The following is a 57,671-nucleotide window of genomic DNA, read 5'->3' as shown; positions in this document are numbered from 1 at the left end:
CGATGCACCCCCCTGTAGAGCCGAGCCTGCGCTCGGCTGCTTCTGCGCCGACAGCAGCCGAGCATGGGCTCGGCTCTACAGAAGCACTCAGCGGCGCGGTGCGTCCGGGTCGGTGCGCAGCGCCTTCAGCAGGCCCCACATGTAGAACGCCAGGGTGAACGAGAACGGCAGGCCGCACAGCACCACCGCCGTCTGCATTGCGCTGAAATTGCCGGCCAGGAGCAGCCCGACGCTGGCCACGGTGATACCGACGGCCCAGAACACGCGCAGCCAGATCGGCGCGTCATGCCCATCTTCCACGCCATCGTCAACACGACGGGTGCACAGGTTGGCGATCATCAGCGTGCCCGAATCGACCGGGGTCAGGAACAGCACGAAACCAATCACCACCGCAGCACCGGCCACGTACGGCGCCCCGGGCAGGTATTCCAGCAGCTTGAACAGCGTCATCGCCGCATCGTGCTGGGCCACGTCGCCCAGGATCGCCTGGCCATGGTTGAGGACCAGGTCGATGGCGGTGTTGCCGAAGATCGACAGCCACGCCAGGGTGAAACCGAGCGGGATGAGAAGCACGCCCATGACAACTTCACGGATGGTGCGTCCCCGCGAGATGCGCGCCACGAAAAGGCCGACGAACGGCGCCCAGGCGATCCACCAGGCCCAGTAGAACAGCGTCCACGAGCCCATCCACTCACGCCCCTTCGGGTCGTTGAGGTACATGTCGAAACTCTTGCGCACGAACGCACCGAGGTAATCGCCGGTGTTCTGGATCAAGCCATCGAACAGGTGCAGGGTCGGGCCGGTGACCAGCACGAACAGCAGCAGGCCGCACAGCAGGCGCACGTTGAGGTTGGAGAGCCAGGCGATGCCCTTTTCCACGCCTGCAACCACGCCGATGGTGGCCACCACCATCATCACCAGCACGATCGCCACCAGCACCTGCGGCGTATCCGGGATGTGGAACAGGTAGACCAGGCCGGACTGCACCACCAGCGCGCCGATGCCGAGGTTGGTCACCATCGAGATCAGCGTGGCCAGGATGCCGAAGCCATCCACCATGTCGCCGATGCGGCCATGGATGCGCTCACCGAAGATCGGGTACAGCGCCGAGCGCAGCGCCAGCGGCAGGTCGCGGCGGTAGGCGAAGTAGCCCAGTGCCACACCGACCAGCGCATACAGCGCCCAGCCGTGCAGGCCCCAGTGCAGGAAGGTCAGCACCATCGCCTCGCGGCCGGCGGCCACGGTGCCGCCGGGTTGCCCGGGCGGATGCAGGAAATGGTCCAGCGGCTCGTAGGCGCCGTAGTACAGCAGCGCAATGCCGATGCCGGCCGAGAACAGCATCGAGACCCAGGCCACGTAGCCAAACGCCGGTGATTCCTCGTTGTGGCCCAGGCGGATGCGGCCATACGGCGAGAACGCCAGCCACAGCACGAAGCCCAGGCACAGCACGATCAGCAGCATGTACCACCAGCCGAACGCGGCCGACACCTCGGCCTGCGCCCATTGCAGCCAGTGCTCGCTGCCTTCGGGATAGAGAACGGTGAGCAGCCCGAGGATGCCGATCGACACCGAGGAGCTGAAGAACACAAAACGGTTCAAGCGCAGGGGCGAACGCTTGGGATGAGCCAGGGAAGACATGGGGTCGTCTCATCAAGTCCGAGGGAGCACATGGGCGGGGCCGGACCGGTAAACCGGGCCCATGGCGTGGGGCGCGAGCGCATCCTAGGGTTTATTGATTGAACGTTCAATCAATAAAAAGCATAATGGCGGGCAGCCCGATCCTTCGGGTCGCAAACCGTGGAGAGACAATGCCGAAGAAAGGCGTGGAACCGGTACGGCGCGAGCAGCTGATCCGGGCCACTTTCCAGACCATCGACGAGATCGGCATGGCCGATGCGACCGTCGCCACCATCGCGAAGAAGGCCGGGCTGTCCAGCGGCATCGTCGCCCACTACTTCGGCGACAAGGACGGCCTGCTCAATGCTGCAATGCGGCAGATCCTGCGCGAACTGAAGGACGCCGTCGCCCGCTACCGCGCCGAGGCCAGCGATGACCCCCGCGAGCAGTTGCGTGCCATCGTCGACGGCAACTTCGACGACAGCCAGATCAACGGCACCGCGATGCGCGTCTGGCTCACCTTCTGGGCCGCGAGCATGCACCAGCCGGAACTGGCCCGGCTGCAGCGCGCCAACGACCAGCGCCTTTTCTCCAACCTGTGCCACCAGTTCAACCGCCTGCTGCCCCACCCGCAGGCCCGCCTGGCCGCCCGCGGCCTGGCCGCGATGATTGATGGCCTGTGGCTGCGCGGCAGCCTGGTCGGCGGCCAGTTCAATGCCGAGAAGTCCCGGCGCATCGCTTACGGCTACATCGACTTCCAGTTGCAGGCTGTCGCGCTATAAGCGCTTCAGCACCCGCCCCCTTCCAAGGAGTACGCCCCATGACCACCCTGCCCGTCCAACAGCTCTACATCCACGGCCAGCGCGTCGATGCCACCAGCGGCAAGACTTTCAAGACCATCAACCCGGCCACCGGCGAGGTGATCGCTGAAGTGCAGGTCGCCAGCCAGGCCGACGTCGAGCGTGCCGTGCAGAGCGCGTCCGAAGGCCAGAAGGTGTGGGCGGCGATGACGGCCATGGAGCGCTCGCGCATCCTGCGCCGCGCCGTCGAGCTCCTGCGCGAGCGCAACGACGAGCTGGCCCAGCTGGAAACCCTGGACACCGGCAAGGCGCTGGCCGAAACCACCACCGTGGACATCGTCACCGGTGCCGACGTGGTCGAGTACTACGCCGGCCTGGCCACCGCCATCGAGGGCATCCAGCTGCCGCTGCGCGAATCGAGCTTCTTCTACACCCGTCGCGAGCCGCTGGGCGTGGTCGCCGGCATCGGCGCCTGGAACTACCCGATCCAGATCGCCATGTGGAAGTCGGCCCCGGCCCTGGCTGCCGGCAACGCGATGGTGTTCAAGCCCTCCGAAGTGACCCCGTTGACCGCGATCCGCCTGGCCGAGATCTACACCGAAGCCGGCGTGCCGGCCGGCGTGTTCAACGTCGTGCAGGGCCCGGGCCGCGAGATCGGGCAGTGGCTGACCGAGCACCCGGTGATCGAGAAGATCTCCTTCACCGGCGGCGTCGCCACCGGCAAGAAGGTGATGGCCAGCGCCGCGTCCTCGTCGCTGAAGGAAGTGACCATGGAGCTGGGCGGCAAGTCGCCGCTGGTGATCTGCGATGACGCCGATCTGGACCGCGCGGCCGACATCGCGGTGATGGCCAACTTCTTCAGTTCCGGCCAGGTCTGCACCAACGGCACCCGCGTGTTCGTGCCGCGCAGCATGCTGGCCGCCTTCGAGGCCGCCGTGGTCGAGCGCGTCAAGCGCATCCGCATCGGCGACCCGATGGCCGCCGACACCAACTTCGGCCCGCTGACCAGCTTCCCGCACATGGAAAACGTGCTGCGCTACATCGAGAGCGGCAAGGCCGAAGGCGCCCGCCTGCTGACCGGCGGTGGCCGTGCCACCGAGGGCGCGCTGGCCAATGGCGCCTACGTGCTGCCGACCGTGTTCTCCGACTGCCGCGATGACATGACGATTGTCCGGGAAGAGATCTTCGGGCCGGTGATGAGCATCCTCGCCTACGACGACGAGGACGAAGTGGTGCGCCGCGCCAACGACACCACCTTCGGCCTGGCCGCGGGCGTGGTCAGCAAGGACATCAGCCGCGCGCACCGCATCATCCACCGCCTGGAAGCCGGCATCTGCTGGATCAACACCTGGGGTGAATCGCCGGCCGAAATGCCGGTCGGTGGCTACAAGGAATCGGGCGTCGGCCGTGAGAACGGCATCTCCACCCTCGGCCACTACACCCGCATCAAGTCGGTGCAGGTCGAGCTGGGCGACTACGCCAGCGTGTTCTGACCGGCGCGCCGCAAGCCAGCACCCTCGTCCGGCCACCGCGCCGATCCGACATTCCGCCGCGACGCCTGCATGCAGCGCGCCGCGGCCTGCAGGAGACACCCATGAGCACCCATAACGAGTACGACTACATCATCATCGGCGCAGGCTCGGCCGGCAACGTGCTGGCCACCCGCCTCACCGAAGATGCCGATGTCAGCGTGCTGCTGCTGGAAGCCGGTGGCCCGGACTACCGGTTCGACTTCCGTACCCAGATGCCGGCGGCGCTGGCCTTCCCGCTGCAGGGCAAGCGCTACAACTGGGCGTACAAGACCGATCCGGAGCCCTTCATGAACAACCGCCGCATGGACTGCGGACGCGGCAAGGGCCTGGGCGGCTCGTCGCTGATCAACGGCATGTGCTACATCCGCGGCAACGCGATGGACTATGACAACTGGGCCAGCATGCCGGGCCTGGAGGATTGGACCTATCTGGACTGCCTGCCGTATTTCCGCAAGGCCGAAACCCGCGACATCGGACCCAATGACTACCACGGTGGCGACGGCCCGCTGCGCGTGACCACGCCCAAGGCCGGCAACAACGAACTGTTCGCTGCGATGGTCGAGGCCGGCGTGCAGGCCGGCTACCCGCGCACCGACGACCTCAACGGCTACCAGCAGGAAGGCTTCGGCCCGATGGACCGCACGGTGACCCCGAGGGGCCGTCGTTCCAGCACCGCCCGCGGCTACCTGGACCTGGCCAAGCCGCGCCCGAACCTGACCATCGTCACCCACGCGCTGACCGACCGCATCCTGTTCTCGGGCAAGCGTGCGGTGGGCGTGCAGTGGCTGCACAACGACCAGCCACAGCGTGCCACCGCCCGCCGTGAGGTGCTGCTGTGCGGTGGCGCCATCGCCTCGCCGCAGATCCTGCAGCGCTCGGGCGTCGGCCCGGCCGACCTGCTGCGCAGCCTGGACATCGACCTGGTGCACCACCTGCCAGGCGTCGGCGCCAACCTGCAGGATCACCTGGAGATGTACCTGCAGTACGAATGCAAGAAGCCGGTGTCGCTGGCGCCGGCACTGAAGCTGTACAACCAGCCGGCGATCGGTGCCGAGTGGCTGTTCCTGGGCACCGGCATCGGCGCCAGCAACCAGTTCGAGGCCGGCGGCTTCATCCGCAGCGACGCCGAATTCGACTGGCCGAACCTGCAGTACCACTTCCTGCCGGTGGCGATCAATTACAACGGCTCCAACCCGATCAAGGCGCACAGCTTCCAGATGCACGTCGGTTCGATGCGCTCGCCCAGCCGCGGCCGCATCCATGTGCGTTCGAAGGATCCGCGCGAACATCCGAGCATCCTGTTCAACTACATGTCGCACGAGCAGGACTGGCGTGAGTTCCGCGCGGCGATCCGCATCACCCGCGAGATCTTCGCGCAGCCGGCGCTGGCACCGTACAGCGGCCGCGAGATCTCGCCGGGCAGCGCGCTGCAGACCGACGCGCAGATCGACGCATTCGTGCGCGAGCATGCCGAGACCGCCTACCACCCGTCGTGCTCGAACAAGATGGGCCATGCCGATGACCCGATGGCGGTGGTCGACGGCCAGGGCCGCGTGCACGGGCTGGAAGGCCTGCGCATCGTCGATGCCTCGATCATGCCGCAGGTGGTGACCGGCAACCTCAACGCGCCGACCATCATGATGGCCGAGAAGCTGGCCGACGTGATCCGCGGCCGCACCCCGCTGGCCCGCAGCACCGCGCCGTATTACAAGGCCAACGGTGCACCGGTGCGCAAGCAGGGCTGAGCCAGCCGCACACCTTGAAACACCCGCCGGGCATGGCCCGGCGCTACCAGGCGCGTCCTGCCTTCGGTAGCGCCAGGCCATGCCCGGCGCCGTTTGACGCGTTCGCACAATGCGCCACGCAAACCCCTCTTCGCGTTTTCCCTACGGCGGGGTATGCTGCAATGAACGGCCATTGTCGATACGCTCGGGGCCGAACCTAATACATCACGATTCCTGGAGGGGGAATATGAGTCTGGATCGTCCCTGGCTGCAGAGCTATCCGAAAGGCGTTCCCGCCGAAATCGACGTCAACGAGTTCCATTCGGTAGCTTCGGTCTTCGACGCTTCCGTCGCGAAATTCCGCGACCGTCCCGCCTACTCCAGCTTCGGCAAGGTCCTCACCTATGGTGAGACAGACGCGCTGGTCACCCAGTTCGCCGCCTACCTGCTGGGTGAGCTCAAGCTCAAGAAGGGTGACCGCGTCGCCCTGATGATGCCCAACTGCCTGCAGTACCCGGTGGCCACCTTCGGCGTGCTGCGCGCCGGACTGACCGTGGTCAACGTCAACCCGCTGTACACCGCGCGCGAACTCAAGCACCAGCTGGTCGACGCCGGCGTCAGTGCGCTGGTGGTGGTCGACAACTTCGGCGACACCGTCGAACAGGTCATCGCCGATACGCCGGTCAAGCACGTGGTCACCACCGGCCTGGGCGACCTGCTCGGCGCCAAGGGCGCGATCGTCAACTTCGTACTGAAGTACGTCAAGAAGATGGTGCCCAACTACCACATCAAGGGCGCCGTCCGCTTCAGGCAGGCGCTCAAGCTGGGCAGCCGCCACGCGCTTCCGCCTGTCGAGATCGACCACGACGACATCGCCTTCCTGCAGTACACCGGCGGTACCACCGGCGTGGCCAAGGGCGCGATGCTGACCAACCGCAACCTGATCGCCAACATGCAGCAGGCGTCGGCATGGCTGTCCACTTCAGGCATCGAGCCGGGCAAGGAAGTGATCATCACGGCCCTGCCGCTGTACCACATCTTCGCGTTGACCGCGAACGGCCTGGTCTTCATGAAATTCGGTGGCTGCAACCACCTGATCACCAACCCGCGCGACATGAAGGGCTTCGTCAAGGAGCTCAAGGGTACCCGCTTCACCGCCATCACTGGTGTCAACACGCTGTTCAACGGCCTGCTCAACACCCCCGGCTTCGACGAGATCGACTTCTCCTCGGTCAAGTTCACCCTCGGCGGCGGCATGGCGGTACAACGTGCCGTGGCCGAACGCTGGAAGAAGGTCACCGGGGTGACCCTGGTCGAAGCCTATGGCCTGACCGAGACCTCGCCGGCAGCCTGCATCAATCCGCTCACCCTGCCCGAGTACAACGGCGCCATCGGCCTGCCGATCCCGTCCACCGATGCCTGCATCAAGGACGACAACGGCAACATCCTGGCGCTGGGCGAAGTGGGTGAACTGTGCATCAGGGGCCCGCAGGTGATGAAGGGCTACTGGCAGCGCCCGGAGGAAACCGCCACCGCCATCGACGCCGACGGCTGGCTGCACACCGGCGACATGGCGAAGATGGACGAACAGGGCTTCTTCTACATCGTCGACCGCAAGAAGGACATGATCCTGGTGTCCGGCTTCAACGTGTACCCGAACGAGGTCGAGGACGTCATCGCGATGATGCCCGGCGTGTTGGAAGTGGCTGCGGTCGGTGTCCCGGACGAGAAGTCCGGCGAGGTCGTGAAGGTCGTGATTGTGAAGAAGGACCCGAACCTGACCGCGGAAATGGTCAAGGAACATGCCCGCGCCAACCTGACCGGTTACAAGCACCCCAGAATCGTAGAATTCCGAAAGGAGCTGCCGAAGACCAACGTCGGCAAGATTCTCCGTCGCGAGCTGCGTGATACGCCCGCCCGGTAAGGGTTTCCGGGCAACACGACAGTACAGGGGACCCCGCCGGAGACGGCGGGGTCTTTTTATTGCCGGAACATGGCCGGCCCGGCGCTTGCGGGCGGTTCACGACGGGTGCATAGAATCAGTCGCCGCCGCATGTTCAGCTCGCCCCCTCACTCCTCTCCGTCCGCTCTGCGGTTGGCCGGACGGTCACACGGAGAACTCCCATGTCTGCAGTACGCCCCATCATTACCCGTCCCTCGCAGCACCCTACCCTGCGTATCACCGAAGAACCCGAGCGGGACGTTTACTGGATCCATATGCACGCCAACCTGGTCAACCAGCCAGGCCGGCCGTGCTTCGCCTCGCGCCTGGTCGATGACATCGTCGACTACCAGCGCGAACTGGGGGATCGCCTCAGCGCCTCGCACGCTCTGTCACCCCATGTCGTACTTGCCTCGGACAGCGACGTGTTCAACCTGGGCGGCGATCTCGAACTGTTCTGCCGCCTGATCCGCGAGGGCGACCGCGCCCGCCTGCTCGACTATGCCCAGCGCTGCGTGCGCGGCGTGCATGCCTTCCATGCCGGCCTGGGCACCCGTGCCCACAGCATCGCCCTGGTCCAGGGCAATGCACTGGGGGGCGGCTTCGAGGCCGCACTGAGCTGCCACACCATCGTCGCCGAGGAAGGCGTGCTGATGGGCCTGCCGGAGGTGCTGTTCGACCTGTTCCCCGGCATGGGCGCCTACTCCTTCCTGTGCCAGCGGATCAGTCCGCGGCTGGCGGAGAAGATCATGCTGGAAGGCAACCTCTACACCGCCAGCCAGCTGAAGGAAATGGGCCTGGTCGACATCGTGGTGCCGGTGGGCGAAGGTGTTGCCGCAGTCGAACAGGTGATCAAGGAAAGCCGACGCATCCCGCACGCCTGGGCGGCGATGCGTGAGGTCAACGAGATCGCCACCATGGTGCCGCTGCATGAAATGATGCGGATCACCGAGATCTGGGTAGACACTGCGATGCAGCTCGGCGAGAAGTCCCTGCGCACCATGGATCGGCTGGTACGGGCGCAGGCCCGGCGCAATGGCGACCCGGCCTGATCGTCTGGCGGGTCAGGACGGGCTGCGCTCGCTGTCGTCGCGGTGCGGTGCCCCCGCACTACGGGCATCCAACGCATTCCTGCCGTTGCGCAGAGCGGTCGCCAGGTTGCTGAGGCGGGCGCTCCATTCACCCTTCAGCTGCCAGTCCGCCATGCGCATGATTTCGCCACTGGAGGCGGCAACCTGGACAAGCCCCAGGTTGCTCGCCACACCGCGCAGCGCGTGTGCATGCTCGCGGAAATCCTCCCAGGCCTGGCGCTCGCCGCAGCCCTGCAGTTGGCCCATGCTCGCGTCGACGTCCGCCAGGCATTGGTCGATGAACTTGCGTTCGAAGCCATCGCCCATGCCCAGCGACGCCAGCTCGTCCAGCACCGCGGTATCGAGCACGCCATCGCCGACCGGCAATGCAGGCACCGACTGGATGCCGGGCTCGGCGCGGGTGTTGGCGGCGACATCGGCCAGCACTTCCAGCAGGCGGGTGGCCACCACGGGCTTGGCAAGGAAGGCGCGGGCGCCGGCCTGCTCACAACGCAGGATGGACTCGGGGGTGACGTCTGCGCTCAGCACCATGACCGGAACGTAAGGCATGCCGCTGGCCTGCATCACCCGCAACTGCTTGAGCAGATCCAGTCCGCTCATGCCGGGCATGTGCAGGTCGACGATCGCTGCGTCGTAACTGGCCTGCTCCAACGCATCGAGCACTTCGGCGCCGCCGTTGACGCAGGTGACCTTGTGGCCGGCCTTCTCCAGCAGCCGCTGCAGCACCATGCGGTTGGCCTCGTGATCGTCGGCCACCAGGACCCGCAGGCTGCGCACCCGTGCACGATGGCGCAGGAAGGGGTTGGAAAACGCGATGACATTGCCGGCTTCAGCCACCTCGGACGGAACCGCCGGGGCTGATGCGGTCTCTGCGACGTCCAGCGTGATCTCGACCCAGAACACGCTGCCGCGCGGGCTGTTCGGTGCATAGCCGACCTGCCCGCCCATCGACTCGACCAGGCCCTTGGCAATGGCCGTGCCCAGGCCGGTGCCCTCATGGCGACGGGCCAGGCCGACATCACCCTGCTCGAAGGCATTGAACAGGCGCCCACGCAGCGCCACCGGCACGCCGATGCCGGTATCGACGATCTCGAATCGCAGGCGCATCCGTTGGCTGCCCGGCGCGTCCGGGCTCGACACGCGCAGATGCACGTAGCCGCTGTCGGTGAACTTGACCGCGTTGCCCATCAGGTTCAGCAGGATCTGCTGCAGATGCCCGGCATCACCCAGCAGGCGCGGCGGCACGTTGTCGTCCACCTGCACGCGATAGTCCAGCGACTTGGAGCGGGTCTGCGGGGTCAGGATCAGGTTGATCGCCTGCAGCACGTCGGCCAGTGCGAACTCGTGCGACTCCACGCGCACCTTGCCGGCTTCGATCGCGGAGATGTCCAGCACCTCTTCCACCAGCGCCAGCAGGCTGCGGGTCGAGGCCTGGATGGTGTTCAGGCACTCGCGCTGTTCGTCGTCCAGGCGGGTGGTGGCCAGTACTTCGGTCATGCCCGCCAGCCCGTTCAGCGGCGTGCGGAACTCATGGCTCATGTTGGCCAGGAAGCGGCTCTTGGCTTCGTTGGCCTGGCGCGCCTCGGCCACCGCCCGGGTCAAGGCATGCAACAGCGAATCGAAGTACAGCGGAATCGCGCCCAGGCCCAGCAGCAGGCCCCAGCCCAGATAGTCGTGGCTGCGCCAGTAGGGCGACAGCATCACCGTGCACAGGAACGCCAGGCAGCCCATCGCCGTGGCCACGCGCAGGTAGGTGCTGCCGTAGCGCATGCCGTTGCCGATCGTGACCCACAGCATCACCGCATACAGCGGTGCGGCCGGCTCGCCCTGGATCGTCATGATCCAGGCCATGCAGGTGTAGTCGGTCAGCATGCCGATCACCCGGCGCACATGCGACACGCCCGGATTGACCAGGATCGCGGCCAGCAGGCCTGCGGAAATGGTCAGCTCGAAGGCGAGGATCAGCCACGTCGCAGTCAGCGCCTCACCGCCACCGCTCAGCGAGCGCCAGCCGAGATAGCTGATGAACAGCGCCGTGATGATGATGCGGATCAGGTTCTGCGCGTGCTCGCTGTCCTCGCGCCCGGACAGGCGCTGCTTGAAGCGGGCCAGCAGCGAGCGCTTGTCGGAGCCAGTGGCGGGCATCGTATCCATGGTCGGATGTCGCATCCTTCGGCGCAGCAGGGAGGAGCAGCACAACGGTACCGCCAACAGCCCCAGCCACAGTGAAACCGCCAGGCCCAGGTTGGCCTGCCAGTAAGGGGTCAACAGCACCGTAGTGCCGAAACTGGCCATGGCCAGCACGACGGCAGCGGCCAGGTACCGCGGCCCGAAGCGCAGGCCGTTGCCCACTGTCACCCACATCACCACCGCATACACCCACGCCAGCGGCTCACCCATCTGGATCATGCCGATCGCGATCAGTCCGTAATCGGCCAGCATCCCGGCCACCCGTCGCGGGTCCGAGCGCTGCGGCCTCCACAGCAGCCAGCCGAACAGCAGCAGCGACAGGCCCAGGCCGGTCACTACCGTTGCCAGCACGCCCTGGTACTGATCCAACCGGTGCAGGCGGGCACCGGACAGCAGAACATAGATCAGGATCAGCGAGATCAGCACCACCCGCACGATCGCCTGGCCATGTTCCGAATCCGGACGCTGCGCCAGCCGACGCTTCACGCGTGCGAACAGGTCCTGCATGTCACCCACCCGGTCGCGTCGATGCCGTCGAGTGCTGGGCGCAGATGTCCATCAACTGCTGGCGGCCGCGCATCAGCGCATCCACGCAGCGTGGATCGAACAGGCGGCCACGCTGTGCGTACAGATAGGCCAGTGTGGCTTCCATGGTCCATGCTTCCTTGTACGGACGGGGTGAGATGAGTGCGTCGAAGACATCGGCGACAGCAACGATCCGCGCTTCCAGCGGGATCGCTTCGCCGACCAGGCCGTCGGGATAGCCGCTGCCGTCATAGCGCTCGTGATGGCGCAGCGCGATGAGCGCGCCCACCTGGATGAAACGGTTCTGGCTGCCACTGAGCAGCTCGTGGCCGATGCGTGGATGCCGGCGCATGATCGCCAGCTCCTCGTCATTGAGCTTGCCCTGCTTGAGCAGCACCGCGTCGGGAATGGCGATCTTGCCCATGTCATGCAGCGGTGCGGCCATCTCGATCAGGCGCACGTCGTCTTCGGGCAGGCCCAGCTGCTCGGCAATCAGCCCCGCCACGCGCGCCATGCGTTCGAGGTAGGCACTGGTGCCGGCATCTCGGAACTCGATCGCCCGTGCCAATCGCGACAGGGTCTCGCGTTCGCGTTCCTCGACCTCGTGCATGCTGGCCAGCAGGCGCTGCTCCAGCGACAACGCGCGCTGCTTCACGTTCTCGGTCTGCTGGCGCAGCTGCAGCAGGTTGTAGCAGCGCGCGCGCAGTTCGCGCGGGCGGATCGGCTTGACCAGGAAGTCGATGACCCCCGCTTCCAGCGCCGCCTGCCGGATCGGCTCGTCGCCGACCACGGTGATCAGGATCACCGGGATATCGCGGTGCTTGGGCAGGCGACGGAAACGGCGGGCGAACTCCAGCCCGTCCATCTCCGGCATGCGGTAATCCAGCAGCAGCAGGTCGACCGGGTGCGCCTCGCACCAGGCCAATGCGGTCAGCGGATCCCCGAAGTCATGCACGCTCAGTTCCGGCGCGATGTCTTCGATGACATGACGCAGCATCGTCCGCGCGGACGTCTGGTCGTCAACAATGACGATGTTCAACGCGTACTCCGCCTGGTTTCTCGACCATGCTGGATCATCAGCAGGCGAGGATACCCTGCCGCTGCGAACGCTCGCACCCTGCATCGGCCCGACTCCCGTGTCATGCGTCCCGGTTCATGATCGTCATCACATTGTGAAGCGGACTCTCCACAATGCGCACTCCCCTTGGCGCCGATCAAGCCATAACAGACGTCAAGGTAGTGCATTAACGATACGCCGAGTGCGGGAGGCGTCAATCGCGCCGTCTCATTTCGCGACGGCGCGCACAAACAGGGGTCAAAAAGACGACTTACTGCTCCGGACGCATGTACGGGAACAGCAGCACGTCACGGATCGAGCTGCTGCCGGTCAGCAGCATCACCAGGCGATCCACGCCGATGCCGAGGCCACCGGTCGGGGCCATGCCGTACTCCAGCGCACGGATGTAGTCGGCGTCGTAGTGCATCGCCTCGTCGTCGCCGCCTTCCTTCGCGGCCACCTGGGCCTGGAAACGCTGCGCCTGGTCTTCCGGGTCGTTCAGTTCGGAGAAGCCGTTGGCCAGCTCCTTGCCGTTGACGAACAGCTCGAAGCGATCCGTGTAACCCGGGTCGTTGTCGTTGGCACGAGCCAGCGGCGAGACCTCCACCGGGTGGTCGGTGATGAAGGTCGGCTGGATCAGGGTGTGCTCGACCGTGGCCTCGAAGATCTCCAGCAGCAGCTTGCCCCAGCCGTAGGACGGCTTGACGCGGATATTCAGGCGCTCGCAATGGCGCAGCAGCGCGTCGCGGTCGGTGCAGTCGGCGACGGAAATCTCGGGGTTGTGGTGGCGCACCGCCTCGTCCATGCGCCAACGGCGGAACGCCGGGCCCAGGTCGATCTTCGCACCGTCCCACTCCACCTCGGTGCCGCCGTTGACCGCCTTGGCCACGTCACGGATGACGCCTTCGGTCAGGTCCATGATCTCGTTGTACGTGGCATAGGCCTCGTACAGCTCCATCATGGTGAATTCCGGGTTGTGGCGGGTGCTGACGCCTTCGTTGCGGAAGTTGCGGTTGATCTCGTACACGCGCTCCAGGCCACCCACGGTCAGGCGCTTGAGGTACAGCTCCGGCGCCACGCGCAGGTAAAGGTCCAGGTCCAGCGCGTTGTGGTGGGTGGTGAACGGCTTGGCCGCCGCGCCGCCGGGGATGTAATGCATCATCGGCGTCTCGACTTCCAGGAAGTCGCGGTTGTCCAGCCACGCGCGCATGGCGCGGATGATCTTCGAGCGCTTGATGAATACCGCGCGCGATTCCGGGGTCACGATCAGGTCGACGTAACGCTGGCGATAGCGCTGCTCGACGTCGGCCAGGCCATGCCACTTGTCCGGCAGCGGGCGCAGCGACTTGGTCAGCAGGCGGATCGATTCGGCCTTGACCGACAGCTCGCCGGTCCTGGTACGGGTCAGGCCGCCTTCGACGGCGATGATGTCGCCCACGTCCCAGCCCTTGAAGGCGGTATAGGCATCGCCCAGCACCGTGCCCTGCAGGAACAGCTGGATGCGACCGGACTCGTCCTGGATCTGCGCGAAACTGGCCTTGCCCATGATGCGCTTGGCCATCAGGCGGCCGGCCATCTTCACCTGGCGGCCGTTACCTTCCAGCGCCTCGGCGGTCCACTGTTCGGCATCGGCGAACTCTTCCTGCAGGCGGCCGGCGAAGTCCTCGCGACGGAAATCGTTCGGATACGCGATGCCCTGCCCACGCAGCGCTTTGAGTTTCTCACGGCGCTCGGCGATCAACTTGTTTTCGTCGACGGGGGGGGTATCGGTAGCTTCGCTCATGGATCTGCGGGAATCGTGTAGTGAGGGGGATCTTGCGCCCGGCACAGCCGGTTGCCCAGCATACCAAAACCGTCCAGCCCCAGCCGGGAGAGGGGTCAGATCCCCCTGCTACGCAAAGGAATCTGACCGCCTCCGGGACCCTGCCTGGCCCTGGATGTCTACCTGTTGCCGGGGAAGGCCTGCCGCAACTCATCCACCAGCACCCGCTGGTTCTCCGAATAGTCCACCGGCACCGACACCAGGTGCACCCCGCCCTCGTTGAAGGCCGCCTCCAGGGTCGGGACGAACTGCTCGATGGCCGTCACCTCATGCCCCTTGCAGCCATAGGCCTCGGCATACTTCACAAAATCGGGATTGCTGAAGGTCATGCCGTAGTCGGTGAAACCATCCACCGCCTGCTTCCAGCGGATCATGCCGTAGGCACCGTCGTTGAGGATCAGCACCACCAGGTTCAGGCCCAGCCGGCGCGCCGTCTCCAGCTCCTGGCTGTTCATCATGAAGCCGCCGTCGCCACACACCGCCAGCACCCGTCGTTGCGGGTAAAGGATCGAGGCCATGATCGCCGACGGCAGGCCCGCGCCCATGGTCGCCAGCGCGTTGTCCAGCAGCAATGTGTTGGCCACCTGGGTGCGGTAGTTGCGCGCAAACCAGATCTTGTACATGCCGTTGTCCAGCGCCACGATGCCGTCCGGCGGCATCACCTGGCGCACGTCGTGCACCAGTCGTTGCGGGGTGAAAGCAGCGTCCTCGGCGCGATCGGCAAGGTGCTCGAGGATGGTCGCGCGCAGCGGCAGCAGCGCATCGGCATGGGGCACCGCGCCTTCGATGCGGTCGGCCAGTTGGGTCAGCGAACGGCCGATGTCACCGATCACTTCCACCTGCGGGAAGTACACCTGCTCCACCGCCGCCTGCGAGTAGCCGATATGGATCACGGTCGGCCCGCCTGGACGCATCACGAATGGCGGCTTTTCGGTGACCTCATGGCCGATGGTCACGATCACGTCGGCCTGGTCGATGGCCATGTGCACGTAGTCGCGTTCGGTCAGCGCCGCGGTACCCATGTACAGGCCCGAGCCGCCGGCCACCGCGCCTTTGCCCATCTGCGTGGTGAAGAACGGAACGCCGGCGCGTAGAACGAACGCCGACAGCGCCTCGCTGGACTGCGGCCGCGACGCCGCCGAAGCGATCATCAGCAACGGCCGCTTGGCATTGCGGATGATCTCCGCGGCGCGGTCCAGCGCCTCGGGGCTGGCAATCGGCCGCTCCACCGCATGCGGCGGAATCAGCGACACCCCTTCTACTTCATCGGCGGCGATATCCTCGGGCAGCTCCAGCAACACCGGGCCCGGGCGCTCCTCCTGGGCCACACGGAACGCTTCACGGACGATGGTCGGGATGGTGCGCGCCGAGACGATCTGCCGCGCCTGCTTGGTCAGCGGCTTCATCGTGCTGACGATGTCGACGATCTGGAAGCGTGCCTGCTTGCTGGCCACGATGCCCTTCTGGCCCGTGATCATGATGACCGGCCACGCACCGAGCAGCGCGTAGGCGGCGCCGGTGGTGAAGTTGAGCGCGCCCGGACCGAGCGTTGCCAGGCATACGCCCGGCTTGCCGGTCAGGCGGCCATACGTGGCCGCCATGAACACCGCCGCCTGTTCGTGGCGGGTGATGACCAGTTCGATGCTGGAATGGCGGAGCGACTCGACCACGTCGAGGTTTTCTTCGCCGGGAATACCGAAAATGCGCTCGACGCCTTCGTTCTCAAGTGCGGCGACGAGCAGATCTGAACCCTTGGACATCGGATGCCGTCCTTTGTGCTGGACTGATGGTGGATCGTTGCAGGAAGGATGAGAGCCGCGTGTCAATGCTTGTCGAACCACACTGTCTGCGCGTTGACGAATTCTCGGATGCCGAAGTGCGAGAGCTCGCGGCCGAAGCCGCTCTTCTTCACGCCGCCGATCGGCACGCGGGGGTCCGAAGCGGAGAAGCCGTTGACGAACACACCGCCGGTCTGCAGCCGGCGGGCCAGCTGCATGGCTCGGGCGCGGTCGCCGGTCCACAGGTTGCCGCTGAGGCCGAACTCGCTCTGGTTGGCCAGTTCCACCGCGTGGTCGGCATCACGGGCGCGGCTGATCGAGGCCACCGGCCCGAAGGTCTCGGTATCGAAGGCCTGCATGCCCGGCTCCACGTCGGCCAGTACGGTGGGGGCGTAGAACGCGCCCGGGCGATCCAGCTGATGGCCGCCGACCAGCAGCTTCGCGCCGGCCTCCACCGAGGCGCGTACCTGCGCATCCAGCTGTTCCAGCAAGTCCTGGCGGGCCATCGGGCCGATGCGGTTGGCCGGGTCGCGGCCATCGCCGATGCTCAGTGCCTGCACCTTCTGGCAGAACTGCGCCACGAAACGGTCGTAGACCGCGTCTTCGACGATGATGCGCTTTCCGGCGATGCAGACCTGCCCGGTGTTCTGGAAGCGCGAGGCGACCGCGGCATCTACGGCGGCGTCCAGATCGGCGTCGGCCAGCACGATGAACGGATCCGAGCCACCCAGCTCCAGCACTACCTTCTTCAGTGCCTGCCCGGCCTGGGCGGCGATGCTGCGGCCGGCGGCCACGCTGCCGGTCAGGGTGACGGCGGCGATGCGGTCATCGGCGATCGCACGGCTGGTACCCTCGCGGCTGATGTTGGCGGCGATGAAGGTGCCTTCCGGCAGCCCGGCATCACGCCAGGCGGCATCGAGCAGTTGCGCGGTGCCGACGATGTTCTCGGCCGGCTTCAGCAGGAAGCCGTTACCGCCCATCAGGATCGGTACCGCCGCGCGCATCACCTGCCAGTACGGGAAGTTCCACGGCATGATGCCCAGCACCACGCCCAGCGGCAGGTAGGACACGTAGGCCTTGTCGTCGGGCACCTGGGTCGGCTCGTCGCGCAGGAACTGCGCACCGTGGTCGGCATACCAGTCGCACAGCACGGCGCACTTCTCGATTTCGGCCAGGGATTCGGCCTGGACCTTGCCCATTTCGGCGGTAGCCAGCGCAGCCAGCTTTTCACGGTCGCGGCGCAGTACCGCGGCCATCGCACGCAATACGTCTGCACGCTGTTCGAGGCTCCTCGTGCTCCAGGCGGCGAAGCCAACCTGGCCGCGATCGAGGATTGTTTCCAGCTCGGCATCGGTGGCAAAGGGATGGCTGGCGATCTGCCGGCCGGTGGCCGGATCGCGGGAAATGGCGGTGGTGGGGGCAGCGGACATGCAGGGCTCCTGGTGTCTCGACAACGGGCGGTGGCCCGTCTCCTGCGCAGGAATGTGGACCCGAATGGCGGAGGCAACAAGGCGTCTGCTTATCCTGTGACCTGCACTTACCTGTCTGAAGGGGGATAGGTGCCGGCAGGGCTGCGCCCTGCACCCGCAGAGGCCAGGGCAACGTCAAGGTCAAAGGCCTGCATTCCGTGGGATGGCGGGGTGGGTCCGGTTGCGGGGGACGGCGTGAATCCCCCTCCGGGGTCCGGCCCAGCCACCGGCGGCTGGGCGTTCGGGCGCTTGCGAAGCAGTGCTTCGCAAGCAAAGCGCCCTCACCCATGTAGCCTCGGTCGCGCCATCCATGGCGCTGACGCCCCCGCAACCGGACCCACCCCGCCTTCGACAGATTTCCGCGATCTGTCGGGAATACTCTTGGGATCTGACCCCGGAATTTCTTTCGATATCTGACAGATGTGTCGACCAAGGTCGACACCTACCAACAGCCGCGCGAAATTTGTCTGAGGCGGGGCGGTGTGGGTTGGCAGGACCGTTGGCGCCATGGATGGTGCCATCGAGCCCCCATGGATGGGTTCACGGCGTGTCCTGCCAGCCCACACCGCCCCGCCATCCCAAGGATGCTCGCTGTTGCTGTTGCTGTTGCCTTGGCTTGAAGCCTCTGCGGGTGCAGGGCTGCAAGCCCTGCCGAACACCCCCTACTTCCGCGGCAGGTAAGTCACCAGGGACAGATCGTGCCGGCTCTCCGGCACCAGCGCCACGTACTGCAGGTCCAGCAACCCGCGCGTGGGATGGTTCAACTTCTTCGCACCTTCATCGAACCGGCGCACGTCATGCTCCGGCCACCACTGACGGAACTCCTCGCTGTGCGCGGCGATGTCCTCCACCAGCGCCAGGAACGGGGCCTTGTCCGGGGCCTGCGCCATCGCCGCACGGAAGCCTGCCAGCAGGCCGCGGGTCATTTCTTCCCAGTTGAGGATCAGCGTGCGGTACGGCGGGTACAGGAACATCAGCCGCAGCGTATTGCGCTCGTGCGGCGCCAACTGGCTGTAGTCCACGAACAGCTCGGCGATGGCCGGGTTCCAGGCCAGGATGTCGAAGCGGGTATTGCGCACATACGCAGGGATCGGCTGCATCGCCTCCACCAGCTGGCGCAGGCCATCGGTCACGCTTTCGTCCGGTGATTCCAGTGGCACGCCATAGCCGGACAACGCGAACGCATAGGCGCGTTCGTCGTCGCTCATGCGCAGCACCTGCGCCAGGCGCTCAAGCACCTCGGGCGAGGCACGCACTTCGCGGCCCTGCTCGATCCAGGTGTACCAGCTGACGCTTAAGCCGATGGCCAGCGCCACTTCCTCGCGCTTCAGGCCCGGGGTGCGCCGGCGCCCGGCCGGCAGGCCGAGCGTGGCGGGGTCGACACGGGCGCGGCAGGCCTTGAGGAAACCGCCCAGTTCCTTGCGTTCACTTTCGCTGCGCATCATCGCTACCGCCGTGCCCGTTGTAGCGTCGAGCCATGCTCGACGCATCTGCTACCCCGCGAAAAGCAGCTGAGCATGGCTCAGCTCTACAGGACGCGTGCTCGACCACCCTCGGCGTTGCGCACGAGGGTGACGATATCCGCGCAGGCGCGCCGATCAGGCATCGACGCGCTTGGAGCCCACGGCCAGGCCGGCCTTCAGGCTGGCCTCGACGAACTCGTCCAGGTCGCCGTCGAGCACCTTCTGCGTATCCGAGCGCTCGATGCCGGTACGCAGGTCCTTGATACGGCTCTGGTCGAGCACGTAGTTGCGGATCTGGCTGCCCCAGCCGATGTCGGACTTGGTGGCTTCCACCGCGTCCTTCTCGGCGTTGCGCTTCTGGATCTCCAGCTCGTACAGCTTGGCGGCCAGCATCTTCATCGCGTTGTCGCGGTTCTGGTGCTGGCTGCGGCCGGTCTGGCAGGCCACGACGATGTTGGTCGGGATGTGGGTGATGCGCACCGCCGACTCGGTCTTGTTGACGTGCTGGCCACCGGCACCGGACGAACGGTACACGTCGGTACGCAGGTCGGCCGGGTTGATGGTGATGTCGATGTTGTCGTCGATTTCCGGCGACACGAACACCGAGGTGAAGCTGGTGTGGCGGCGGTTGTCCGAGTCGAACGGCGACTTGCGCACCAGACGGTGCACGCCGGTCTCGGTCTTCAGCCAGCCATAGGCATAGTCGCCTTCCACGCGCAGCGTGGCCGACTTGATGCCGGCGACGTCGCCACCGGACACTTCCATCAGTTCGGTCTTCCAGCCGCGTGACTCGCACCAGCGCAGGTACATGCGCAGCAGGATCTCGGCCCAGTCCTGGGCTTCGGTGCCGCCGGCACCGGCCTGGATGTCGACGAACGCCGCCGCATTGTCCATCTCGCCGGAGAACATGCGCTGGAACTCCAGCTTCTCCACGTGGGCCTGGTGCTTGTCCAGGTCGGCGACCACGGCCAGGGCGGTGTCCTCGTCCTGCTCGGACTCGGCCAGCTCCAGCAGCTCGGTGGCATCGTTCAGGCCATCGAGCACCGAGGCGATGCCGCCCACGGTCTTTTCCAGGCTGGAACGTTCGCGGCCCAGGTTCTGGGCGTACTCGGCGTTGTTCCAGACGTCGGGGCTTTCCAGCTCCCGCGTTACTTCTTCAAGACGCTCTTTCTTGGCGTCGTAGTCAAAGATACCCCCGAAGCGACAGCACGCGATCGGTCAGATCGGTGATGCGCTGGCGGACAGGATTCAGTTCGATCATGTCGGCGGTTATGCATTCAAAAGATGACTGGTAATGATACCGCAGGCCGTGGGCGCCCGGAATGAGGGCCTGGGCCTGCGCCGGGGAGGCTCGAGCGTGATGTGTCGGCGCTGCATTCAGGCAGGCGGTACCCGCCTTGGCGCGGGGAGCCGGCCAGGCTGCAGCCGACCCCGCACAGGGCCTCCTTGCCCCAGAGCGGCGTCGACGAGGGTCTTCCTTGGTCCACCCTCGGACGGCCACTTGGGGCAGATGACTATTTAACCTCGAACTCGCCCACCAGCACGGTTTCGGCGCGGTCCTTCAACCGCATCGTGACCATCTGGTCCTTCTGCTTCGACGTGCCCCAGTGGGTGGTCAGGCGCAGCATCAGCGTCGTCGCCCCGGTCACCAGCTGCTGGCGGCTGCCGAAGTAGTTCGCCTCCACCTTGTACTTGCCCGGCTTGGCATTGCGTAGCGAGAACTGCTCGGGACCATAGCCGCCGGTGAAGTCCTGCGACATCTGCCCGCCCTGGTAGGTCAGGCGGTTGCCGTAGTAGGCGCGCTCGCCGTTCGGGTCGGTCACCCACAGGTCCATGTCGCTGTTGTCGGCATCCCACGACAGCACCACCCGCAGGTCCAGCGGCATCGCCTGCAGCAGGCGCGGGTCGATGCTGGTGGTATCCAGCCGGGGCGTGCTGCCGGCCACCAGGTTGGTCAGCTCATCCAGCGCGATCAGGGCGATGCCATCGAAGCGGCTGTCCCACGGCCGCACCACCACCTGGTACAGCGGCGCCAGCGCCTGCTGCGGCTTGCCGGCCGCCGCCAGTGCCAGGCCGAGGTCGCGGAAGCTCTGCGGTTCTTCCTGGCCCATCGCCAGCACCTGCTCGAACACCGGCACCGCCAGCGCGGGGGCATCGGCCTGCATCAGCCGATAGCCGAGCACGCGCAGCAGGTGGCGATTGTCCAGGTCCATCTCGGCCAGGTTCGACAACACACGCAGCGCCAGGTCGCGCTGACCCTGCGCCAGCAGCAGGTCGGCCACATCAAGGAAGAAGGCGCTGCTGTCGGCGTGGGCATCGCGCTCGGCCAGGTAGCGGTCATACAGTTGCGACGGCGGGCCCTGGCGCAGGCGCCGGGCGATGGCCGAGTCTGGCTGCCAGGCCGCCAGCTGGATGCCGAGCTCGCCCTCGTTGGCGGCAGCGGGCGCAGCGACACGGCCACCCGTGACCGTGATTGAATCCAGGGCCTTGTTCGATGCAGGCGCCGAGCGACGTGCACGCGCGCGGCTGGCTTCCATGCGCTGCTCGGCGGCGGCGGCCATCGGTGCCGGGGCGGGCGGTGCCGCGGGGGGCGGCGCGGCGAGCGTCGCCACCGGCGCCGATTCCATCGCGTAGTCCGCGGAGGCCACTTCCAGTGCCCCACCCTTCACCTGCGGCGGCATTCCCTTCGGCCAGCTACGGTTCCACCACTGCTGGCGCTCCTTCCAGTGTGCCGCCACTTCATCCAGGCGCTGGCGATCAGCAGCGGCGCGGTCTGTCACCTGCCGTGCGAACCGCGCGTCGTAGTCCGCGCGCAGCTTGCCGGACGGACGGATGGCATAACGCAGGTAGTCCTCCAGCGTCTCCAGCACGATCAACGAGGTGTCCGGCCCGACCAGGCCAAACTGCTGCGACAGGCGCTGCATGGCCTCACGGTTGCCGCGGCGGTCGACGGCCAGTTGCTGCAGGCGCGCCTGCGCCCACAGGCCGGCCAGCAGTTCGCCGTCATCGCTTTTCTGCGTGGGTGGCAGCGCCTGCCATTCGCCGCCACCCACGCGCACCCGCATCGGCACGCCGTCAGCTGCCAGTCGTGCATGCAGCCACAGCCAACCCTGGGCTTCACTGCGACGGTCGATGACCACGTCCTGCACGCCGCGCCCTGCATCGACCTGCACATCCAGCGGCGACGCCAGCAGCACATGCGCGGCCGCGTCGACATCCTTGCCCAGCGCGACGAAACGGCCGCCATGCGCCTCACTCCAACCCCGCAGTCGCACGGCATCGGTGCGCGCGCCGGCGCTGCTGACCGCAAACAGGCGTTGATCCGGCGCCATCGCCGGCAGCTGTTCCGGCCCATAGGTCAGCAGGCCATCACTGACCAGCAGGTATTCCCTCACGCTCGATTGCGGCTGCCACTGGGCCAGCGCGCTGGCACCGTCCGGGCGCACGGCCTGCAGGGCTGCGCGCAGCTCGCTCCAGTTGCCGGCGCGGATACGGAATCGACGCACCGGCTCGGCGCGATCCCGCAGCACGGTCAAGGCCACGGCGCCGTCACCCATCGCGGCGAAGTACCGATCCAGCAGGGCGAACTCGCGCGTGCGGTCACGCTGCCCCGCCGAGCCGGAGCCGTCCCACAGCAACCCGATCTCACTGGGCAACGTGCGCGGCGTGCTGCTGGCCGCCACCGGCAGCTGCGCCAGCAGGTAATGGCCGTCCTGCCAGGGCGCAACCTGCACCTGTGCCTGGCGGGCTGCCGGCAGCTGCCACTGCAGCTGTTGCGGCAGCTGCGCACCCCTGCCCTGCCACTGCAGCTGGCCCGCGCTGATGCGGAATGGCGCCGTACCCGCGGTGGCCGTGACGGGGGCCTGCAGTTTCAGCTCAACCGAGGCTGCACCGGCGGCAAACTGCAGCGGCAGCGTCCACTGCCAGCCTTGGCCGGCGAAGGCCAACGACTCGCGGATCACCAGCTGCACGCGCCGGCTGCCGCCGGCCGGCAGCGGATAGATGCGCAGCCGGAACTGGTTGCCGGCGGTCTGTTCCAGCAGCCCCGGGTCGACGCCACGACGGGCGATCTCCTCGAACACCTGGCGGCCGCGGTCCTTGGGCACCGGCACCGCGTCACGCATCTCGCCGTCGATATCCAGCGCGAAGCCGCTGATCTGCTGGCCATCGGCCAGCGGGAACTGCAGCTCGCCCTCCAGTATCCGCCGGTTGGGGTTGTGGAATTCCAGCGTGATCCGGGTCTGGGCGATGCCGGCCTGCACTTCGCCTTCGATGCGGGCTTGTCGTAATTGAACCGGCTGCTCAGCCGCCGGCGCGATCAGCAGCGACGTGGCGGACTGCGGCCGGGAGATCGTCGGCGACTGTGCGCCAGCGGGCCAGGCCGCAAGGGCCAACAACAACACAGTGCAGCAACGGGCGAAGACCATGACCGGACTCCAGTGGGATCGTGGACCTTTGAACGCACCAGCAACCGTAATGGGGTTGGCGCCCCCCCCAAAAAGGGGACGGAGGGGATTAAGTCGCAATTGGCATACAAGGCAAAAGCGGCTTAATCCCCTCCGTCCCCTTTTTCTATGCGGGCAGGCAGTGCTCCACGATCAGCTGGATGGCGCTGCCGCCGCGATAGTCGTCGCAGGCCAGCCGGTAGGCCAGGCGGACGTGACGTGATGGCGCGTTACCGTGCCAGCCGCCGAAATGGATCGCGTTGATGGTGCCGGGTACGCCCGGCAGGCGCAGCTCCAGCTTGAGGTGGCGCTCCTTCAGCACGCGCCAGTTGGCCACTTCGAAGTAGCCGTCGAACAACGGTTCGGGGAAGCCCTGGCCCCAAGGTCCGGCCAAGCGCAACGCGTCGGCGTGGCGATGGTCCAGCTCGTCCGCGGCCAGCTCGCCGTCACTGAGCACCTGCTGCTGCAGTGCCGCCGGATCGAGCATTTCCAGCACCACCGCGACGAAGGCGGCCTTGAAGTCATCGACGTGGTCACGCCGCAGGCTGAGGCCGGCCGCCATGGCGTGGCCACCGAAGCGTTCGATCAGGCCCGGATGGCGCGCATCGACCAGCGCCAGGGCGTCACGGATGTGCAGGCCGGGAATGGAGCGCGCCGAGCCTCGCAGGATCTCGGCGCCGGGTTCGGCCGGGGCGAAGGCGATCACCGGGCGATGCAGGCGATCCTTCATCTTCGATGCGACCAGGCCGACCACGCCCGGATGCCAGTCAGCATCGAACAGGCAGGCCGCCACCGGTCGCTGGCCGGCCATGTCCAGCACCACCCGGGTCAACGCCTGCTCGGCGTCATCGGTCATCGACTGCTGCACGGCGCGCCGTTCCGAATTGATCTGCTCCAGCGTCTGCGCGATCTCGCGCGCCTGGCGCGGGTCTTCGGTCAGCAGCAGCGCGATGCCCAGCGCCATGTCTTCCAGCCGGCCTGCGGCATTCAGGCGCGGGCCGAGCGCGAAGCCGATGTCGGTGGCCGTCAGCCGCGCGGCATCACGGCCGCTGGCTTCGATCAGCGCACGCAGGCCAACACAGCCCTGTCCCGCGCGCAGACGCCGCAGGCCCGCGCTGACCAGTGCCCGGTTGTTCGGATCCAGCGCCACCAGGTCGGCAACGGTCCCGACCGCCACCAGGTCCAGCAGCGTGGTCAGGTCCGGGCCCTTGCCATCCGCAAAGACACCTGCCTCGCGCATGTGCCGGCGCAGCGCCATCAGCACGTAGAAGATCACGCCGACGCCTGCCAGCGATTTGCTCGGGAACGCATCACCGTCCAGATTCGGATCGACGATGACATCGGCCGGCGGCAGCTGCGGCCCGGGAAGGTGATGGTCGGTGACCAGCACCTGCCAGCCGCGTGCCTTGGCCGCGGTCACGCCCGCATGGCAGGCGATGCCGTGATCGACCGTGACCAGCAGGTCCGGCTGCAGCGCGGCCAACTCTTCCACCAGCGACGGTGACAGGCCATAGCCATGCACCATGCGGTTCGGCACCGCGTGGAAGACGTGTTGCGCACCGAGCATGCGCAGACCGCGCACGCCGACCGCACAGGCGGTGGCGCCATCGCAATCGAAATCGCCGACCACCAGGATGCGCTTGTCGTTGGCGATGGCCTCGATCAGCAGACCCACCGCATCATCGATGCCGGTCAGCAGCTCAGGCGCGTGCAGATTGCCCAGCTTCGGCTGCGCCAACTCCGGTGTGCCCGCACCCCGGCTGGCATAGAGACGCGCCAGCAGCGGCAGCGTGCCCTCCGGCCAACTGCCGGGTACGACCGCATCGCGGCGGCGGATCATCGGCGTATCAGAGGCGGGCTGCACAGCATCGGCGGCAAGGGACATCGGCATCGCCGGTTACGAAAGACCTGCACATCATAACGTGCACCACTCTCCCAGCCGGCTGCCGCTGCTGACGAGGCACCTTGGCTCTTCGGCCAGCAGCATTTGGATTTCACGACCGCATCTTCCATGCTTGCCTGCCCTGGAACGGACTTCCATCCATGACCCGCACCCTGCTGACCGCGCTGATGGCACTCACCGTGGCCTCGGCCGCCCACTCCGCGACGCCTGAGCCCAGGCCCGGGGTCGAATTCGAACACAACGACTGGTCGCTGGCCTGTGACAACACCCGCACCTGTCGCGCCGCCGGCTACAGTCCGGAACAACCCGGCAACCTGCTCAGCCTGATGCTGGAGCGCGCCGGCGGCCCGGGTACGAAGGTGCTCGCGCGGCTGCGCAATGGCGAGAATGGCGAAAGCCCGACGCCGACCGGGGCGCTGCGCCTGCGCCTGAACGGCAAGGACCTGGGCCCGGTGCGCGACACGGGCGACGGGGAGAAAGTGTTGTTGCAACAGGCACAGACCGATGCACTGGTCGCCGCGCTGCCGCGCCAGGCACGCATCGAGATCGTCGACGGCGAGGGCAAGGCATGGCCGATCTCCGACCGCGGTGCAGCGGCCGTACTGCTGAAGATGGACGAGACCCAGGGCCGGTTGGGCACGCCGGGGGCGCTGGTGCGGCGTGGCGACAAGCCCGAAGCAAGCGTGCCTGCGGCGTTGCCGGTGCCAGTGATCGTGCGCGGCACGCTGGTGACATCGCGCGCCTCGGACGCGGCACTGGCCAAGGCACCGGGCCTGCGCAAGGCGCTGATCGCCAGCCTGCCGAAGCCGGATGAGTGCGGCCGCCTGAGCGATGGCGGGACAGATGAGATCGAGATCCAGCGACTGGACGCCCAGCATGTACTGGCAAGCACCAGTTGCTTCGTGGGTGCCTACAACTTCAGCAGCGGCTACTGGGTAGTGCAGGACAAAGCACCGTACCAGGCGAAGTTCGTGACCTCCAACGCGGAGGACTTTGATCGCGATGACGCGACGCTGCGCGGGCGCTTCCGTGGGCGCGGCATCGGTGACTGCTTCTCCGGCCACGACTGGGCTTGGGATGGCGCGCGATTCGTGAAGAGCAGCGAGTTCACTACCGGGCAGTGCCGGGGCGTCGCAGGCGGGCACTGGACGCTGCCAACGGTGGTGAGCGAGGTCCGTTGAGGCGCCGCTACCTGCGGTAGTGCCGACCGCTGGCCGGCAACCCCGACAAACCCTGGGGGGGCAGAGCCGTTTTCCGATGGAAAACGGATCCGACCCCGGTCAGTCGTGCAGCTGGCGCGGCTTCTTCCAGAACTGCCAGCGCTGTCCGCGATCCAGCTGGAACTGCAGGCCGTCCTCAAAATCCAGCACCAGCCGCTGCAGCTCGCCGCGCTTCAGCGCGGCCAGCAGCGGACGGATCGCATCGTTGCCGAGCTGCTGCAGGGAACGCAGCTGGCGCAGGTCGACCAGTGCATCCACCGCCTGCTCGCCATCGACGGCTACGCCAGCCGCCAGGGCCAGGCCCTGCAGCAGGGCATCGCGGCTGCGCACCTGTGCGTGCGGCGTGCTGACCGACACCGGCATCACGCCACCGCCCCAGAACCACAGCGAATTGATCGGCTGTTGCCCCTGCGCGGCGCGCTGCTGGTTCCAGGAATGGTTGTGCAGCAGCACCTGCGCCTCGGTCATCAGCGCCCGCCAGCGACGGCCGCCCTCGCCCTCCGGCAGATGCGAGAACAGGTCATCGCCCAGCACCTCGTCCGGACTATTGAAGTCCGGCAGCACCAGGTCGATTGGAAGCCGCAGGTACCAGCGCGAAGGATCGGGTGCGTCAAGCACGAACCCGGCATCGGCAAACAACGGCTGCAGCACCGGCAGCAGGGCCAGGCTGTCGGCCAGCGTCGGCCGCAGCGTTTCGCCGTAGGCCATCATCCGCGCGCCATGCATGTCCGGCACCATGCAGGCCGGATCGGCACGCAGCCAGCTGGCGCCGGCCGCATCGCCGACGTCGCGCTGGCGGGTCAACGCGGCCACCGGCCAGTGCGGCGCGGCAACCGCAAAATGGCGCGTCAGCTGCGCGCGTTCGCCCGGCGCGACCTGCACGGTCGTGGCACGGCCGAGCGCACGTGCCACATCGTCCGGCAACGCAGCCGCGGCAAAGCGGCTGCGGGCCGGCAACAGCAGGGTCGCCGTTGCCACCGTGTCAGTCCACGTAGCTGACGCTGACGATCTCGTACTCGCGTTGGCCAGCCGGGGCGTCGATCACGATCGAATCACCTTCCAGCTTGCCGATCATCGCGCGCGCCACCGGCGAGGAAATCGCGATCAGGCCCAGCTTGATGTCCGCTTCCAGGTCACCGACGATCTGGTACTTCTTCTCTTCGTCGGTTTCCACGTCGGCCAGCGTCACGCTGGCGCCGAACACCACCTTGGAGCCGGCGTTGAGCTTGCTCACGTCGATGATCTCGGCGTGCGACAGCTCGCCTTCCAGCTGCTTGATGCGGCCTTCGATGAAGCCCTGTTCCTCGCGCGCGGCGTGGTACTCGGCGTTCTCCTTCAGGTCGCCATGCTCACGCGCTTCGGCGATGGCGGCGATCACCTTCGGGCGCTTGACCGACTTCAGGTGATCCAGTTCGTCGCGCAGCTTCTGCGCGCCCTTCATCGTGATGGGGGCTCTCATGCATTCAACTCCTTGTGCAGCTCCTGCAGCGACCAGACGGGGCCGGTGCCGCGGAATTCCAGTGAATCCACCAGCGCCTTGGCGCCGGCAATGGTGGTCGAGTAGGTGACGCGATGCTGCAGCGCCTCGCGACGGATCGAGAACGAGTCGTTGATCGCCGAGCGACCTTCGGTCGTGTTGACGATGTAGACGATCTCGCCATTCTTGATCGAGTCGACGATGTGCGGACGGCCTTCGACCACCTTGTTGATGATCTCGCAGTCCATGCCGTGCTGCTGCAGCCACGCGGCAGTGCCACGGGTCGCGACCAGGCTGTAGCCACGCGCCAGCAGCGCCTTGGCCACCGGCAGCACGCGCTTCTTGTCCGGATCGCGGACCGAAACGAAGGCCTTGCCGACCGGCGGTGCCTTGATGCCACCGGCTTCCTGCGCACGCGCGAAGGCGGCGTTGAAGCTGCGGCCCACGCCCATCACCTCACCGGTGGAGCGCATCTCCGGCCCGAGGATCGGGTCGACGCCCTGGAACTTGGCGAACGGGAAGATCGCTTCCTTCACCGAGTAGTAGTCCGGCACGATTTCCTTGGTCGCGCCCTGCTCGGCCAGGCTCTTGCCGGCCATGCAGCGCGCGGCGATCTTGGCCAGCGGCATGCCGGTGGCCTTGGACACGAACGGCACGGTGCGCGAGGCACGTGGGTTCACTTCCAGCAGGTAGATGGTGTCGGCACCCTCGTCGCTGGTCTGGATCGCGAACTGGGTGTTCATCAGGCCGACCACGTTCAGGGCCTTAGCCAGCTCCACCACCTGGCGGCGCAGCTCGGCCTGGGTTTCAGCCGACAGCGAGTACGGCGGCAGCGAGCACGAGGAATCGCCCGAGTGCACGCCGGCTTCTTCGATGTGCTCCATCACGCCGCCGATCAGGACGTTGCCCTGGGCATCGGCAATGATGTCGACGTCGCACTCCACGGCGTTGTCGAGGAAGCGGTCCAGCAGCACCGGCGAATCGTTGGACACCTTCACCGCGTCGCGCACGTAGCGGGCCAGGTCGGCTTCGCCGTAGACGATTTCCATCGCACGGCCACCCAGCACGTAGCTCGGGCGCACCACCAGCGGGTAGCCGATCTCGCGGGCCAGCAGCAGGGCTTCCTGGTCGTTGCGGGCGATGCGGTTCGGCGGCTGCTTCAGGCCCAGCTTGTCGACCAGCTGCTGGAAGCGCTCGCGGTCTTCGGCCAGGTCGATCGAGTCCGGGCTGGTGCCGATCACCGGCACGCCGTTGGCTTCCAGCGCGCGCGCCAGCTTCAGCGGGGTCTGGCCGCCGTACTGCACGATCACGCCCTTCGGCTGCTCCAGTTCGACGATTTCCAGCACGTCTTCCAGGGTCAGCGGTTCGAAGTACAGGCGGTCGGAGGTGTCATAGTCGGTCGACACGGTTTCCGGGTTGCAGTTGACCATGATGGTTTCATAGCCATCCTCGCGCAGCGCCAGTGCCGCGTGCACGCAGCAGTAGTCGAACTCGATGCCCTGGCCGATGCGGTTCGGGCCACCACCCAGGATCATGATCTTGTCGCGGTTGCTCGGCGCGGCCTCGCACTCGTCCTCGTAGGTCGAGTACAGGTAGGCAGTACCGGTGGAGAACTCGCCGGCGCAGGAGTCCACGCGCTTGTAGACCGGGCGCACCTTGTGCGCACGACGCAGCGCGCGGATGGCGGCTTCATTGGTACCGGTCAGCTGCGCCAGGCGCGCATCGGAGAAGCCAGCGCGCTTCAGCTTGCGCAGGCGTGCGGCGTCCAGCGCGTCGATGCCACCGGCAGCGACTTCGCCTTCTGCAGCGATGATTTCCCCGATCTGGTCCAGGAACCAGTGGTCGATGAACGACAGTGCGTAGATTTCTTCCACGCTCATGCCGGCGCGGAACGCGTCGGCGACGAAGAACAGGCGCTCCGGGCCCGGCGCCTTCAACTCGCGGCGCAGGGTCTGCAGGTCGTCTTCGTTGGCCAGGTCCAGGCCGGTCGGGTCGAAGCCGACCTTGCCGGTTTCCAGGCCACGCAGGGCCTTCTGCACCGACTCCTGGAAGGTACGGCCCATCGCCATCACCTCGCCCACCGACTTCATCTGGGTGGTCAGGCGAGCGTCGGCGGCCGGGAACTTCTCGAAGGCGAAACGCGGGATCTTGGTGACGACGTAGTCGATGGACGGCTCGAACGAGGCCGGGGTCAGGCCACCGGTGATCTCGTTCTTCAGTTCGTCCAGGGTGTAACCCACGGCCAGCTTGGCGGCGACCTTGGCGATCGGGAAGCCGGTGGCCTTGGAGGCCAGCGCCGAGGAACGCGACACGCGCGGGTTCATCTCGATGACGACCACGCGGCCGGTCTTCGGGTTGATGCCGAACTGCACGTTCGAGCCACCGGTATCGACGCCGATCTTGCGCAGCACGGCGATGGAGGCATCGCGCAGGCGCTGGTATTCCTTGTCGGTCAGGGTCTGCGCAGGCGCCACGGTGATCGAGTCACCGGTATGCACGCCCATCGGGTCGAGGTTTTCGATCGAGCAGACGATGATGCAGTTGTCCGCGGTATCGCGGACAACTTCCATCTCGAACTCCTTCCAGCCCAGCACCGACTCTTCCACCAGCACTTCGGTGGTCGGCGACAGTTCCAGGCCACGGCTGACGATCTCGACCAGCTCTTCGCGGTTGTAGGCAATGCCGCCACCGCTGCCGCCCAGGGTGAAGCTGGGGCGGATGATGGTCGGGTAGCCGACGCGGGTCTGGATCTCCAGCGCTTCGTCCAGGGTGTGGGCGACGGCGGCGGTCGGGCATTCCAGGCCGATCTCACCCATGGCCACGCGGAACAGCTCGCGGTCTTCGGCCATGCGGATTGCTTCGCGCTTGGCGCCGATCAGTTCGACGTTGTACTTCTCCAGCACGCCGTTGTCGGCCAGGTCCAGCGCGCAGTTCAGCGCGGTCTGGCCACCCATGGTCGGCAGCAGCGCATCGGGCTTTTCCTTGGCGATGATCTTCTCGACCGTCTGCCAGTTGATCGGCTCGATGTAGACGGCGTCGGCCATCTCCGGGTCGGTCATGATCGTGGCCGGGTTGCTGTTGACCAGCACCACGCGGTAACCCTCGTCACGCAGGGCCTTGCAGGCCTGGGCGCCGGAGTAGTCGAACTCGCAGGCCTGGCCGATGACGATCGGGCCAGCACCGATGATGAGGATGGTCTTGAGGTCAGTGCGCTTGGGCATTTTCTTCTCTAAGTCAGTACAGCGTGACAAGGGGGGTGATCGCACGCTGTCGATCAGGAATCTTGATCCGCAGCGCCGCGCCAGGGGCAGCAGCGATGCGGGGTTTACGGTCCATCGCGACGCCACCGGCAGGCCGGCGGCGTACTGATCACGCCTTGGCCTGCTCCATCAGCGCCACGAAGCGGTCGAACAGCGGACCGACATCGTGCGGGCCCGGGGATGCTTCCGGATGGCCCTGGAACGAGAACGCCGGCACGTCGGTGCGGGCGACACCCTGGTTGGTGCCGTCGAACAGCGAACGGTGGGTCACGCGCAGGGTCGGCGGCAGGGTTGCTTCATCGATCGCAAAACCGTGGTTCTGCGAGGTGATCATCACCCGGCCACTGTCCAGGTCCTGCACCGGGTGGTTGGCACCGTGGTGGCCATGGCCCATCTTCATGGTCTTCGCGCCAGAGGCCAGGCCGAGCAGCTGGTGGCCCAGGCAGATGCCGAAGGTCGGGATCTTCACGTCGATGAAGGCCTTGATCGCGTCGATGGCGTAGTCGCACGGTTCCGGGTCACCCGGGCCATTGGACAGGAACACGCCGTCCGGCTTCAGTGCCAGCACTTCGGCGGCCGGGGTCTGCGCCGGCACCACGGTCACTTCGCAGCCGCGCTCGGCCAGCATGCGCAGGATGTTGGTCTTCACGCCGAAGTCGTAGGCCACGACCTTGAACCGGGCCGGCACGCTGACGAAAGCATTGGCATCCAGGTCCAGCTGGCCCTCGGTCCAGGTGTAGGTCTTCTCGGTAGTGACGACCTTGGCCAGATCCATGCCCTTCAGGCCCGGGAACTTGCGGGCGGCTTCCAGTGCCTTTTCCACGTCGATGTCGCCGGCCATCAGCGCACCGTTCTGCGCGCCCTTCTCGCGCAGGACGCGGGTCAGCTTGCGGGTGTCGATGCCGGCGATGGCGACCACGCCCCGCTGGATCAGCCAGTCCTGCAGCGACAGCTGGCTGCGCCAGTTGCTGGGACGGCGCGGGACGTCGCGCACGATCAGACCGGCCGACCATACCTTGGACGCTTCATCGTCCTGGTCGGTCATGCCGGTGTTGCCGATATGCGGATAGGTCAACGTGACCATCTGCCGGGCGTAGGACGGGTCGGTCAATACTTCCTGATAGCCGGTCATGGCGGTGTTGAACACCACTTCACCGACGGACAGGCCGGGCGCGCCTACGGATTCGCCCTCGAATACGGTGCCGTCTTCGAGGACGAGGATTGCGGCTTGGGTCACGGGAATCTCACTTTGGCTACCGAGGGGGCTGCCGAAGTCACGCCTGCGCTTCACGGAAATCCGGTTGCAAAAAAGCGCGGACGTGCGGTCTGGGACCGGTCCGGCTTTCGTGATTCGGCGAGTGCGAATTGTAGCGCTGCCGGGGCGCTCGCGCCAGCGGTTATCGCGCTACATGAACAGGCGATTGCGCATTCATTTCAATCCGGCGGCGTATGCGGCGCCCGCTGGTAGCGCCGGGCCATGCCCGGCGGAACCGACACCGACGCCGGGCACGGCCCGGCGCTACCGGTTAACGCGGCCCGTCCAGCAGATCGCGCACCCGGTAGCTGCCCGGGGCCCGGCCTTGCAGCTGGCGGGCGGCGAACAGCGCACCGCGGGCGAAGATGTCGCGGTTGGTGGCCCTATGCACCAGCTCGATGCGCTCGCCCAGCCCGGTGAACTGCACCAGATGCTCGCCTACGATGTCGCCAGCACGCAGGCTCGCGTAATGCGGCTCCGCTCCGCCGCGCTGCGCGGCCGCGCCCAGGGTTAGCGCGGTGCCTGACGGTGCGTCCTTCTTCTGCGTGTGGTGCGATTCGACGATATCGCAGTCCCAGCCGGCCAGCGCCTGCGCGGCGCGCTCCACCAGCTCGTCCAGCACCGCCACGCCCAGGCTGAAGTTCGACGCCCAGACCAACGGGATCTTCGCCGCTGCTGCATCCAGCGCCTGCCGCTGCGTGCCGGAGATGCCGGTGGTACCCGACACCAGCCCCGCGCCGCGTTCCACGCACAGCGCCAGCATCGGGTCGAAGCCCTCCGGCAGGCTGAAGTCAATGGCCACGTCGAACACCGGCGCACCGGACAGTTCGCTGGCACCAAAGAACGGCACGCCGTCGACCACGCGCTGCGCCGGCGCACGGCCGGTCACGGCGGCCACGATCTGCAGGGTTTCGGGATGTTCGGCGGCCAGCCGCAGCAGGGCCTGGCCCATGCGCCCGGAGGCGCCGTGAATGAGCAATCGCAGGGGAGTCTGGTTCATGCATGCAGGCTAGCGGCAGCACGCCTGCTCCGGCAAGCGCCGTCACTGCGACGCTGGGTGACCTTCCGCGCAATGGATGCTCGTTCCTCCCTGGGTACGCCTCTCTTGACCGCACCAGGCGGAGCGCATGCGACACCGTAGATGTCGCGTTTACCACTGGACGCAGAAACGCGGCCACTCAAGGCTGTGGTCCCCTCTTCCGGCCCAGGCAACGCCCATGAAATCCGCGACCGTCTTCAGCAAGTGCGCCAGGAAGACCGGCTATGCCGGGACCACGACCACCCGCTACCGCTTGCTGGATGACGCCCTGCTTGTCGTGAATCACCAACGCGCCAGCGAAAGCCGCGGTTTCTATGTGAATGCTGGACTCTACTTTCCAGAGTTGCTCGTGCACCCCCTCACGCCCGACGATCTTGAAACGGCTTTCAGGTACCGCTCCAGCATCCCCACGCCGCATGTCGACTGGCGTATCGAAGAGACGCCAGGCCTGCGCCGGGCTTTCACCCAGCAGGATCTTCATGACCTGCTCGATGCTGGCGATCGCAACGCGATGAAGCGCCTGCTGCTCAATGCCCTTGCCGACGTGGCGGGCTTCGCAGCGACCCATGGAAATCGCGCCTCGGTACGGCGGATGCAGCAGGAGGGACGCTTTCGCGCGATCATCCGCAAAGAGGTCTGAACCCCGGAAAGCGTGCGAACCAAGGTTCGCACCCACAGGCCGAAAGTTCGCACCCGCCGCACAGCCGCCGTCGAGCATGGCTCGACGCTACTTCTTGTTGGTCGGCCCGCAACTGTCGCAACCGCCACAGGCACCGCCACCTCCGCTGGCAGGCGGCGCGATCTTCCGCCCCAGCGCCTGCGCCCAGGCCGCGCGGCCCGGCTTCAGCAGAGCCAGCGCCAAGGCACCGCGCAGCTTGCGCACCGTGCCGGGGAACTGCTTCTTCAGCACCACCCAGGCGCTGACCAGCACGGCCACCGCGATGATCAGGTACTGGATCAGCAGCCCGGTATCCATCAGCCACCTCCCAGCGCCCTGGTCACCTGGTAGGTGATCAGCGCCGCCACGTAAGCTGCGGCGAACAGGTAGAAGGCGGCAAAGGCCATCTGCTTCCACGAGTTGGTCTCGCGCTTGATGGTGGCCAGCGTCGAGATGCACATCGGTGCGTAGATGTACCAGACCAGCAGCGACAGGGCCGTGGCCAGCGACCAGCCATCGCTGATCAACGGGGTCAGTGCCTGGCTGGCCGCATCGTCATCCGCCGCCGACAGCGCATACACCGTCGCCAGCGACGACACCGCCACCTCACGCGCGGCCAGGCCCGGGATCAGCGCGATGCAGATCTGCCAGTTGAAGCCCAGCGGTGCGAAGAACACCGCCATCGCATGGCCGATCTGGCCGGCGTAGCTATAGTCGATGGCCGGCATCGTGGCGCCCGCCGGCGCCGCTGGGAACGACAGCAGCACCCACAGCAGGATGGTCAGCGCCAGGATGATGCCGCCGACGCGCTTGAGGAAGATCATGCCGCGCTCGTACAGCCCCACCGCCAGGTCGCGCGCATGCGGCAGCCGGTACGACGGAAGCTCCAGCATCAGCGGATGCTCGCTCTTGTCGCGGCGCCACTTCTTCATGATCCACGACATCGCCAGCGCACTGAGGATGCCGGCGGCGTACAGGCCGAACAGCACCAGGCCCTGCTGGTTGAACACGCCCCACACGGTCTTCTGCGGAATGAACGCACCGATCAGCAGCGCGTACACCGGCAGGCGCGCCGAACAGGTCATCAGCGGTGCGACCAGGATGGTGGCCAGGCGGTCACGCGGGTCCTGGATGCTGCGCGTGGACATGATGCCCGGCACCGCGCAGGCGAAGCTGGACAGCAGCGGGATGAACGAGCGGCCAGACAGGCCGGCAGCGGCCATCATGCGGTCGAGCAGGAACGCCGCGCGCGGCAGGTAGCCGGATTCCTCCAGCACCAGGATGAAGAAGAACAGGATCAGGATCTGCGGCAGGAACACGACCACGCCACCGACACCGGCGATGATGCCGTCGGTCAGCAGGCTGGCCAGCGGACCCTCCGGCAACACGCTGCCAACGAGAGTACCGAGCCAGGCGAAGCCAGCCTCGATGCCATCCATCAACGGCGTCGCCCAGGCATACACCGCCTGGAAGATCAGGAACATCACCACCGCAAGGCTGATCAGCCCGAACACCGGGTGCAGCAGCCAGCGGTCCAGCGCGTCGTCGATCTTCGCGGTTCGCGCCGGCATGCGCACGGCGACCGAAAGGATCTCGCGCACCTTGGCGTGGTAGTCGATGCCACCTTCCGGGCCCGGCACCGGCGCATCCAGGTGCGGCACCATCGCATCGAGGCGCTCGACCAAGGCCTTGGCGCCCTGCTTGCGCACCGCCACGGTCTCCACCACCGGCACGCCCAGCTCGCGTTCCAGCGCGGCCACATCCACCTGGATGCCGCGGCGTTGTGCGGCGTCGACCATGTTCAGCGCGACCACCATCGGCTTGCCCAGCTCGCGCAGCTCCAGCGCGAAGCGCAGGTGCAGGCGCAGGTTGGTGGCGTCGATCACGCACAGCAGCACGTCCGGCGCGGCTTCGCCCGGGTAGAAGCCCCGGCACAGGTCGCGGGTGATCGCCTCGTCCAGGCTGGCCGGATGCAGGCTGTAGGCGCCCGGCAGATCAAGCACCGCGAATTCACGGCCGGACGGCGCACGCAGGCGGCCCTCCTTGCGCTCTACGGTGACGCCGGTGTAGTTGGCGACCTTCTGCCGACTGCCGGTCAGCTGGTTGAACAGCGCGGTCTTGCCGCTGTTGGGGTTGCCGACCAGCGCAATGCGCAGCGGGGCGGTGGCAGCGGAAGCGCTCATGCGCGTCGCTCCTGGCGGTTGGCGTCTACCACGACGCGCTTGGCCTCACTGATCCGCAGCGCGAACCGGGTGAACCCGACCTGCACCAGCAGCGGCTCGCCCCCCACCGGACCTTTGGCCACCAGGCGCACTTCCTCGCCATTGACGAAACCCAGCTCGCGCAGGCGACGGGCGATGGCATCGTTGGCGTGCAGGTCCTGCACGGACTCGACCACGGCCGAGGTGTGCAGCGGCAGTTCGGACAGCGTCATCTAGCGTGTTCTCTGCTGGATGTAAATGGTTCTCGATTCTAACATTCCCGCGTCGCGTCATGGCCCATGACCAATGGCCCGCTATGATCCATACAGGTATGGAGTGACCCTGGAATCCCATGAACGATGCTTTGCAGATCGAGCGCCGCGGCGCCGTCATCACCCTCTGGCTGAACCGGCCGGAACTGCACAATGCCTTCGACGCCAGCCTGATCGCCCGGCTGACCGCCGCGCTGGAGGCCGCCGGACGGGACGATTCGATCCGGGCCGTGGTGGTGGCCGGCCATGGCGCCTCCTACTCGGCCGGCGCCGACATGCAGTGGATGCGCGGCATGGCTGCGGCGAGCGAAGCCGATAACCGCGAGGACTCGCTGGCCCTGGCCCGGCTGATGCGCACCCTGGACGAGCTGCCCAAGCCGACCCTGGCACGGGTCCACGGCGCGGCCTTCGGCGGCGGTGTCGGCCTGGTCGCCTGCTGCGACATCGCCATCGCCAGCACCGCGGCCCGCTTCGGCCTGACCGAAAGCCGCCTGGGCCTGCTGCCGGCGGTGATCTCCCCCTATGTGATCGAGGCCATCGGCCCACGCCAGGCCCGTCGATGGTTCGCCACCGGCGAGCACTTCGATGCCGAGACCGCACTGCGGATCGGCCTGGTCCACCAGCTGGTCGAACCCGAGCGCCTGGACGAGGCGCTGGAACGCCAGCTGGCCCTGCTCGACAAGGCAGGCCCGATCGCCTCGTCCACCGCCAAGCAGCTGGTGCGGCAGGTCCGGGACAGCCATGACCGCGACACCCTGGATCGCGATAATGCCGCCCTGATCGCGCGCCTGCGGGTGTCCGCCGAGGGCCAGGAGGGCCTGGGCGCCTTCCTCGACAAGCGCGCCCCCCATTGGGTCACGGAAGCCTGAACATGCTCGATCATCTTGGTTTGACCAGCGCCGACCTGGCGCGCAGCAAGGCCTTCTTCCTGCAGGCACTGGCGCCACTGCAGATCGGCGTGGTGATGGAAGTGAGCGCCGAACTGACCGGCGACCACGACCACGTCGGCTTCGGCAGCGACGGCAAGCCGTTCTTCTGGCTCGGCAATGGCGGCACCGCCAGCCATGGCGTGCACGTGGCTTTCGCCTGCGCCAGCCGCGCGCAGGTGGACGCCTTCCACGCCGCCGCCCTCACCGCCGGTGGCCGCGACAACGGCGCGCCGGGCCTGCGCCCGTGGTACCACCCGGATTACTACGCCGCCTTCGTGCTCGACCCGGACGGCAACAACATCGAAGCGGTCTGCCATCGCCCCGTCGGCGAGGTGGCTGCATGAGCGACTACGTCCGCATCGTCGAGGTCGGCCCGCGTGACGGCCTGCAGAACGAAAAGCAGTCGGTGTCCACCGCCGACAAGATCGAACTGATCAACCGCCTGTCGGCCACCGGCCTGCGCAGCATCGAGGCGACCAGTTTCGTCAGCCCGAAGTGGATTCCGCAGTTGGCCGACGCCGCCGAGGTCTATGCCGGCATCCAGCGCCGGCCGGGCGTGCACTACCCGGTACTGGTGCCGAACGAACAGGGCTACGACCGCGCCCGCGCGGTGGGCGTGGAGGAAGTGGCGGTGTTCACCGCTGCGTCCGAGGCCTTCAACCGCACCAACACCAATGCCGGCATCGACGAGTCGCTGGCCCGGTTCGAGCCGATCCTCCGCCGCGCCGCCGCCGATGGCGTGCGCGTGCGCGGCTACGTCTCCACTGTGCTCGGCTGCCCCTACCAGGGCGAGGTTCCACTGACCGACGTGGTACGGGTGGCGCGCGCCCTGCACCAGATGGGCTGTTACGAAATCTCGCTGGGCGACACCATCGGCGTCGGCACCCCGCGCAAGGCACGGGCGATGCTGCAGGCGGTTGCCGCCGAGATTCCGATGACGGCACTGGCCGTGCACTTCCACGACACCTACGGCCAGGCCATCGCCAACATCGCCACCTGCCTGGAAGAAGGCGTGCGCGTGGTCGACAGCGCGGTCTCCGGCGCCGGTGGCTGCCCGTATGCGAAGGGTGCCAGCGGCAACGTCGCCAGCGAGGACGTGGTCTATCTGCTGCAGGGCCTGGGCCTGGACAGCGGCGTGGACCTGCCGGCACTGGCCGAGACCGGCCGCTGGCTGGCCGGCCTGCTCGGCCGTGCCACCGCCAGCCGCACCGGACAGGCGCTCGCAGCGGCCGGCTGAGCACCCCGCTGCGCCGCTCCTGCCGGGGCGGCGCAGTGCACAACGGCGACGGTCGCCGCTTCCGTTAGAATCGGCGGTTCTCGAACCTGCAGGACCGTGCAATGCAGCTGTCTTCCGTACGTGCCGTGATCACTGGCGGCGTCTCCGGCCTCGGCCTGGCCGTGGCCCAGCACCTCGTCGCCCAGGGCGGCAAGGTGGCTCTGTTCGACCTCAACGACGACAAGGGTGCAGCTGCCGTTGCCGGGCTGGGTGCCGACAAGGCCCGCTATTTCAATGTCAACGTCAGCGATGAGGCGGCCGTGGCTGCAGCCATCGACCAGGCCCACGATTTCCTCGGCGGCCTGAACGTGGCGATGAACTGCGCCGGCATCCTCGGCGCCGGTCGCGTGCTCGGCAAGGAAGGCCCGATGCCGCTGGCCGGCTTCCAGGGCACGGTGATGGTCAACCTGGTCGGCAGCTTCAACGTGGCCAAGGCCGCGGCCAACCGCATGCAGCACAACGACGCCGGCGAAGACGGCGAGCGCGGCGTGATCATCAACACCGCCAGCATCGCTGCCTATGAAGGACAGATCGGCCAGGCCGCGTATGCGGCCAGCAAGGGCGGCGTGGTGTCGATGACGCTGCCGATGGCGCGCGAACTGTCGCGCTTCGGCATCCGCGTCAATACGATTGCTCCTGGCGTGTTCTGGACGCCGATGGTCGATGGCATGCCCGAAGCCGTGCAGCAGTCGCTGGCCGCCTCGATCCCGTTCCCGTCGCGCCTGGGCAAGCCGGAAGACTTCGCCAGTCTGGTCGGCTTCATTCTCGGCAACACCTACCTCAACGGCGAGACCATCCGCCTGGACGGCGCTACCCGCCTCGCTCCGAAGTGATTCCCCCCCGGGCGCCGGGACGGCGCCCTCCCCCAACGACCTAGATCACCATGAAAGCCAACGACATCAAGAAGGGCAACGTCGTCGAGTACAACAACGGCGTGTACCAGATCCGCGACATCGAGCGCAGCTCGCCGCAGGGTCGCGGCGGCAACGTCCGCTTCCGCTTCATCATGTACAGCGTGCCGGGCGGCAACAAGCTCGACGCCAGCTTCGATGCCGACGACAACCTGGTCGAGGTCGAACTGCTGCGCCGCCAGTCCACCTATTCGTACAAGGACGGCGACGCCTTCGTGTTCCTCGATGACGAGGACTACACCCCCTACACTCTGGACGCGGACGTGATCGGTGATGACGCCGGGTACATCACCGACGGCCTGACCGGCATCTATGTGCAGGTCATCGACGAGCAGCCGGTGGCGATCCAGCTGCCGGCCTCGGTGGTGCTGGAAGTGATCGAGACCCCGCCGGAACTGAAGGGTGGCACCGCCACCAAGCGCCCGAAGCCGGCCAAGCTCAACACCGGCATCGAAATCATGGTGCCCGAGTACATCGTCAATGGCGAACGCGTGCTGGTGAACACCGCCACCGGCGAATTCGCCGGCCGTGCCGACTAAGCGCCTCGCGCTGATCGGCTGCCTGTTCCTGCCTGCGGCGTGTTCGCCGCAGGCAGCGGACGGATCATCGGTGGCAGCGGTTACGGCTGTTTCGCACCGAAGTTGCCGCAGCCATGGTACTGGCGGGTACCGACAGTCAGCATCGCCTTGGCCTCGAACGCCTCGCCGCTCATGTCATCCTGGCAGGTGGTGCGCTGGAAGCTGAGCTTGACGTCGGTGCCGTCGGACGCCTTTCCGCTCCATCCATCAGCGCCCTGGGTGGGTTTGGCCACGTCGAAGCGGCGCTCGCCATAATCGACCTCCACCTGCAGGCCCGGCGCATCGCCGTCGACGACTGCAAGCCAGCCGGGTTCATTGCCGGTGGCACGGAATGCCGCATTGCCGGCGCTGCCATCGCCTTCGGTAGCTTCCACCGCATGGCACTCGCGATCCGGTTCGCCCTTCAGGCTCAGCAGGCCATCATCGCTGCCCTTGGTCCAGAAGCTGTTGCCGAGACCATCGCTGTACTTGGCGCCGGATGCCGCGCGCTCGGAGGTCATGGCGAAGCTACGCTCGCCGATCACCAGCGTGGCAGCATCCTCGCCATTGAATGTCGCGCCCACACTCAGATCACCACACTGGTAGGCGGTCTCGCTGCCACCTTCCGTGTTGGCGCTCGGCTGCGGCGTGGCAGGCGGGGCGTCATTGCTGCCCGCCGCGGGTGCCTGGGTCGGCTGGCACGCGACCAGCACCAGCCCCAGGGAGGCTGCCAACAGACTGGGAACTACACGCATGGCTCGACTCCTTGTCGACACTACAGGAATGCTCGACCCTACCACCTCGCGGTGAGCGGGGCCTGAAAGCGGCCTGACCGCGCTCATGCGGCCAGTACCGCCATCGACAGCAGCTGCGCGCCGCTTTCGCCGGAACTGCAGGTCCACACCCGCAGCAGGCGCAGTTTCAGCTCGCGCTCCTGGCCCTGCCCGCGCACCGACAAGCGCACGTCGCTGGACAACAATGCCAGGCGTCCGCACAGCAACGTTTCCACCGCGTACGACTGCAGGCTGCGCACCTGCAGGTTTCCGGTCAGCCAGTCGCCCAGCCACGGCAGGTCGAGCATGCGGCCGCCGTGGCCATCCATCATGAACAAGGCCGGCGATACCAGCGCGGCCAGCGCATCGTGGTCGTCATCCAGCAATGCCTGCCGCAGGCGCTGTTCCAGCGCTGCCAACTGCCGCTCATGCAGATCTTCAACGATGTTCCGTTCCATCCACGGTTCCTCCCGGCATCGGCCGGCGCCTGCGCAGGCGCTGCGCGATCCACTGCCGCGCGCCCTGCACCACTACATAGAAGACCGGCACGAAGAACACGGCCAGCACGGTCGCACTGACCATGCCGCCGAACACACCGGTTCCAATCGCCTGCTGGGTTTCCTTCGACGCGCCCTGCGCCAGCATCAGCGGCACCACGCCCAGCGCGAATGCCAGCGAGGTCATCACGATCGGCCGCAGTCGCAGCCGCGCTGCCTCCAGCGCTGCTTCAACCAGGCCGCGACCCTGCTGCTGCAGCTGGCGCGCGAACTCGACGATGAGGATCGCGTTCTTCGCCGACAGCCCGATCACGGTGATCATGCCGACCTTGAAGAACACGTCGTTGGGCATGCCCCGCAACAGCACCGCAGCAACCGCACCAAGCAGGCCCAGCGGCACCACCAGCATCACCGCCAGCGGGATCGACCAGCTCTCGTACAGTGCCGCCAGCACCAGGAACACCACCAGCATCGACAACAGCAGCAACCACGGCGCCTGCGCACCGGACTCCCGCTCCTGCAGCGACTGGCTGGTCCACTGCAGGGCAAAACCGGACGGCAGCTTCTCCGCCAACCGCTCCATCTCCGCCATGGCCTGGCCGGTCGACACGCCGGAGGCCGGTGCGCCGGACAGATTCAGCGCCGGGAAGCCGAGATAGCGCTGCAGCTGCAGCGGCGCCTCGGTCCAGTGCGGCGTCACCAGTTCCGACAACGCCACCATGCCACCTTCGCTATTGCGCACATACAGCCTCAGCACATCCTCCAGCTCCATCCGGTGGGGTGCATCGGCCTGCAGGATCACCTGCTGCAGCCGCCCCTTGTTGGGGAAGTCGTTGACGTACTGCGAGCCCATCGCCGCCGACAGCGTGCTGCTGATCTGCTCGAACCCCACGCCCATCGCCTCGGCCTTGGCGCGGTCGATGTCCAGCCGCACGCTGGTACCTGCTGGCAGGCCATCGGCATGCACCTCCGACAGCAGCGGGCTGGCCTCGGCCAGCTTCAGCAGCTGCTGCAGGGCCGCACGCAGTTCGGCCTGGCTCTGCCCGGTACGCGCCTGCAGGGCGAGCGAGAAGCCGGACGAACGCCCCAGGCTGTCGATCGCCGGCGGCATCACGCTCATCACCTCGCCCTCGGCAATCGTCGCCATCGCCTTCTGCGCGGCCTCCACTTCGCCGGCCGCGGTGGCCCCTGCACGCTCGCCCCAATCCTTCAGCATCGTGTAGGTCAGCGCCGCGCTCGGGCCGGAACCGGAGAAGCTGTAGCCGAGGATCGACTGGTTGGAGCCGATGCCCGGGCGTGACGCCACGTGCCGTTCGTAGGCTTCGACCACGGCCAGCGTGCGTTCGGCGGTGGCTTCGGCCGGCAGCTGGATCGAGGTCATGAAGTAGCCCTGGTCCTCTTCCGGCAGGAATGCACCCGGCAGCCAGTGCAGGCCCAGCAGCAACGCCGCCACCAGCGCGGCGAACACGCCCATGACCCGCCCGCTCCGCTGCAGCACCGACGCCACGCCACGCTGGTAACGCCCGGTCATCCGCTCGAAGCCACGATTGAAGGCACCGAACAGCCCGCCACGGCCATGATGGCCATGGGTGTTCGGGCGCAGCAGCGTCGCGCACAACGCCGGCGTCAGGCTCAGGGCCAACAGCGCCGAAAACAGGATCGACACCGCCATCGCCACGGTGAACTGGCGGTAGATGGCGCCCACCGAGCCGCTGGCCAGCGCCATCGGGATGAACACCGCGGTCAGCACCAGGGTGATGCCGATCACTGCGCCGGTCAGCTCGCGCATCGCCTTGATGGTGGCCTCACGCGGCGGCAGGCCCTCCTCGGCCATGATCCGCTCCACGCCCTCGACCACCACGATGGCGTCATCGACGATGATGCCGATGGCCAGCACCATGCCGAACATGGTCAGCACGTTGATCGAGAAGCCCAGCGCCAGCATCACCGCGAACGTACCCAACAGCGCGATGGGCGCGACCAACGCCGGGATCAACGTGTAGCGCCAGTTCTGCAAAAACAGGTACATCACTGCGAACACCAGCAGCATCGCCTCCAGCAGCGTCTGCACCACCTTCTGGATCGAGATCTTCACGAACGGCGCGGTGTCGAACGGGATGCTCGCCTCCACGCCGCGCGGCAACAGCGGCGCCAGTTCGGCCATGCGCTCACGGACCGCCGACGCCGTGCGCACCGCATTCGCGCCCGGCCGCAGCTGCACCCCGGCAGCGGTGGCCGGATGGCCGTCCTCGCGGGTGCCCCAGGCATAGCTCTGCGCGCCCAGTTCGACGCGGGCGACATCACCCAGCACCACCCGTGAACCGTCGGCCCCGGCGCGCAGTACGATCGCCGCGAACTGTTCCGGCGTGGACAACTGGCCGTCGGCGCTGAGCGGCACGGTGATGCGCTGGCCTGGAACACCCGGCGAATCACCGATGCGCCCCGGCGAGATCTCCAGGTTCTGCTGCTCGATGGCAGCGGCCACGTCACCCATGGTCAGCCCATAGCCGGTCAGCCGGGCCGGGTCCAGCCACACGCGCATCGCCTGCTCCGCACCGAACAGCTGCACGCGGCCGACGCCATCGATGCGGCGCAGCTCCTCGATGATGTTGCGCGCCATGAAGTCGCCCAGTGCGGCCTCGCTGACGCTGGCATCGGGCGAACGCAGGCCGACCAGCATCAGGAAGCCGGAATCGGCTGCTTCCACGAACAGGCCGTTCTGGCGCACGCTGCGCGGCAGGCGCGGCTCGATCGCCTTGATCCGGTTCTGCACGTCCACCTGCGCCAGCTCCGGGTTGGTACCCGGCTTGAAGGTCGCAGTGATGGAGGCTTCGCCGGAGGTGTCCACCGAAGACTCGAAATACAGCAGGTGCTTGACGCTGGACAGCTCGCGCTCGATCAGGCCGACCACCGCGTCATTCAGCGTCTGCGGGCTGGCACCCGGGTAGCTGGCGTAGATGCTGACGCTGGGCGGCGCTACCGCCGGATAGCGCTCCACCGCCAGCCGCGGGATCGCTAGCACGCCGGCCAGGATGATGAAGATCGCCAGCACCCAGGCGAACACCGGGCGATCGATGAAGAAACGTGCCATGTTGGATTTTCCTGGAGGGACCGGCCCGGAACAGGCTCAGCCCTTGCTGCCGGCCTGTACTGCACCGGCGCTGGCAACCGGCATCTGCCAGTCGCGCGCATCGACCACCACGCCTTCCTGCAGGCGCTCCTGACCCTCGACCACCACCTTCTCGCCGGCCTTCAGGCCCGTGCGCACCAGCCACTGGCGATCGACACTACCGTCCACTTCCAGCGTGCGGATCACCGCCTTGCCGTCGGCGCCGATCACCCAGGCATAGGCCTGGCCACCGGCGCTGCGCAGCACCGCCTGCTGTGGCACGGTCAATGCACTGGCGGGCGCGCCACGTGGCACCCTCGCGCGCACGTACATGCCGGGCAGCAGCTGCCGCTGCGGGTTGTCAACCAGGATGCGCAGGATCACGTCACCCGTCCGCGCATCGACATTGATGCCGGAGAACAGCATCTGGCCACGTTCGGGCAGCGGCCTGCCGGCCGCACCGATGATCGTCACCGGCAGCTCGCCGCCACCGGCACTGCGTTGCAGCGACTCGAGCTGCGCCGCTGGCTGGCGCACATCGACGTAGACCTGGTCGATCTGCTGCACCACCGCCATCGGCTCGGCATCGGCCACGCCGACCAGTGCACCTTCGGTCACCAGCGCCTGGTCGATGCGGCCGGCAATCGGTGCACTGACCGTGGCATAGCGCAGGTCGAGCTGGCGGCGGGCCAGGATCGCGCGCGCCTCGTTCACCGCGGCACGGGCCTGTTCGTACTCGGCACTGGCATCGTCGCGGTGCTGCTGGCTGACCGCCTGCGCGGCCGCCAGCGCATGCAGGCGCTGCGACTGCACGCGGCTGCGGCCCAGGGCTGCCTCGCTGCGCTGCAGCGCTGCCAGTGCCGAGTCGACATCGGCACGGAACGCCGCCGGATCAATCTGGAACAGGGCCTGGCCGGCGCGCACTTCGGCGCCCTGTTCGAACAGGCGGCGCTGCACGATGCCGCCGACCTGCGCACGGATCTGTGCGGTGCGAACGGCGGCGACACGGCCGGGCAGTTCATCGTCGCGCTGCACGACCTGCGGGCCGACAGTGACCACGCTGACGCGCGGTGCCGCTTCGGGCGTGGCTTCGGGGGCGGAGCAGGCCGTCACGGCCAGGGCGAGGGCCGCGATCAACGCGACCGGAGTCCTGAAGGTTCTCATTGCTGTGCACAATGCCGCGCAGGCGGCTGATAGGTTCTGAAGCGTGAAGTGTGCGTGGCGATGATGGGGTTTCGATGGAGGAACTGTGGAGATACGATGGAGGCAAGCACCTTAAGGCCCCGCCCCTGCATGCATGCCGCCCCTGCCCTCGCCGCCCTCGTCCTGATCGTCGAGGATGAGGCCGAGATCGCCGATATTCTCACCGCCTATCTGGAACGCGAAGGACTGCGTACGCTGCGCGCCGCCGACGGCCACAGCGCGCTGGACCTGCACCGCAGCGCCCGCCCCGACCTGGTCCTGCTTGATGTGCAGCTGCCGCGCCTGGATGGCTGGAGCGTGCTGACCCAGCTGCGCCAGCGCGGTGAAACGCCGGTGATCATGCTGACCGCACTGGACCAGGACCTGGACAAGCTCACCGCGCTGCGCATGGGCGCCGACGACTACGTGGTCAAGCCGTTCAATCCGGCCGAAGTGGCAGCACGCGTGCGCGCCGTGCTGCGGCGTACGTTGCGCGCCTCGCGCATGGACGCACCGACCGCGCTGCGGGCGGGCCCGCTGCTGATCGACTCGGCTACCCATGCCGTGCATGTGGAGGGCGAAGGCTACAGCCACGAAGTGCTGCTCACGCTCACCGAGTTCAAGCTGCTGCACTGCATGGCGCTGGCGCCGACCCGCATCTTCAGCCGCAGCGAACTGATGCACGAATGCCTGCCGGAAAGCGAAGCGCTGGAACGCACCGTCGACAGCCATGTCAGCAAGCTGCGCCGCAAACTCGATGACGTGGGCATGGTCAACGTCCCGGCCAGCGTGCGCGGTGTCGGCTACCGGTTGATGGCCGACCGCTGATGGCGCGCCTGCGCCGTTCCGGGCTCAGCCGCCACATCATCATCTCGATGTCGCTGATGGTGATCGGCGTCATCGTGATGATGATCCTGTCGTCGTGGCTGCTGTACGCGGTGCTGGTCGAGTTCTTCCCCGGCAGCACCGAGGAGCCGGAAAGCTGGCTGCCGACCGGGCCGGAACTGGCATGGATGGTGGGCGTGATCCTGACCGGACTGGCGCTGGCCATCGCCGCTTCGTTCCGTCTTGCGCACCGGATCCTGTCGCCACTGAATTCACTGGTGGACAGTGTGCGTGCGCTTGCCGGCGGCGACCTCGGGGCGCGCGCGAGCGTCGAGGAGAATTCGCCGGGTGAAGTGGCGACCCTGGTCGAGGACTTCAATGCAATGGCCCGCCGCCTGCAGCACATGGAGAGCGAGCGCGCGATGTGGCACGCGGCCATCGCCCATGAGCTGCGCACGCCGGTGACGATCCTGCGCGGTCGCCTGCAAGGGCTCGCCGAGGGCGTGTTCCAGCCGGACGAGTCACAGTTCCGCAGCCTGCTGGCGCAGGTCGAGGGCCTCTCGCGCCTGATCGAGGATCTGCGCGTGCTGAGCCTGTCCGACAACGCGCGGCTGGACGTACGTCGCGCGCGCACCGATGTGGTGGCCGAAGTGCATTCGGTGATGACCCTGGTCGATCCGCAGTTCCGCGCCGCCGGCTTCGTGCTGGAGCTGGAAACCAGCCGCGAGGAACACAACGCGCACTGCGACCCGACCCGCCTCCGCCAGGCGCTGCTGGCGCTGCTGGAGAACGCACGCCGCTATGCCAGCCCGGGCAAGGTGCGGATTGCCGTGCATGACACACCGGGACATGTGCAAGTGGCAATCGAGGATGAGGGCCCGGGCATCGATCCGGAGCTGCACGCCGACATCTTCAGCCCGTTCATGCGTGCCGACGGCTCACGTTCACGCCAGGGCGGCGGCAGTGGCCTCGGCCTGGCGGTGGTCAAGGCCATCGCCGACGCGCACGGCGGCCGCGTCTACTGCACGGCGGGCAACGCCGGCGGCAGCCGTTTCGTCATCGAACTGCCGCGCCAGTAGCGGGCGTGGCTGCCTGTTCCCGCAGGCGCGCGCCAAGTGCGGCGAGGTTGGCATCGATCGCATCCATCTCGTTGCGCTGGCCCACCGGCAACTGCTGGCGCAGTTGCACGCGCAGCGCCTGCCAGGCCGGCACCGCCTCTGCGCTGGCAGTGGCAACCGCTTCGGCCAGCACCGCCTGCTCATCGGCCAGCGGCAACCCGTAGCCGCCCTGCAGCAGCGTCCCCGGGCGCAACCACTGCCCGCTCTGCGCCAGCAGGCTGCGCAGGCTGCGGGTTTCCGCGCTGTCCGCAGCAGCCAGTAGCTGCCGCTTGAGCACATCGCGTGCGCGCAGTTCGGCACGCCGCTGTGCCGCCTGTTCCAGCAGCAGCAGGCCGGCACTGGCGCGCAGGTTGCCCTTCAGCAGCCACGGTGCCCGTTGTTCTGCCGGCAGCTTCAACCAGCCGCGCACATCGCGCGCGGGCAAGGCCAGCTGGGTCGCCGCCACTGTGAACAACTGCTGGTAGTGGTCGCGCGCGGAAGCGAAGTAATAGCCCTGTGCCTGCGCTGCGTTGCGGTCCGTGAGTACCCGCTCGTCGAGCATGCCCAGCCGCGCCAGCCGCCGCTTGAGACCGCGCGGACTCAGCTGGGCCAGCCCGTCCTCGCCCAGCCGGGGCACTCCGGCCTGCAGCAGCCTGGCGGTCTCCACCGCACAGTTGTTGCTGACGAAGTAATAGCGCCCGTCATAGCTCCAGTGCACCTGCGCGGTGCGCTCGAGCAGGCTGGCGATCTCGTCGCGTTGCAGCTGCAAGGGCAACGACTGCAGGCCCCGCAGTTCCACCTTGGTGTACTCGTCCACCACCTGCTGCAGCGGCAGCACGAACAGCCGCGACGGGTAGCCGCCGGTCAAGCCGCGCCAGTTGGAAATCTGCACATCGCCGACGAACGCGCGGAACGACAGCACGCGGTGGTACTCCAGGTCCAGGCGGCAGTCCGGACCCGGTGCACGGCCCGGCCGGCAGATCACCAGCCGCAGCATGCTGTGCCCCCAGCGGCTCATCGGCTGCGCACTGCCCTCGGCGAACAGGTAGTCCACGGCGTAGACACGCGCCGGGTCGAGCTGCAGCAGCGATGCCGCCCCCTCTTCCGATTCGGCCTGCAGCAATGGCAACGCGTTCGCGCAGTGCGACTGTGGCAGCGATGGCGGGGTTCCGAAATGGACCTGGAACCACTGCGCCAGTGCCGGGCGCCGGCAGGCGAACTCGCTGTCGAGCACGAAATGCTCGGCGTTCACTGCCAGGTACTCGGCCGGGTCCTTCAGTTCATACGCATCGGGACTGCGGTCACGGAAATCGTTGTCGCCACGGCCGAGATGCCAGGGCTTGCGCTGCCATCCAGCCAGATCACGCCAGCGCACACTGCGTGACCAGTTCGCCCCCGTACGGTCGGCGACATGGGTCAGTTCGTGTACCAGCGCGCTGCGGCGTGCGCGGCGCGCGCCGGGCACGGCATCATCCAACAGCTCGCGACGCAGGGCGATGCGCCCGGCGAAAGCGCGGCCGTGCACATCGGCCGGCAGGTCATCGCGCCAGCGCACCTGGACCTGTGCCGGCAATGCGCGGAGCAGGGCATCCGGCAGCAGTGCCTGCACGTCGGCCAGGGTCTGCGTCGCCACCTGCTGCTGTGCAGGGCTCAACCCTGCCGGGTCCAGCTGCAAGCGATCAGCTGCGTGCGCGACGTGGGCGACCAGCAGTAGAGCCGCGCCATGCGTGGCTGCGTTCCACCGGCCAAGCCTCTGTAGAGCCGAGCCATGCTCGGCTAGTGTTGCGATCCGCATGCGCCAGGCATTCAGCCGAGCATGGCTCGGCTCTACAGAACGCGATGTCGCCGGGGTCATGCAGTCCGGATCAACGCGCCAGCAACGCGCGGGCCAGTTCCAGGTCGCTCTGCTGCTGTGCGGCAGCACTCTGCTCACGCAGGTGGGCCAGCGCGGCCTGCAGGCGGGCGCCACGGATCTGGCCGTCGCTGGCGACGAACGCCGCAGCGTCGTCGCGCGCAGCCAGTACCACCTTGTCGTCACCCGAGCTGCTGCCCGAGGAGCCGGAGGAGGCACCGGTGGCGGAACCGGCCGAGGTGCCGGCGAAGCTGGAAGCGAAGCCGGCCAGCGGCAGGGACAGCAGGGCGAGCAGCAGAAGCGGACGGGTCATCGGTTCGAAGCCGGTTGTGAGGATGCGTGGAGCGTAACGGGTGCGTGAAGGATTTGCCCGGCTCAAACGTCGAACAGCTTGCCGGGATTCAGCCGCGCTTGGGGATCGAACGCACGTTTGACCGCCTTCATCAGGGCGATCTCGGCCGGGCCGCGAGTGCTGTCCAGGTAGCCCTTTTTGACCAGGCCGATGCCGTGTTCAGCCGAGATGCTGCCATCGAACCGGGCCAGCACCTGCGCCAACAGCTTGGTCACGTGTTCACACTGCGCCACGAAATCGGCGTCGCTGGTGTCGTCGGGCTTGAGCACGTTGATGTGCAGGTTGCCGTCACCGATGTGGCCGAACCAGACCACGTCGAAGTGCGGGTAGGCCTGCCCGATCAGTGCCTGGGTCTCGGCCAGGAACGCAGGCATCGCCGAGATCCGCACCGAGACATCATTCTTGTAAGGTTTGTAGCGCGCCAGCGATTCGGTGATGCCTTCGCGCAGGCGCCACAGCTGGGCGGCCTGGGCGTCGCTGGCGCTGATCACCCCGTCGCTGACCCAGCCGTTGCCCATGCAGTCCTCGAAGGCGGCCATCGCCGCCGCTTCCTGCGCTGCGTCGTTGGCGGCGAACTCGGTGACCACGTAATACGGGTGCACCTCGTCGAACGGTGCCTGCGCACCATGCGCCAGCACGTGCTCCAGCGCCCGGTCGGTGAAGAACTCGAAGGCCTGCAGCTGCAGGCGCGCGCGGAACGCAGCGAACACCTGCATCAGCACCTCGAAGCTGGGCACGGCCAGCAGCATCACGTTGCTGGCTGGCGGCGGATCGGTGAGTTTCACTGTCGCCTCGACGATCACGCCCAGCGTGCCTTCCGAACCGATCAGCAGCTGGCGGAAGTCATAGCCGCTGGAGTTCTTGATCAGGCCCTTGTTGAGCTCCAGCAGTTCGCCGCTGGCGGTAACCACCTTCAGCCCGGCGATCCACTCGCGGGTGTTGCCGTAGCGGATCACACGGATGCCGCCAGCATTGGTGGCGATGTTGCCGCCGATCGTGCACGACCCGCGTGCAGCGAAATCCACCGGATAGATCAGGCCGTGGTCCAGCGCGGCGTTGTGCACGGCCTCCAGCGGCATGCCGGCCTGCACCACCAGGGTGCGGTCGACCGCGTCGTAGGCCAGCGCCTTGTTCATCCGCTCCAGGCTGAGCACCAGCTCGCCATTGGCCGCCACCGCGCCACCGGAAAGGCCGGTACGGCCGCCGGACGGCACCACGGGCAGGCCCTCACCCGCACTCCAGCGCATCACCGCCTGTACCTCCTCGACCGTGGCCGGCAGTGCGACCGCCAACGGCGCCGGCGTCCAGCGCCGGGTCCAGTCGCGCCCGTAATGCTCCAGGTCGGCCGGGTCGGTCTTCAGCTTCAGGCCGGGACAGGCCTGCTGCAGCGAGGCAATGCGGGAATCGGTCATGACGGTCCAGCGCGGGGCGTGAAGAACGGGCAAGCGTGCCAGCGGCACGCGCCAGCGTCCAGCCCTGCGAGCAGGCAGATAGCTACGGATGCAACCAATTGCGCACCGCACCATGAGCGCTGCGATCTGGCATAGTGGTTGGCCCCTGTCCCACTGGCCGTGTTGCCCCATGTCGCCGAAGAAGACCTCGTTCCCGAAGCAGGATATCCGCGTGCTGTTGCTGGAGGGGGTCAGCCAGACCGCCGTGGAGGTGTTCAGCGCGGCCGGCTACAGCCAGATCGAGGCGCACACCAAGGCACTGCCCGAGGACGAATTGAAGGCGCGCATCGCCGAGGCGCACATCGTCGGCATCCGCTCGCGCACCCAGCTCAGCGCCGAGGTGCTGGCCGAGGCCAAGCGCCTGATCGCGGTGGGCTGCTTCTGCATCGGCACCAACCAGGTCGACCTGGACGCGGCCGAACTGGCCGGTATCCCGGTGTTCAACGCGCCCTACTCCAACACCCGCAGCGTGGCCGAACTGGTGATCGCCGAGGCGATCATGCTGACCCGTGGCATTCCGCAGAAGAACGCCGAATGCCATCGCGGCGGCTGGTCGAAGTCAGCCAGCGGCAGCCATGAAGTGCGCGGCAAGACGCTGGGCATCATTGGTTACGGCCACATCGGCACCCAGGTCGGCGTGCTGGCCGAATCGCTGGGCATGCAGGTGATCTTCCACGACGTGGAAACCAAGCTGGCGCTGGGCAATGCGCGTGCTGCGGCCAGCCTGGACGACCTGCTGGCGCGGGCCGACATCGTCACCCTGCACGTGCCGGAGACACCGTCCACGCAGTGGATGATCGGCAGCACCGAGCTGGCGAAGATGCGCAAGGGCGCGCACCTGATCAACGCCGCGCGCGGCACCGTGGTCGACATCGATGCGCTGGACGCGGCGCTGGCCAGCGGCCACGTCGGCGGCGCCGCGCTGGACGTGTTCCCGGTCGAGCCGAAGGGCAACGGCGATATCTTCGAATCGCCGCTGACCCGCCACGACAACGTCATCCTCACCCCGCACGTCGGCGGCAGCACGCTGGAAGCGCAGGACAACATCGGCGTGGAAGTGGCGGCCAAGCTGGTGCGCTACAGCGACAACGGCAGCACCCTGTCGGCGGTCAACTTCCCGGAAGTGACCCTGCCCGAACACGAAGACAGCCTGCGCCTGCTGCACATCCACCAGAACGTGCCGGGCGTGCTGTCCAAGGTCAACGAGATCTTCTCGCGCCACAACGTCAACATCGACGGCCAGTTCCTGCGCACCGACCCGAAGGTGGGTTACGTGGTGATCGACATCACCGCCAGCGAGGCGCAGGCCGCCGCCGTGCGCGACGAGCTGGCCGCGATTCCGGGCACGCTGCGGACGCGCATCCTGTATTGAGCAAGGCGTCGCCGGGCATGCCCCGGCGGATTGCTTCCGGCATCGCGCCATCCACGCATGGCGTGGATGGAACACCTCAGAACCTTACGGCGTGGAGGTTCTTGTAAAAGTCCCAATGGATCAGAACCCTGTCTTCCATCGACAGGAACAGCGTATCGACGAAATCCAGCTCCTCCGCATGAGCCAGCCAGTCCTGCAGGCGGCTGCCCAGTGAAGGTACCGCCCCATCCACCTGGACAACCGTCAACGCAGCCTCGCTTGGCAAGCCAACAGCATCTGCAATGGCGCTCAACTCCTGCGCCAGCCGCTCCCGCCCCACCCCGGGGACCTCCAGGCGCGATGGCACGCGCTCCCAGTCGATGCATGTGATGACTGGCAATGCAGCCTTGATCATCGCAAGGGCAGCATCCTGCTTCGCCTCGCCACAGGCATGAGCCGCAACAAACGCGGCACAGCCGTCCGAGAGCATCAACGTGCCAGCCACCGGCGCGCCATGCGCTGCATGGATTCATCCGATTCGGGGTCGGCCGCGACTTCGGTCACCGGCCGCCATGCCAGGTCAAGTGACTCCTCGCTGAGCACGAATGCCTCGCCACCGAGCGCGCGGATCACGAAACGCACGTCGTAGTGCCAGTGCCCCGGCACATCCTTGCGCTCCGGAATCCAGTGCTTGTCCAGATCGAAGATGGCCGGGTCTTCCAGCACCAGCCCGCTCAGGCCGGACTCCTCCTCGGCCTCCTTCAGCGCCACCTGGGCCAGGTCGCGGTCGCCGTCGGCGTGGCCACCCAGCTGCAGCCAGCGCTGCAGCTTGCGATGGTGGGTCAGCAGCAGGCGCTGGCCGTCGGCGCTGACCAGCCAGCAGCTCGCGGTGAAGTGGCCTGCAAGCCGCTCACGCCGGAACGGATCTTCCGGATCATCCAGCAATGTGCCGAATTCGGCAGCCAGTGCGTCGTGGGCGGGCGCGCGGCGGGCATAGTCCCGCAACAGACCGCGCAGGCGATCGTCAAGCACGGCAAGGGTTTCGGCGGTCTGGCGCATGAATGGGGGCGGTTCGGAAAAATACTGCTCATTATCGCCGTTCATTGTTGCGATTGCGCTTGTGCGTTGGCTTCAGCTTTGGCTAAGGTACAGCGGGCTGTTCGCACGGCCTTCACCATTCAAGGCAGCCGGCAACGTATCGGCCGCCCACCCCATCCGATCACTAGGAAGTACTGCATGCTGAAAGCTCTGTTGAGGGTCAAGCCGGTCCAGCCGGCCGGGCACGTCGATGCCGGCGAACCCATCGAAGGCAGCCTGGACGGCGAAGCCACGTTGAAACGGACCCTCACGGCTAAACACCTCATCCTGCTGGGCGTGGGTGCGGTGATCGGCGCAGGTATCTTCGTGCTGACCGGCCAGGCCGCAGCCAACCACGCGGGCCCAGCGGTCATGCTGTCGTTCGTGCTGGCCGGTTTCGCCTGTGCGCTGGCGGGCCTGTGCTATGCCGAGTTCGCGGCGATGATGCCGGTCTCCGGCAGTGCCTATTCCTATTCCTATGCCACCCTCGGCGAAGGCATGGCCTGGTTCATCGGCTGGTGCCTGGTGCTGGAGTACCTGTTCGCCTCGGCATCGGTCGCGGTGGGCTGGTCGGCCTACCTGATCAGTTTCATCACCACCACGCTGCACATGCCGTTCCCGGACCTGCTCAGCGCCGCGCCTATCGCCTGGACCGGCAGCGAGTTCGTCTCCTCCGGCAAGCTGTTCAACCTGCCTGCGGTGCTGATCGTGGCGGCGGTGTCCGGCCTGCTGTACGTGGGCGTGACCCAGTCGGCCTTCGTCAACGCCATCATCGTGGCGATCAAGGTCACCGTCATCTGCCTGTTCATCGGCATCGGCGCGGCCCATATCGACCCGGCCAACTGGCAGCCGTTCATCCCGGAAAACACCGGCGTGCCGGGTGAGTTCGGCTGGAGCGGCATCTTCCGCGCGGCCACCATCGTGTTCTTCGCCTATATCGGCTTCGATGCGGTCTCCACCGCCGCCGGCGAAACCAAAGACCCACAGCGCAACATGCCGATCGGCCTGCTCGGCTCGCTGGCGGTGTGCACCATCGTCTACATCATCGTCTGCGCGGTACTGACCGGCATGATGCCGTACCACCTGCTGGGCACCGACAAGCCGGTGGCCACCGCACTGGAGCCCTACCCGACCTTGTCGTGGCTGAAGACCCTGGTCGAGATCGGCGCCATCGCCGGCCTGTCCTCGGTGGTGCTGGTGATGATGATGGGCCAGACCCGCATCGCCTACACCATTTCCCGCGACGGCCTGCTGCCGAAGTTCTTCGGCAAGGTCCACGCCCGGTTCCGCACGCCTTACTGGGCCACGATCGTGGTCGGCGTGATCGCCGCCGCGCTGGCCGGCCTGGTGCCGCTGAACGTGCTCGGCGAACTGGTGTCGATGGGCACCCTGCTGGCCTTCGCCACCGTCTGCATCGGCGTGCTGGTGCTGCGCTATACCAAGCCGGAGATCCATCGCCCGTTCCGCGTACCGGCGGTGTGGATCATCTGCCCGCTTGGCGCCGCGGCCTGCCTGTTCCTGTTCTGGCAGGCGTTCGTGGTGCACTGGCACCTGTTCGTCGGCTGGACCGTGCTGGGCATGCTGATTTACCTCGGCTACGGCATGCGCAACAGCAAGCTGGCCAAGTCGCCCTGATCCGCCTACGGGCCGGCCTCGCGCCGGCCCGTCCGTTTTCCCCGCGCGCCGCTCTTGGCGCGCTTCGACAAGACCACCACACATGTTCAAGCAACTGTGGGCCACCAAGCACCCGCATGCCGCCCATGAAGACGCCAACGGCCTGAGCCTGCGCCGCCACCTAGGCCCCTGGGGGCTGACCGCCCTCGGCATCGGCGCGGTGATCGGCGGCGGCATCTTCGTCATCACCGGCCAGGCGGCCGCCAACCACGCCGGCCCCGCGATCATGCTGTCGTTCGTGCTGGCCGCCATCTGCTGCGCCTTCTGCGCGCTGGCCTACGCCGAGTTCGCCTCGATGGTGCCGGTCTCCGGCAGCGCCTACACCTATACCTATGCCACCTTCGGCGAACTGTCGGCCTGGTTCATCGGCTGGATGCTGGTGCTCGAATACGGCGTCTCTGCATCGGCGGTGGCGGTCAGCTGGACCGGCTACTTCCTCAGCCTGCTCAGCCAGTTCGACCTCCATCTGCCAGCGGCGCTGGTCAGTGCGCCACTGGACGCACAGCTGCGCCCCACCGGCGCGATCGCCAACCTGCCCGCCGCGGCACTGGTACTGTTGCTGACCTGGCTGTGCTACGTCGGCATCAGCAAGTCCTCGGCGATGAACATGGCAATGGTCGTGCTCAAGACCGGCCTGATCGTGCTGGTCATCGTGGTCGGCTGGAAGTACGTGGACACCAGCAACTGGACCCCGTTCATTCCGGCCAATGAAGGCCCGGGCAAGTACGGCATGGAAGGCGTGCTGCGTGGCGCGGCGATGGTGTTCTTCGCCTACATCGGTTTCGAGGCGGTATCGGTGGCGGCCCAGGAATCGAAGAACCCGCAGCGTGACATGCCGATCGGCATGATGCTGTCGCTGGTGATCTGCACCGTGCTGTACATCGCGATGGCCGCAGTGATGACTGGCCTGGTGCCGTTCCAGCTGCTGGGCACCGACGAGCCGGTGGTGACTGCCGTGGCCGCACACCCGCAGCTGGGCTGGCTGCGCTGGGTGGTCGAGGTCGGCGCGCTGGTCGGCCTGTCATCGGTAGTGCTGGTGATGATCATCGGCCAGCCGCGCATCTTCATGATCATGGGCCGCGACGGTCTGCTGCCGCCGGTGTTCACCAGGATCCACCCGAAGTACCGCACCCCGCACATCAACACGGTGATCACCGGCATCGGCATCGCGCTGCTGGCGGCGCTGTTCCCGCTGGACATTCTCGGCGAGCTGACCTCGATGGGCACGCTGATTGCGTTCGCGGCGGTCTGCGCCGGCGTGCTGATCCTGCGCCGCACCCAACCGGACCTGCCGCGCCCTTTCCGCATGCCGATGGCCTGGCTGATCTGCAGCCTGGGCGTGCTGAGCTGCGTGGCGCTGCTGTCGGCGATGACGATGCACAACTGGATGCTGATGGGCGTCTGGACCTTCGTCGGTTTCGTGATCTATTTCTGCTACGGCTTCAGGCACAGCCGCCTGCGGGGGAAGTAAGGGGTTTTGCATTGCAGGGCCTGCCGCCCTGCACCCGCCTTTGAAGCCGGAGCAACGGCAACGGCAACAGCTGGGTTGAGGGTTTGGCGGGGCGGGTTGGGTTCGCGGGGGACGCCGTTAACCCGTCCCTGGGGGCTTGGCCGCGGCATCCATGCCGCGGACACCCCCGCGAACCCAACCCGCCCCACCTCCGACAGTCTGCTGGCACGTCCAGTAGATCCACGCCATGCGTGGATGAATTCATCCGGGAAATGAATTTTCTCCGTTCGATGAATCCTCTGTAGAGCCGAGCCATGCTCGGCTCCGAGCAAGCGCAGCGCCGCGACCCGCTTTTCGCTTTTCCTTCTTCACTCCGTGGCCGGCCGTACACCGGAACCTGTCAGAGGCGGGGCGGGTGGGCCGTGTAGGGGCGTTGGGGGCCCCCGTGGCGGCCCCCGCCAGAAAAAGGGCGCCCTTCACCCGACCCCCCACCGCCCCTACACGGCCCACCCGCCCCGCCTCTGACAGGTTCCGGTGTACGGCCGGCCACGGAGTGAAGAAGGAAAAG

Annotated in this window: 44 protein-coding genes; 17 read left to right on the top strand and 27 right to left on the bottom strand. The window is 67.1% G+C overall.

The genetic code is table 11. The features are described from left to right. Window positions 1–87: 87 nt before the first annotated feature. On the bottom strand, window positions 88–1,638 hold the full coding sequence (locus R5H29_RS03640) for a BCCT family transporter (RefSeq protein WP_111104178.1): 1,551 nt from the start codon (window positions 1,636–1,638) through the stop codon (window positions 88–90). A 170-nt stretch (window positions 1,639–1,808) separates the two neighbouring features. Here R5H29_RS03640 and betI point away from each other — a divergent pair, with 170 nt between their 5' ends. From betI to R5H29_RS03615, 5 genes are all read left to right on the top strand, one after another. Then, window positions 1,809–2,399: a transcriptional regulator BetI gene (gene betI, locus R5H29_RS03635; protein WP_111104176.1), complete on the top strand. Its 591-nt coding sequence runs from the start codon at window positions 1,809–1,811 to the stop codon at window positions 2,397–2,399. Between the two features lie 38 nt (window positions 2,400–2,437). After that, window positions 2,438–3,910 (top strand): betaine-aldehyde dehydrogenase, encoded by a 1,473-nt coding sequence (gene betB / locus R5H29_RS03630; protein ID WP_332328752.1) that lies wholly within the window; start codon window positions 2,438–2,440, stop codon window positions 3,908–3,910. A 101-nt stretch (window positions 3,911–4,011) separates the two neighbouring features. Beyond that, entirely contained in the window at window positions 4,012–5,694 is a 1,683-nt protein-coding gene (gene betA, locus R5H29_RS03625; RefSeq protein ID WP_332328751.1) for a choline dehydrogenase, read from the top strand. Between the two features lie 226 nt (window positions 5,695–5,920). Further along, window positions 5,921–7,597, top strand: a complete 1,677-nt coding sequence (locus R5H29_RS03620) for a long-chain fatty acid--CoA ligase (protein WP_164145258.1) — start codon at window positions 5,921–5,923, stop codon at window positions 7,595–7,597. 200 nt (window positions 7,598–7,797) lie between these two features. Beyond that, complete coding sequence (locus R5H29_RS03615; protein ID WP_012480080.1) at window positions 7,798–8,667, top strand: crotonase/enoyl-CoA hydratase family protein; 870 nt, start codon at window positions 7,798–7,800, stop codon at window positions 8,665–8,667. A 12-nt stretch (window positions 8,668–8,679) separates the two neighbouring features. Here R5H29_RS03615 and R5H29_RS03610 read toward each other — a convergent pair whose 3' ends face one another. The 9 genes from R5H29_RS03610 to recJ all read right to left on the bottom strand — a co-directional run bounded on the left by R5H29_RS03610 (window position 8,680) and on the right by recJ (window position 25,340). Continuing rightward, entirely contained in the window at window positions 8,680–10,851 is a 2,172-nt protein-coding gene (locus tag R5H29_RS03610; RefSeq protein ID WP_332328753.1) for a response regulator, read from the bottom strand. A gap of 553 nt (window positions 10,852–11,404) precedes the next feature. Then, the gene (locus R5H29_RS03605) at window positions 11,405–12,544 is read right to left on the bottom strand and encodes a two-component system response regulator (protein ID WP_019661474.1); all 1,140 of its coding nucleotides are present in this window, start codon (window positions 12,542–12,544) and stop codon (window positions 11,405–11,407) included. 205 nt (window positions 12,545–12,749) lie between these two features. Beyond that, window positions 12,750–14,261: a lysine--tRNA ligase gene (lysS, locus tag R5H29_RS03600; RefSeq protein ID WP_332328750.1), complete on the bottom strand. Its 1,512-nt coding sequence runs from the start codon at window positions 14,259–14,261 to the stop codon at window positions 12,750–12,752. Between the two features lie 158 nt (window positions 14,262–14,419). Continuing rightward, complete coding sequence (locus R5H29_RS03595; protein ID WP_332328749.1) at window positions 14,420–16,060, bottom strand: acetolactate synthase large subunit; 1,641 nt, start codon at window positions 16,058–16,060, stop codon at window positions 14,420–14,422. A gap of 62 nt (window positions 16,061–16,122) precedes the next feature. Then, complete coding sequence (locus R5H29_RS03590; protein WP_332328748.1) at window positions 16,123–17,508, bottom strand: NAD-dependent succinate-semialdehyde dehydrogenase; 1,386 nt, start codon at window positions 17,506–17,508, stop codon at window positions 16,123–16,125. Between the two features lie 701 nt (window positions 17,509–18,209). Next, the gene (locus R5H29_RS03585; protein ID WP_332328747.1) at window positions 18,210–18,992 is read right to left on the bottom strand and encodes a helix-turn-helix transcriptional regulator; all 783 of its coding nucleotides are present in this window, start codon (window positions 18,990–18,992) and stop codon (window positions 18,210–18,212) included. Between the two features lie 153 nt (window positions 18,993–19,145). Further along, window positions 19,146–20,271 (bottom strand): peptide chain release factor 2 gene (gene prfB / locus R5H29_RS03580; RefSeq protein WP_014037064.1). Its coding sequence is split into 2 segments (ribosomal slippage): window positions 19,146–20,195 and window positions 20,197–20,271, totalling 1,125 coding nucleotides; the frame shifts between segments, so codons are not numbered across the junction. A 253-nt stretch (window positions 20,272–20,524) separates the two neighbouring features. Next, a complete protein-coding gene (locus R5H29_RS03575; protein WP_332328746.1) occupies window positions 20,525–23,437 on the bottom strand; it encodes a VIT domain-containing protein in 2,913 nt (970 codons plus the stop codon). A 145-nt stretch (window positions 23,438–23,582) separates the two neighbouring features. Next, entirely contained in the window at window positions 23,583–25,340 is a 1,758-nt protein-coding gene (gene recJ, locus R5H29_RS03570) for a single-stranded-DNA-specific exonuclease RecJ (RefSeq protein WP_332328745.1), read from the bottom strand. A gap of 158 nt (window positions 25,341–25,498) precedes the next feature. Between recJ and R5H29_RS03565 the strand changes: the two genes are divergently transcribed. After that, window positions 25,499–26,539, top strand: coding sequence for a DUF1176 domain-containing protein (locus R5H29_RS03565; RefSeq protein WP_332328744.1), 1,041 nt, complete (start codon window positions 25,499–25,501; stop codon window positions 26,537–26,539). A gap of 99 nt (window positions 26,540–26,638) precedes the next feature. Here the strand turns inward: R5H29_RS03565 and R5H29_RS03560 are convergent, their stop codons facing one another. From R5H29_RS03560 to R5H29_RS03540, 5 genes are all read right to left on the bottom strand, one after another. Further along, window positions 26,639–27,556, bottom strand: coding sequence for a Regulatory protein, RpfE type (locus tag R5H29_RS03560; protein WP_014646995.1), 918 nt, complete (start codon window positions 27,554–27,556; stop codon window positions 26,639–26,641). A gap of 4 nt (window positions 27,557–27,560) precedes the next feature. Continuing rightward, window positions 27,561–28,025 (bottom strand): transcription elongation factor GreA, encoded by a 465-nt coding sequence (greA, locus tag R5H29_RS03555; RefSeq protein WP_026347191.1) that lies wholly within the window; start codon window positions 28,023–28,025, stop codon window positions 27,561–27,563. Between the two features lie 8 nt (window positions 28,026–28,033). After that, a complete protein-coding gene (gene carB / locus R5H29_RS03550) occupies window positions 28,034–31,276 on the bottom strand; it encodes a carbamoyl-phosphate synthase large subunit (protein WP_332328743.1) in 3,243 nt (1,080 codons plus the stop codon). Between the two features lie 148 nt (window positions 31,277–31,424). Next, on the bottom strand, window positions 31,425–32,552 hold the full coding sequence (gene carA, locus R5H29_RS03545) for a glutamine-hydrolyzing carbamoyl-phosphate synthase small subunit (RefSeq protein WP_332328742.1): 1,128 nt from the start codon (window positions 32,550–32,552) through the stop codon (window positions 31,425–31,427). A 289-nt stretch (window positions 32,553–32,841) separates the two neighbouring features. After that, window positions 32,842–33,522 carry a 4-hydroxy-tetrahydrodipicolinate reductase gene (locus R5H29_RS03540; RefSeq protein ID WP_021204546.1) on the bottom strand — a complete coding sequence of 227 codons (681 nt, stop codon included), beginning with the start codon at window positions 33,520–33,522 and terminating at the stop codon, window positions 32,842–32,844. Window positions 33,523–33,787: 265 nt separating this feature from the next. On the opposite strand from R5H29_RS03540, the gene R5H29_RS03535 reads away from it, so the two are divergent. Continuing rightward, window positions 33,788–34,249 (top strand): DUF4304 domain-containing protein, encoded by a 462-nt coding sequence (locus R5H29_RS03535; protein ID WP_019661458.1) that lies wholly within the window; start codon window positions 33,788–33,790, stop codon window positions 34,247–34,249. An 87-nt stretch (window positions 34,250–34,336) separates the two neighbouring features. Here the strand turns inward: R5H29_RS03535 and R5H29_RS03530 are convergent, their stop codons facing one another. The 3 genes from R5H29_RS03530 to R5H29_RS03520 are packed head-to-tail and all read right to left on the bottom strand — an operon-like array spanning window position 34,337 to window position 36,701. Further along, window positions 34,337–34,585 carry a DUF6587 family protein gene (locus tag R5H29_RS03530; protein WP_021204545.1) on the bottom strand — a complete coding sequence of 83 codons (249 nt, stop codon included), beginning with the start codon at window positions 34,583–34,585 and terminating at the stop codon, window positions 34,337–34,339. Next, window positions 34,585–36,450 carry a ferrous iron transporter B gene (locus R5H29_RS03525; protein ID WP_180877888.1) on the bottom strand — a complete coding sequence of 622 codons (1,866 nt, stop codon included), beginning with the start codon at window positions 36,448–36,450 and terminating at the stop codon, window positions 34,585–34,587. Before R5H29_RS03525 ends, R5H29_RS03530 begins: the two co-directional genes overlap by 1 nt. Then, window positions 36,447–36,701 carry a FeoA family protein gene (locus R5H29_RS03520; protein WP_021204543.1) on the bottom strand — a complete coding sequence of 85 codons (255 nt, stop codon included), beginning with the start codon at window positions 36,699–36,701 and terminating at the stop codon, window positions 36,447–36,449. Before R5H29_RS03520 ends, R5H29_RS03525 begins: the two co-directional genes overlap by 4 nt. A gap of 119 nt (window positions 36,702–36,820) precedes the next feature. Between R5H29_RS03520 and R5H29_RS03515 the strand changes: the two genes are divergently transcribed. The 5 genes from R5H29_RS03515 to yeiP all read left to right on the top strand — a co-directional run bounded on the left by R5H29_RS03515 (window position 36,821) and on the right by yeiP (window position 40,395). Further along, window positions 36,821–37,609: an enoyl-CoA hydratase-related protein gene (locus R5H29_RS03515; protein WP_332328741.1), complete on the top strand. Its 789-nt coding sequence runs from the start codon at window positions 36,821–36,823 to the stop codon at window positions 37,607–37,609. Between the two features lie 2 nt (window positions 37,610–37,611). Continuing rightward, the gene (locus R5H29_RS03510) at window positions 37,612–38,013 is read left to right on the top strand and encodes a VOC family protein (RefSeq protein ID WP_019661453.1); all 402 of its coding nucleotides are present in this window, start codon (window positions 37,612–37,614) and stop codon (window positions 38,011–38,013) included. After that, window positions 38,010–38,906, top strand: a complete 897-nt coding sequence (locus R5H29_RS03505) for a hydroxymethylglutaryl-CoA lyase (RefSeq protein ID WP_332328740.1) — start codon at window positions 38,010–38,012, stop codon at window positions 38,904–38,906. Before R5H29_RS03510 ends, R5H29_RS03505 begins: the two co-directional genes overlap by 4 nt. A gap of 101 nt (window positions 38,907–39,007) precedes the next feature. After that, window positions 39,008–39,778, top strand: a complete 771-nt coding sequence (locus tag R5H29_RS03500) for an SDR family oxidoreductase (protein ID WP_014646983.1) — start codon at window positions 39,008–39,010, stop codon at window positions 39,776–39,778. A gap of 50 nt (window positions 39,779–39,828) precedes the next feature. Beyond that, entirely contained in the window at window positions 39,829–40,395 is a 567-nt protein-coding gene (yeiP, locus tag R5H29_RS03495) for an elongation factor P-like protein YeiP (protein ID WP_005409468.1), read from the top strand. 80 nt (window positions 40,396–40,475) lie between these two features. Here the strand turns inward: yeiP and R5H29_RS03490 are convergent, their stop codons facing one another. From R5H29_RS03490 to R5H29_RS03475, 4 genes are all read right to left on the bottom strand, one after another. Further along, window positions 40,476–41,168, bottom strand: a complete 693-nt coding sequence (locus tag R5H29_RS03490) for an MliC family protein (protein WP_332328739.1) — start codon at window positions 41,166–41,168, stop codon at window positions 40,476–40,478. An 83-nt stretch (window positions 41,169–41,251) separates the two neighbouring features. Continuing rightward, entirely contained in the window at window positions 41,252–41,644 is a 393-nt protein-coding gene (locus R5H29_RS03485; protein ID WP_134731736.1) for a nuclear transport factor 2 family protein, read from the bottom strand. Beyond that, the gene (locus tag R5H29_RS03480) at window positions 41,625–44,774 is read right to left on the bottom strand and encodes a multidrug efflux RND transporter permease subunit (protein WP_134731738.1); all 3,150 of its coding nucleotides are present in this window, start codon (window positions 44,772–44,774) and stop codon (window positions 41,625–41,627) included. The genes R5H29_RS03485 and R5H29_RS03480 overlap by 20 nt, the downstream gene beginning before the upstream one ends. 36 nt (window positions 44,775–44,810) lie before the next feature. Continuing rightward, window positions 44,811–45,956, bottom strand: a complete 1,146-nt coding sequence (locus tag R5H29_RS03475) for an efflux RND transporter periplasmic adaptor subunit (protein WP_134731740.1) — start codon at window positions 45,954–45,956, stop codon at window positions 44,811–44,813. A gap of 129 nt (window positions 45,957–46,085) precedes the next feature. Between R5H29_RS03475 and R5H29_RS03470 the strand changes: the two genes are divergently transcribed. Together R5H29_RS03470 and R5H29_RS03465 are read left to right on the top strand one after the other, a co-directional pair. Further along, window positions 46,086–46,802, top strand: coding sequence for a response regulator (locus R5H29_RS03470; RefSeq protein ID WP_010482545.1), 717 nt, complete (start codon window positions 46,086–46,088; stop codon window positions 46,800–46,802). Next, window positions 46,802–47,878: an ATP-binding protein gene (locus R5H29_RS03465; protein WP_021204537.1), complete on the top strand. Its 1,077-nt coding sequence runs from the start codon at window positions 46,802–46,804 to the stop codon at window positions 47,876–47,878. The genes R5H29_RS03470 and R5H29_RS03465 overlap by 1 nt, the downstream gene beginning before the upstream one ends. On the opposite strand, the gene R5H29_RS03460 is transcribed toward R5H29_RS03465, so the two are convergent. The 3 genes from R5H29_RS03460 to R5H29_RS03450 all read right to left on the bottom strand — a co-directional run bounded on the left by R5H29_RS03460 (window position 47,856) and on the right by R5H29_RS03450 (window position 51,512). Further along, window positions 47,856–49,691 (bottom strand): DUF4105 domain-containing protein, encoded by a 1,836-nt coding sequence (locus R5H29_RS03460; protein ID WP_332328738.1) that lies wholly within the window; start codon window positions 49,689–49,691, stop codon window positions 47,856–47,858. The genes R5H29_RS03465 and R5H29_RS03460 overlap by 23 nt on opposite strands. A 70-nt stretch (window positions 49,692–49,761) precedes the next feature. Further along, window positions 49,762–50,061 carry a DUF2388 domain-containing protein gene (locus R5H29_RS03455; protein ID WP_021204535.1) on the bottom strand — a complete coding sequence of 100 codons (300 nt, stop codon included), beginning with the start codon at window positions 50,059–50,061 and terminating at the stop codon, window positions 49,762–49,764. A 62-nt stretch (window positions 50,062–50,123) separates the two neighbouring features. Continuing rightward, the gene (locus R5H29_RS03450) at window positions 50,124–51,512 is read right to left on the bottom strand and encodes an FAD-binding oxidoreductase (protein ID WP_332328737.1); all 1,389 of its coding nucleotides are present in this window, start codon (window positions 51,510–51,512) and stop codon (window positions 50,124–50,126) included. Window positions 51,513–51,681: 169 nt separating this feature from the next. Between R5H29_RS03450 and serA the strand changes: the two genes are divergently transcribed. After that, a complete protein-coding gene (gene serA / locus R5H29_RS03445; RefSeq protein ID WP_019661444.1) occupies window positions 51,682–52,923 on the top strand; it encodes a phosphoglycerate dehydrogenase in 1,242 nt (413 codons plus the stop codon). A gap of 76 nt (window positions 52,924–52,999) precedes the next feature. Here the strand turns inward: serA and R5H29_RS03440 are convergent, their stop codons facing one another. Both R5H29_RS03440 and R5H29_RS03435 read right to left on the bottom strand, forming a co-directional pair. Then, the gene (locus tag R5H29_RS03440; protein ID WP_021204533.1) at window positions 53,000–53,392 is read right to left on the bottom strand and encodes a hypothetical protein; all 393 of its coding nucleotides are present in this window, start codon (window positions 53,390–53,392) and stop codon (window positions 53,000–53,002) included. Beyond that, window positions 53,392–54,006: an NUDIX hydrolase gene (locus R5H29_RS03435; RefSeq protein WP_332328736.1), complete on the bottom strand. Its 615-nt coding sequence runs from the start codon at window positions 54,004–54,006 to the stop codon at window positions 53,392–53,394. Before R5H29_RS03435 ends, R5H29_RS03440 begins: the two co-directional genes overlap by 1 nt. Window positions 54,007–54,138: 132 nt before the next feature. On the opposite strand from R5H29_RS03435, the gene R5H29_RS03430 reads away from it, so the two are divergent. Together R5H29_RS03430 and R5H29_RS03425 are read left to right on the top strand one after the other, a co-directional pair. Further along, window positions 54,139–55,614 (top strand): amino acid permease, encoded by a 1,476-nt coding sequence (locus R5H29_RS03430; protein WP_005416354.1) that lies wholly within the window; start codon window positions 54,139–54,141, stop codon window positions 55,612–55,614. A gap of 82 nt (window positions 55,615–55,696) precedes the next feature. Next, window positions 55,697–57,124 carry an amino acid permease gene (locus tag R5H29_RS03425; protein WP_332328735.1) on the top strand — a complete coding sequence of 476 codons (1,428 nt, stop codon included), beginning with the start codon at window positions 55,697–55,699 and terminating at the stop codon, window positions 57,122–57,124. Window positions 57,125–57,671: the final 547 nt, after the last annotated feature.

It is taken from the genome of Stenotrophomonas sp. A3_2 (genome assembly GCF_036624925.1).
In the GTDB taxonomy this organism is placed as follows: Bacteria; Pseudomonadota; Gammaproteobacteria; order Xanthomonadales; family Xanthomonadaceae; genus Stenotrophomonas; species Stenotrophomonas hibiscicola.
The sequence above is the reverse complement of the archived record's forward strand: the minus strand, read 5'-3'. Positions and strand labels throughout refer to the sequence as shown.

Coding starts and splice junctions, on each gene's coding strand:
- R5H29_RS03640 (WP_111104178.1), bottom strand. CDS start 1,638: ATGTCTTCCCTGGCTCATCCCAAGCGTTCGCCCCTGCGCTTGAACCGT.
- betI (WP_111104176.1), top strand. CDS start 1,809: ATGCCGAAGAAAGGCGTGGAACCGGTACGGCGCGAGCAGCTGATCCGG.
- betB (WP_332328752.1), top strand. CDS start 2,438: ATGACCACCCTGCCCGTCCAACAGCTCTACATCCACGGCCAGCGCGTC.
- betA (WP_332328751.1), top strand. CDS start 4,012: ATGAGCACCCATAACGAGTACGACTACATCATCATCGGCGCAGGCTCG.
- R5H29_RS03620 (WP_164145258.1), top strand. CDS start 5,921: ATGAGTCTGGATCGTCCCTGGCTGCAGAGCTATCCGAAAGGCGTTCCC.
- R5H29_RS03615 (WP_012480080.1), top strand. CDS start 7,798: ATGTCTGCAGTACGCCCCATCATTACCCGTCCCTCGCAGCACCCTACC.
- R5H29_RS03610 (WP_332328753.1), bottom strand. CDS start 10,851: ATGCCCGCCACTGGCTCCGACAAGCGCTCGCTGCTGGCCCGCTTCAAG.
- R5H29_RS03605 (WP_019661474.1), bottom strand. CDS start 12,544: ATGCAGGGTGCGAGCGTTCGCAGCGGCAGGGTATCCTCGCCTGCTGAT.
- lysS (WP_332328750.1), bottom strand. CDS start 14,261: ATGAGCGAAGCTACCGATACCCCCCCCGTCGACGAAAACAAGTTGATC.
- R5H29_RS03595 (WP_332328749.1), bottom strand. CDS start 16,060: ATGTCCAAGGGTTCAGATCTGCTCGTCGCCGCACTTGAGAACGAAGGC.
- R5H29_RS03590 (WP_332328748.1), bottom strand. CDS start 17,508: ATGTCCGCTGCCCCCACCACCGCCATTTCCCGCGATCCGGCCACCGGC.
- R5H29_RS03585 (WP_332328747.1), bottom strand. CDS start 18,992: ATGATGCGCAGCGAAAGTGAACGCAAGGAACTGGGCGGTTTCCTCAAG.
- R5H29_RS03575 (WP_332328746.1), bottom strand. CDS start 23,437: ATGGTCTTCGCCCGTTGCTGCACTGTGTTGTTGTTGGCCCTTGCGGCC.
- recJ (WP_332328745.1), bottom strand. CDS start 25,340: ATGTCCCTTGCCGCCGATGCTGTGCAGCCCGCCTCTGATACGCCGATG.
- R5H29_RS03565 (WP_332328744.1), top strand. CDS start 25,499: ATGACCCGCACCCTGCTGACCGCGCTGATGGCACTCACCGTGGCCTCG.
- carB (WP_332328743.1), bottom strand. CDS start 31,276: ATGCCCAAGCGCACTGACCTCAAGACCATCCTCATCATCGGTGCTGGC.
- R5H29_RS03540 (WP_021204546.1), bottom strand. CDS start 33,522: ATGGGCCAGGCCCTGCTGCGGCTGGCCGCCGAACATCCCGAAACCCTG.
- R5H29_RS03535 (WP_019661458.1), top strand. CDS start 33,788: ATGAAATCCGCGACCGTCTTCAGCAAGTGCGCCAGGAAGACCGGCTAT.
- R5H29_RS03530 (WP_021204545.1), bottom strand. CDS start 34,585: ATGGATACCGGGCTGCTGATCCAGTACCTGATCATCGCGGTGGCCGTG.
- R5H29_RS03525 (WP_180877888.1), bottom strand. CDS start 36,450: ATGAGCGCTTCCGCTGCCACCGCCCCGCTGCGCATTGCGCTGGTCGGC.
- R5H29_RS03520 (WP_021204543.1), bottom strand. CDS start 36,701: ATGACGCTGTCCGAACTGCCGCTGCACACCTCGGCCGTGGTCGAGTCC.
- R5H29_RS03515 (WP_332328741.1), top strand. CDS start 36,821: ATGAACGATGCTTTGCAGATCGAGCGCCGCGGCGCCGTCATCACCCTC.
- R5H29_RS03510 (WP_019661453.1), top strand. CDS start 37,612: ATGCTCGATCATCTTGGTTTGACCAGCGCCGACCTGGCGCGCAGCAAG.
- R5H29_RS03505 (WP_332328740.1), top strand. CDS start 38,010: ATGAGCGACTACGTCCGCATCGTCGAGGTCGGCCCGCGTGACGGCCTG.
- R5H29_RS03500 (WP_014646983.1), top strand. CDS start 39,008: ATGCAGCTGTCTTCCGTACGTGCCGTGATCACTGGCGGCGTCTCCGGC.
- yeiP (WP_005409468.1), top strand. CDS start 39,829: ATGAAAGCCAACGACATCAAGAAGGGCAACGTCGTCGAGTACAACAAC.
- R5H29_RS03490 (WP_332328739.1), bottom strand. CDS start 41,168: ATGCGTGTAGTTCCCAGTCTGTTGGCAGCCTCCCTGGGGCTGGTGCTG.
- R5H29_RS03485 (WP_134731736.1), bottom strand. CDS start 41,644: ATGGAACGGAACATCGTTGAAGATCTGCATGAGCGGCAGTTGGCAGCG.
- R5H29_RS03480 (WP_134731738.1), bottom strand. CDS start 44,774: ATGGCACGTTTCTTCATCGATCGCCCGGTGTTCGCCTGGGTGCTGGCG.
- R5H29_RS03475 (WP_134731740.1), bottom strand. CDS start 45,956: ATGAGAACCTTCAGGACTCCGGTCGCGTTGATCGCGGCCCTCGCCCTG.
- R5H29_RS03470 (WP_010482545.1), top strand. CDS start 46,086: ATGCATGCCGCCCCTGCCCTCGCCGCCCTCGTCCTGATCGTCGAGGAT.
- R5H29_RS03465 (WP_021204537.1), top strand. CDS start 46,802: ATGGCGCGCCTGCGCCGTTCCGGGCTCAGCCGCCACATCATCATCTCG.
- R5H29_RS03460 (WP_332328738.1), bottom strand. CDS start 49,691: ATGCGGATCGCAACACTAGCCGAGCATGGCTCGGCTCTACAGAGGCTT.
- R5H29_RS03455 (WP_021204535.1), bottom strand. CDS start 50,061: ATGACCCGTCCGCTTCTGCTGCTCGCCCTGCTGTCCCTGCCGCTGGCC.
- R5H29_RS03450 (WP_332328737.1), bottom strand. CDS start 51,512: ATGACCGATTCCCGCATTGCCTCGCTGCAGCAGGCCTGTCCCGGCCTG.
- serA (WP_019661444.1), top strand. CDS start 51,682: ATGTCGCCGAAGAAGACCTCGTTCCCGAAGCAGGATATCCGCGTGCTG.
- R5H29_RS03440 (WP_021204533.1), bottom strand. CDS start 53,392: ATGCTCTCGGACGGCTGTGCCGCGTTTGTTGCGGCTCATGCCTGTGGC.
- R5H29_RS03435 (WP_332328736.1), bottom strand. CDS start 54,006: ATGAACGGCGATAATGAGCAGTATTTTTCCGAACCGCCCCCATTCATG.
- R5H29_RS03430 (WP_005416354.1), top strand. CDS start 54,139: ATGCTGAAAGCTCTGTTGAGGGTCAAGCCGGTCCAGCCGGCCGGGCAC.
- R5H29_RS03425 (WP_332328735.1), top strand. CDS start 55,697: ATGTTCAAGCAACTGTGGGCCACCAAGCACCCGCATGCCGCCCATGAA.